At 31.6% G+C, this 57,671-nt stretch carries 42 protein-coding genes (1 of these 42 only partly in view); 19 read left to right on the forward strand and 23 right to left on the reverse strand.

Features of this window, described 5'->3' with window-relative positions; translation table 11 throughout:
• The 6 genes from SHI72_RS17705 to SHI72_RS17730 form a co-directional block, all read left to right on the forward strand.
• The coding region (locus tag SHI72_RS17705; protein WP_323490865.1) for a hypothetical protein at window positions 1-1,955 on the forward strand (1,955 nt) is incomplete at its 5' end.
• Between the two features lie 70 nt (window positions 1,956-2,025).
• A complete protein-coding gene (locus tag SHI72_RS17710; RefSeq protein ID WP_323490866.1) occupies window positions 2,026-4,443 on the forward strand; it encodes a hypothetical protein in 2,418 nt (805 codons plus the stop codon).
• Window positions 4,444-5,077: 634 nt separating this feature from the next.
• Window positions 5,078-6,382: a gliding motility-associated C-terminal domain-containing protein gene (locus tag SHI72_RS17715; protein WP_323490867.1), complete on the forward strand. Its 1,305-nt coding sequence runs from the start codon at window positions 5,078-5,080 to the stop codon at window positions 6,380-6,382.
• Between the two features lie 36 nt (window positions 6,383-6,418).
• Window positions 6,419-7,339 (forward strand): type IX secretion system membrane protein PorP/SprF, encoded by a 921-nt coding sequence (locus SHI72_RS17720; RefSeq protein WP_323490868.1) that lies wholly within the window; start codon window positions 6,419-6,421, stop codon window positions 7,337-7,339.
• A gap of 20 nt (window positions 7,340-7,359) precedes the next feature.
• Window positions 7,360-9,327 (forward strand): OmpA family protein, encoded by a 1,968-nt coding sequence (locus SHI72_RS17725; RefSeq protein WP_323490869.1) that lies wholly within the window; start codon window positions 7,360-7,362, stop codon window positions 9,325-9,327.
• A gap of 119 nt (window positions 9,328-9,446) precedes the next feature.
• On the forward strand, window positions 9,447-9,836 hold the full coding sequence (locus tag SHI72_RS17730) for a hypothetical protein (protein ID WP_323490870.1): 390 nt from the start codon (window positions 9,447-9,449) through the stop codon (window positions 9,834-9,836).
• Between the two features lie 146 nt (window positions 9,837-9,982).
• On the opposite strand, the gene SHI72_RS17735 is transcribed toward SHI72_RS17730, so the two are convergent.
• The 7 genes from SHI72_RS17735 to SHI72_RS17765 form a co-directional block, all read right to left on the reverse strand.
• On the reverse strand, window positions 9,983-11,014 hold the full coding sequence (locus SHI72_RS17735; protein ID WP_323490871.1) for an AraC family transcriptional regulator: 1,032 nt from the start codon (window positions 11,012-11,014) through the stop codon (window positions 9,983-9,985).
• Window positions 11,015-11,085: 71 nt separating this feature from the next.
• Window positions 11,086-12,066, reverse strand: a complete 981-nt coding sequence (locus SHI72_RS17740) for an AraC family transcriptional regulator (protein WP_323490872.1) — start codon at window positions 12,064-12,066, stop codon at window positions 11,086-11,088.
• A gap of 194 nt (window positions 12,067-12,260) precedes the next feature.
• Window positions 12,261-13,241, reverse strand: coding sequence for a helix-turn-helix transcriptional regulator (locus SHI72_RS17745; RefSeq protein ID WP_323490873.1), 981 nt, complete (start codon window positions 13,239-13,241; stop codon window positions 12,261-12,263).
• Window positions 13,242-13,306: 65 nt separating this feature from the next.
• Window positions 13,307-13,690 (reverse strand): GreA/GreB family elongation factor, encoded by a 384-nt coding sequence (locus SHI72_RS17750; protein WP_323490874.1) that lies wholly within the window; start codon window positions 13,688-13,690, stop codon window positions 13,307-13,309.
• A gap of 213 nt (window positions 13,691-13,903) precedes the next feature.
• The gene (locus tag SHI72_RS17755; RefSeq protein ID WP_165572131.1) at window positions 13,904-14,467 is read right to left on the reverse strand and encodes a DMP19 family protein; all 564 of its coding nucleotides are present in this window, start codon (window positions 14,465-14,467) and stop codon (window positions 13,904-13,906) included.
• Between the two features lie 230 nt (window positions 14,468-14,697).
• Window positions 14,698-16,032, reverse strand: coding sequence for a sigma-54 dependent transcriptional regulator (locus tag SHI72_RS17760; RefSeq protein WP_323490875.1), 1,335 nt, complete (start codon window positions 16,030-16,032; stop codon window positions 14,698-14,700).
• A gap of 5 nt (window positions 16,033-16,037) precedes the next feature.
• Window positions 16,038-17,129, reverse strand: a complete 1,092-nt coding sequence (locus SHI72_RS17765) for a sensor histidine kinase (RefSeq protein WP_086895887.1) — start codon at window positions 17,127-17,129, stop codon at window positions 16,038-16,040.
• A 426-nt stretch (window positions 17,130-17,555) separates the two neighbouring features.
• Here SHI72_RS17765 and SHI72_RS17770 point away from each other — a divergent pair, with 426 nt between their 5' ends.
• Window positions 17,556-18,650: a DUF695 domain-containing protein gene (locus SHI72_RS17770; RefSeq protein WP_323490876.1), complete on the forward strand. Its 1,095-nt coding sequence runs from the start codon at window positions 17,556-17,558 to the stop codon at window positions 18,648-18,650.
• Window positions 18,651-18,915: 265 nt separating this feature from the next.
• On the opposite strand, the gene SHI72_RS17775 is transcribed toward SHI72_RS17770, so the two are convergent.
• Window positions 18,916-19,275, reverse strand: coding sequence for a helix-turn-helix domain-containing protein (locus SHI72_RS17775; protein ID WP_323490877.1), 360 nt, complete (start codon window positions 19,273-19,275; stop codon window positions 18,916-18,918).
• A gap of 104 nt (window positions 19,276-19,379) precedes the next feature.
• Here SHI72_RS17775 and SHI72_RS17780 point away from each other — a divergent pair, with 104 nt between their 5' ends.
• Window positions 19,380-19,751, forward strand: a complete 372-nt coding sequence (locus tag SHI72_RS17780; protein ID WP_323490878.1) for a DoxX family protein — start codon at window positions 19,380-19,382, stop codon at window positions 19,749-19,751.
• Window positions 19,752-19,851: 100 nt separating this feature from the next.
• Here the strand turns inward: SHI72_RS17780 and SHI72_RS17785 are convergent, their stop codons facing one another.
• The 9 genes from SHI72_RS17785 to SHI72_RS17825 form a co-directional block, all read right to left on the reverse strand.
• Complete coding sequence (locus tag SHI72_RS17785; RefSeq protein WP_323490879.1) at window positions 19,852-20,619, reverse strand: SDR family oxidoreductase; 768 nt, start codon at window positions 20,617-20,619, stop codon at window positions 19,852-19,854.
• Window positions 20,620-20,638: 19 nt separating this feature from the next.
• Window positions 20,639-21,364, reverse strand: a complete 726-nt coding sequence (locus tag SHI72_RS17790; RefSeq protein WP_323490880.1) for an SDR family oxidoreductase — start codon at window positions 21,362-21,364, stop codon at window positions 20,639-20,641.
• A gap of 102 nt (window positions 21,365-21,466) precedes the next feature.
• Entirely contained in the window at window positions 21,467-22,396 is a 930-nt protein-coding gene (locus SHI72_RS17795; protein WP_323490881.1) for a helix-turn-helix transcriptional regulator, read from the reverse strand.
• A 133-nt stretch (window positions 22,397-22,529) separates the two neighbouring features.
• Entirely contained in the window at window positions 22,530-23,090 is a 561-nt protein-coding gene (locus tag SHI72_RS17800; RefSeq protein WP_323490882.1) for a 2'-5' RNA ligase family protein, read from the reverse strand.
• Between the two features lie 120 nt (window positions 23,091-23,210).
• The gene (locus SHI72_RS17805; protein ID WP_323490883.1) at window positions 23,211-24,203 is read right to left on the reverse strand and encodes an NAD-dependent epimerase/dehydratase family protein; all 993 of its coding nucleotides are present in this window, start codon (window positions 24,201-24,203) and stop codon (window positions 23,211-23,213) included.
• A complete protein-coding gene (locus tag SHI72_RS17810) occupies window positions 24,200-24,997 on the reverse strand; it encodes an SDR family NAD(P)-dependent oxidoreductase (RefSeq protein WP_323490884.1) in 798 nt (265 codons plus the stop codon). The genes SHI72_RS17805 and SHI72_RS17810 overlap by 4 nt, the downstream gene beginning before the upstream one ends.
• Window positions 24,998-25,128: 131 nt before the next feature.
• On the reverse strand, window positions 25,129-26,235 hold the full coding sequence (locus SHI72_RS17815) for a helix-turn-helix domain-containing protein (RefSeq protein WP_323490885.1): 1,107 nt from the start codon (window positions 26,233-26,235) through the stop codon (window positions 25,129-25,131).
• A 309-nt stretch (window positions 26,236-26,544) separates the two neighbouring features.
• A complete protein-coding gene (locus SHI72_RS17820; RefSeq protein ID WP_039120250.1) occupies window positions 26,545-27,534 on the reverse strand; it encodes a type IX secretion system membrane protein PorP/SprF in 990 nt (329 codons plus the stop codon).
• Between the two features lie 558 nt (window positions 27,535-28,092).
• On the reverse strand, window positions 28,093-28,926 hold the full coding sequence (locus tag SHI72_RS17825) for an AraC family transcriptional regulator (protein ID WP_323490886.1): 834 nt from the start codon (window positions 28,924-28,926) through the stop codon (window positions 28,093-28,095).
• 104 nt (window positions 28,927-29,030) lie between these two features.
• On the opposite strand from SHI72_RS17825, the gene SHI72_RS17830 reads away from it, so the two are divergent.
• Entirely contained in the window at window positions 29,031-30,197 is a 1,167-nt protein-coding gene (locus tag SHI72_RS17830) for an MFS transporter (protein WP_323490887.1), read from the forward strand.
• 147 nt (window positions 30,198-30,344) lie between these two features.
• On the forward strand, window positions 30,345-31,241 hold the full coding sequence (locus tag SHI72_RS17835) for a carbohydrate kinase (protein ID WP_323490888.1): 897 nt from the start codon (window positions 30,345-30,347) through the stop codon (window positions 31,239-31,241).
• A gap of 112 nt (window positions 31,242-31,353) precedes the next feature.
• Here SHI72_RS17835 and SHI72_RS17840 read toward each other — a convergent pair whose 3' ends face one another.
• Window positions 31,354-31,860 (reverse strand): CAP domain-containing protein, encoded by a 507-nt coding sequence (locus tag SHI72_RS17840; RefSeq protein WP_323490889.1) that lies wholly within the window; start codon window positions 31,858-31,860, stop codon window positions 31,354-31,356.
• A 327-nt stretch (window positions 31,861-32,187) separates the two neighbouring features.
• Window positions 32,188-32,691, reverse strand: coding sequence for a CAP domain-containing protein (locus tag SHI72_RS17845; protein ID WP_323490890.1), 504 nt, complete (start codon window positions 32,689-32,691; stop codon window positions 32,188-32,190).
• A 1,575-nt stretch (window positions 32,692-34,266) separates the two neighbouring features.
• On the opposite strand from SHI72_RS17845, the gene SHI72_RS17850 reads away from it, so the two are divergent.
• A complete protein-coding gene (locus SHI72_RS17850) occupies window positions 34,267-36,822 on the forward strand; it encodes an adenosylcobalamin-dependent ribonucleoside-diphosphate reductase (RefSeq protein ID WP_323490891.1) in 2,556 nt (851 codons plus the stop codon).
• A 543-nt stretch (window positions 36,823-37,365) separates the two neighbouring features.
• Here SHI72_RS17850 and SHI72_RS17855 read toward each other — a convergent pair.
• On the reverse strand, window positions 37,366-37,770 hold the full coding sequence (locus tag SHI72_RS17855; RefSeq protein WP_323490892.1) for a hypothetical protein: 405 nt from the start codon (window positions 37,768-37,770) through the stop codon (window positions 37,366-37,368).
• A 339-nt stretch (window positions 37,771-38,109) separates the two neighbouring features.
• Window positions 38,110-40,680, reverse strand: a complete 2,571-nt coding sequence (locus tag SHI72_RS17860; protein ID WP_323490893.1) for a phosphatidylglycerol lysyltransferase domain-containing protein — start codon at window positions 40,678-40,680, stop codon at window positions 38,110-38,112.
• A gap of 233 nt (window positions 40,681-40,913) precedes the next feature.
• Here SHI72_RS17860 and SHI72_RS17865 point away from each other — a divergent pair, with 233 nt between their 5' ends.
• From SHI72_RS17865 to SHI72_RS17890, 6 genes are all read left to right on the forward strand, one after another.
• Window positions 40,914-41,384 carry a hypothetical protein gene (locus tag SHI72_RS17865; protein ID WP_086895900.1) on the forward strand — a complete coding sequence of 157 codons (471 nt, stop codon included), beginning with the start codon at window positions 40,914-40,916 and terminating at the stop codon, window positions 41,382-41,384.
• Window positions 41,385-42,328: 944 nt separating this feature from the next.
• Window positions 42,329-47,602 carry a hypothetical protein gene (locus SHI72_RS17870; protein WP_323490894.1) on the forward strand — a complete coding sequence of 1,758 codons (5,274 nt, stop codon included), beginning with the start codon at window positions 42,329-42,331 and terminating at the stop codon, window positions 47,600-47,602.
• Window positions 47,603-47,685: 83 nt separating this feature from the next.
• Window positions 47,686-50,091 (forward strand): hypothetical protein, encoded by a 2,406-nt coding sequence (locus SHI72_RS17875; RefSeq protein ID WP_323490895.1) that lies wholly within the window; start codon window positions 47,686-47,688, stop codon window positions 50,089-50,091.
• Between the two features lie 126 nt (window positions 50,092-50,217).
• Window positions 50,218-51,465 (forward strand): gliding motility-associated C-terminal domain-containing protein, encoded by a 1,248-nt coding sequence (locus SHI72_RS17880; RefSeq protein ID WP_323490896.1) that lies wholly within the window; start codon window positions 50,218-50,220, stop codon window positions 51,463-51,465.
• Window positions 51,466-51,474: 9 nt separating this feature from the next.
• The gene (locus SHI72_RS17885; RefSeq protein WP_039116768.1) at window positions 51,475-52,389 is read left to right on the forward strand and encodes a type IX secretion system membrane protein PorP/SprF; all 915 of its coding nucleotides are present in this window, start codon (window positions 51,475-51,477) and stop codon (window positions 52,387-52,389) included.
• Window positions 52,390-52,410: 21 nt separating this feature from the next.
• A complete protein-coding gene (locus SHI72_RS17890; RefSeq protein ID WP_323490897.1) occupies window positions 52,411-54,381 on the forward strand; it encodes an OmpA family protein in 1,971 nt (656 codons plus the stop codon).
• A gap of 93 nt (window positions 54,382-54,474) precedes the next feature.
• Here SHI72_RS17890 and SHI72_RS17895 read toward each other — a convergent pair whose 3' ends face one another.
• Window positions 54,475-55,299 carry a hypothetical protein gene (locus SHI72_RS17895; RefSeq protein ID WP_323490898.1) on the reverse strand — a complete coding sequence of 275 codons (825 nt, stop codon included), beginning with the start codon at window positions 55,297-55,299 and terminating at the stop codon, window positions 54,475-54,477.
• Between the two features lie 4 nt (window positions 55,300-55,303).
• Entirely contained in the window at window positions 55,304-55,888 is a 585-nt protein-coding gene (locus SHI72_RS17900; protein ID WP_323490899.1) for a hypothetical protein, read from the reverse strand.
• A gap of 396 nt (window positions 55,889-56,284) precedes the next feature.
• On the opposite strand from SHI72_RS17900, the gene SHI72_RS17905 reads away from it, so the two are divergent.
• Both SHI72_RS17905 and SHI72_RS17910 read left to right on the forward strand, forming a co-directional pair.
• Window positions 56,285-57,157: a helix-turn-helix domain-containing protein gene (locus tag SHI72_RS17905; protein WP_052259454.1), complete on the forward strand. Its 873-nt coding sequence runs from the start codon at window positions 56,285-56,287 to the stop codon at window positions 57,155-57,157.
• A gap of 97 nt (window positions 57,158-57,254) precedes the next feature.
• On the forward strand, window positions 57,255-57,671 hold the 5' portion of the coding sequence (locus SHI72_RS17910; protein ID WP_323490981.1) for an ankyrin repeat domain-containing protein. The gene runs 276 nt beyond the window's last position; 417 of the gene's 693 nt are visible here — the first part of the coding sequence; it begins with the start codon at window positions 57,255-57,257; its stop codon lies beyond the right edge, outside the window.

Below are 57,671 nucleotides of genomic sequence, written 5' to 3' on the forward strand. Positions count from 1 at the left end.
CAGGAAGAGATGCAGAATGGGCATCAAAATCTCCAAATTGGGTTAAGATTAATGGACTTGATGGAAAAGATGGAAAAGATGGTGTAATTGGAGGCAAAGGAATTCCTGGAGCTAAAGGAGAAACTGGATATCCTGGAGATAATGTGGCTATTTATATAGATAATGAAACAGGAACTGTTTACGTACGTGATCCAAATAATAATGACAAATGGATTCCTTTATCAGGTAAAAATGGTATAGATGGAATTAAAGGTATAGATGGAGCGCCAGGTACAGCAGGTACAATTACTACGCTAGATGCGATTGTAAAAGATGCTAATGGTAATATCTATGCTTATGTTGGTGAAAGTGATACAGTTGCAGGAAGAGATGCAGAATGGGCATCAAAATCTCCAAACTGGGTTAAAATCAACGGATTAAATGGAGAAGATGGAATTACCGGAGCAACTGGAGAACCAGGTACTGCGGGTTCAATCACTACACTTGATGCGATTATAAAATCACCAAATGGCGATATTTATGTTTACACAGGTACAGATAAAACAGTTGCAGGAAGAGATGCAGAATGGGTAGCAAAATCTCCAAACTGGGTTAAAATAAACGGTAATGATGGAGTTTCTGGTTTAGCAGGAGGTCCTGGGGCTCCTGGAGCTCCTGGAGTCACAATCCCTGCAGATGCCACTACTTGGATTGATACAGAAACAGGTATTGTTTATGTTAAAGATGCCGACGGTAAGTGGGTTAAAGTAAATGGAAAAGATGGAGTTGATGGTGCTGCTGGTTTTGCTGGAGGTCCTGGAGTTCCTGGAGATCCTGGAGTTACTATACCAGCAAGTACAACTACTTGGATAGATACTACTACTGGTAATGTTTATGTTCTAGATCCAATTACTAAAGAATGGGTTAAAGTTAGCGGTGCCAACGGAAAAGATGGTAAATCATTTACATATGCGGATTTCACTGCTGACGAACTGGCTGGATTAAAAGGAGCTGATGGAGTTACTTCATTTGTACCAACTGTAACTGAAGGAAATACGATTGCAACTTTTACTGATGCAGCAGGAAATCCAGCAGCTATTAAAGAAACTATTACTTCTTTAAAAGATGTTGTAACAGAGACAACAGATGTTCGTGGACAAGTATTTGAAAAACATACTTTGACATATACTGATGAAGCTGGAGTAGAATCACCTATTGATATGTCTACATTAGTAAAAGGGGTAGAAACTTTAACATCTCTTGAATATGATGGCTCTCTAGGCGAATTAAATTATAAAGATGAGGCAGGTGTTACTACAAGTTTTAACATGGTTGACATGGTTGGTGCAAATCAAACATTAACTAAGTTAGTGATAAATTCTGATGAAGGTACATTAGATTATACTGATGAGAACAAAGCTTTGCATCCTTTAAATCTAGCAGACCTTGTAAAAGAACCTTGGTATGGTGTTGATTCTAAAAAGGGAGCAACTTTAAATACTGACAATATATACACACAAGGTTGGGTTGGAATTGGCTTTACAGCTCCGTCTGATGCTCCAAATGAAAAATTGAGAGTAAATGGAGCTATAACAACTGTGAATTCATATTATGCGGATTATGTGTTCGAGGATTACTTTAAAGGATTCTCTGATATTAAAGCAGATTATAAATTTAAAACGTTGGCAGAAATAGATGCTTATATCAAAAAGAACAATCACTTGCCAGGTATAACACCAATCAACGAATTGATGAAAACAAAAGAAGGATATTCGTTCAATGTTTCTGAGTTATCAATACAATTACTTGAAAAAACGGAAGAATTGTATTTACATATTATTGAGCAGGACAAAGAATTAGAAGCTAAAAATAATGAAATTGAAAAACTAAAAGTTGAATCTAAATCATTAAAAGCAGCAACTGATGAAATGAATGCACGTTTAGAAAAATTGGAAAAATTAATGTCAAATAAATAGTAAATCAATTAATAATTAATCTTGTCAAAGCACTTATAAAGTGCTTTGACACTGATTAAAATTTAAGAATATGAAAAATTATATAAATCAAATACAGAAGATGACCTTAGCGGTTATCCTATGTTTATTAAGTTTTGGTTCTGTTTTTGCTCAGGTAGAAACAGCAAAGATCAAAGACGGAACTATTAGCGGTGGTGCAACCAAAGCTAAAGATGGTGCTATTTTCGAATTAGAGAGTAATAATAAAGGAATGTTAATTTCACGTTTGACTACAGCACAACGTAATGCTATCCCTACGGCTAATTTATCAAATGGATTATTAATATTTAATACCAATTCAAATTGTTTTGATTATTGGGATTCTTTAAGGGTACAATGGTTAAGTATGTGTGGTACGCCTCCACCAGCTGTATTTGATGTTTCTGCAGCACAATGTTCATTGGTTATAGCTAATGGTACGTACAAGCAAGGAGTTACTTTATCAGGAGATAATACACTTACAGTTCCTGTTACAGTTACACAAGCTGGTACATATACAATGACAGCTACAACTGCCAATGGGTATTATTTTGAGGCAAGTGGAAATTTTCCTACTGCAGGGGTTTATGATATAACATTAAAAGGAACAGGAAGACCTAATACAGGTTATGCTACAGGAGATCCAGGTGACGTGGTAACTGTGATTTTAAATGGTGTAGTTTGTGATTGTACGCCACATATTTATATAGAAAAAGCTAGTGTTGATTTTGCTATTTCTTGTGGTAGTCTTACTACGATAGGAAGCTACAATATTGGTGTCGCTTTAACTGCTGATAATAAATTAACGCTTGATGTTAATGTATCAAATACAGGTTTTTGGAGTATGAAAACGAATACTGTAAACGGATATTCATTTATGGGACAAGGTACTTTTACTACAACAGGGCTTCAAACGGTTGAATTATTAGCAACAGGAACTCCAGTAGCTTCTGGAACAGATCTTTTCAATCTTACATCAAACGCCAATACAGTTGCAGGTGGATCTTGTAATGCAGTTCCAGTAGTAATTGCACCAGTTGCTTATACTATGAATTGTGCCGGAGCTACACAAAGTGGAGTATACATGCAAAATGTTGCGCTTAACTCAACTAATAATACAATTACATTGCCTATAAATGTTACAGCTACAGGTTCAACAACAATTTCAACCAACACTGTTAACGGAGTATCTTTCTCTTCAGGGCCAATTGTATTGACAAAACTTGGTGCAGATACTGTTGTTCTTAAAGGTTCAGGGACGCCTACGAGTGGAGCTACAACAGAATTAACAGTAACAGGAACCCCAGGAGCTGGTGGAGAATGTTTTTATAATTTAACTATTGCAAAACAACCTATTGCATTTACAATGACATGTAATAGTATTACAACATCAGGAAGTTATGTTCCTAATGTAGCTATGACAAGTGAAAATTCGATGGCAGTTCCGGTAAATGTGACTTATGTAGGAGATTATAGTATTTCTACTAATACATTAAATGGAATCTCTTTTTCAGCTACGGGAACTTTCACGAGTACAGGAGCGCAAACTATAACGCTAAAAGCTTCTGGAACTCCAACTGCTGGAGGATCATATTCTTACACAATTAGCACTAATAGTACTTCAAGTAGTGTAACTTGTTCTAAAGCAATTACATTTGCATACCGTCAAATGATTATTGCTGGTATTGGAGATGGTCTTTATAACCCTGGAAGTGCTAACAGTGGTGAAACTTCTTATGCGGTATTAAATAATGCAAATAATTTTGGACCTAATGGTAAAGTTCAGATGTTAGGAGGATTTAAGCTTGTTAATTACGGTGGGCCGAGTGCAAGTACACTTAAAAGTAATATTATTAGAGATAATACTGATATTATTCATATTGCATACAACTTCCAGCCTAATGCAGATGTAATTGCAGTTTTAGCAGAGTTTGTTAAGGATAAAAAGGGAGTGGTTATTTTTGCTTCTGAAAGAGATGCTAACATACCAAATGTTATAAATGGTATTTTAGGAACTAATGTTTCAACTGTTGCAGCTAATAATGGAGTTGGTAGAAATATAACTGATTTGGCAAATATTGCTGATCCTATTTTAAATGGTCCTTTTGGTAATACAGCTGGATTTAACATGGGTGGAGATGTTGATAACTCAATATTTCTTACTGCAGCACCAGCGAATAGCACTGTGTTAGCTACTGAAAAAGGTTCATCTAAAGTTTTCTCTTTTAGAGATAATACATATGGATTTGTTTTTATTGGAGATGCAGGTTACAATGCAGGTGTGGTAAGTAATAATCAAAATGGAAATTACCCTGCAAGAATGCAATCTGGCGGTATTCCTGTTGTAAAACCTAGTTATGGATATGATAGTAATGTTACCGTTTATAACAGTATTTTTTATGCGAATCTTTTTGCTTGGGCTGTAGATTATGCGCAAAATAATACAAATACAAAATATACATTTAAATAGTAAGAAGTAAGTGAAGGTAAAAAAACATCTCTTTTATGGAAATCATAAAAGAGATGTTTAATAAAACACACTAATATTTTATTATAGAAAAATTAATCTACAATCAATTTGTACATAGTTTTTTATTTTTTTTGAAGAGAGGGCTTTAGCTCTCTCTTTTTTTATACCCAAATCTATAAGTTTAAAAGCTTTTAGAGGTAAAAAGTATGATGGGTTAACAAGAAATTTGCAGTGTTGATAGCAGAGTGTTTGAGTGAAAAGAAGGACAACTTTTGATTTTGAATATTATGGTTTTTGATAATTAGATTTTTGTATAAAAAGAGAACTTAGGTTCTCTTTTTTGTTCTTTTTAGTGAGCTTATAGATTCTTATTTGTTTAAAATTTATAGAAAACCATTTAATTGGATTTCGATTAAGAATAAAGGAAAAACACTTAAAATAAAATGATGAAATAGTAAGTGCATAAAATAGATTTAAGAGAAATATGAGCTTATAAATCGATAAATATAACCGAAATTAATTCGTCTTATTTTGATATAGCAATAACTTTTACGGGTTAAGTTGATTTTGTGATTGATTTAGCTTTGTATCATAATAGAAAGTGTGATTTGTGTAATAAATTATAATATTATATATGAAAAAAAATGACTTATATAAAGAGACAAAACAATCAATTGTTAGGTATCCTGGCGGTATCTTAAGTTTTGTGCTGGTTTTGTTGGCTTCTCAAAGTGGGCAAGCACAGTTTATTAATGGTGGTATCGTAAAAGTAGATGATAAAACAATATTGTCAGTTTACGAGCCGTATATAAATGAGGTTTCAGGAGATTTTACGAATGATGGAATCGTTTACATTTTTGATAACTGGAATAATGATGGAGACGTGTTGTATACTGGTGAAGAAAGTAAAGGACGAACTGTTTTCAACGGTAAAAAAGTTCAGAAGATCGATGGACGTAAAACGACTTATTTTCAGGATGTTATTTTTGATAGTAAATCAGATTCATTAGTTCCATTTCGTTTAAATCAAATAATTTCAGTAAATGGTAAGGCAGAATTTAGAGCCGGAATAGTTGAAGTAAATAAGGAGAGTGTGATGATTTTTAATGAAAATGCTATTCATTCTGAGGCTAGTGACTTAAGTTTTGTAGATGGTAAAGTGAAGAAAATAGGAAATAGTATGTTTGAATTTCCAGTAGGGAATGATCTTTTTTTTAGACCTGCTTTTCATACTAAGGATGGTGTTGGCGATGGTAATGTCTATACAGCTCAGTATTTTCATCAAAATTCAGATAATCAATATAAGCATGCAAGTAAAGAGGATTCTATATTATTGATTAATGATAAGGAATATTGGAATGTAACACAAGATGAAGGAGCTGATAAAATTGTACTAACTCTTACGTTAGATTCACAAACAACACCAAATGAGTTTCTTGATGTTGCTTCAGGAATGAAAGTAGTTATTGTGCGTTGGGATACAGCTTCGTCCAAATGGATTGAGGAAAAAGGAGAAGTAAGTGAACCTATTCCTAATACAAGTAAAGATGCTGGATATTCTCAATTATTAACTGCTCAGGTTAGTGGATATGGAATTTTTACAATGGCACTAGTTAAGGATAATAAGCCATTAGATGATGTAATTGTTTATAATGCTGTATCTCCAAATGGCGATGGAGTTAATGATACTTTCCTTATTGAAGGGATTAAAGATTACCCTGATAATTCAGTTGAGATTTACAACCGTTGGGGAGTAAAAGTATATGATGCAAAATCATATAATGAGAGTGATGTGATGTTTAGAGGATACTCTGATGGTCGTGTAACAGTAAATAGAGGAGAAAAACTTCCTACAGGAACTTATTTCTATATATTGAGATATACTAAGGGAGAAGAAGGAAAAGAGAAATCTGGATACCTATACATCAATAATCAATAAAATTAAAAATCATTAAATTAAAAATAATTACAACTAATGAAAAAGATTTTTTACATAGTAACAATTGTATTGTTAGGGATTTTTGATGCTTCGGCACAACAAGAGTCCCAGTATACACAATACATGTACAATACAATGACTTTTAATCCAGGATATACGGGTTCAAGAGATTTGGTAAGTGCAATGGGGTTATACAGAACACAGTGGGTTGGTCTTGATGGAGCTCCAAAAACAATGAATTTTTCGATACAAAGTCCTTTAGGATATCATGGTAATGGTATTGGTTTAAACGTAGTAAGTGATGAGATAGGACCAACAAAAAATACTGGAGTTATGCTTAATTATGCCTATACAATTATGGGTAATAATGGAGACTTAAAAGTTTCTTTTGGTATCTCTGGAGGATTTGACAATTTTGTAGTAGATTATTCTAAATTAAATATCAAAAATGCAGAGGATCCGTATTTAATGGGTAAAGAATCTCAGTTCTCACCAAATGTTGGAGCAGGAGTTTATGTTCATACCTATAATTGGTATGTTGGAGTATCGGTTCCAAAATTATTAAAAACAGATTTTTTTGATGATGTTTCATCATCTGTCTATACTACAAAATCGCATTTTTATGGTATTGCAGGATATGTATTTGATATTAATCCATACTTAAGATTTAAACCTGCAGTTTTAGCAAAATTTGTATCGGGAGCTCCGATAGCTGTCGATGTATCTGCAAACTTCTTAATTAATAATAAATTTACTATTGGAGCTGCATACCGTGTAGATGCCAGTGTAAGTGGATTAGCAGGTTTCCAGGTAACAGATGGTATCCAAGTTGGATATGCGTATGATTATGAAACTACAAACCTAGGAAATTATAATTCAGGTTCACATGAATTTTTCTTAAGATTTGATCTTTTCAATAAGTCAAACAAACGAATGATTAATCCGAGATTCTTTTAATAATGATTACAAAAATACATATGAAAAAATACTTTTTACTTTGGATAGTATTATTTGGTCTGCATAATTCTTATTCGCAAGACAGATTAGTTAATAGAGCAGAAAAAAATTACGATAAACAAGCATATGCATACGTTAGTTCAAGCGATTTATATGATAAACTAGTTCTGAAAGAATTTGGTTCTTCTGGAATTTATGCAAAATTAGGAGATTCGTACTTTTTTAATGGTGATTACAAGAATGCTCTAAAGTCTTATAATCAGATAGCAAAATTAAAAGATAATTACGTTTTCACAAATGACCAGTTATTTAGATATTCGCAGTGTCTAAAATCTAATGGACAATTTGAAGAGGCATCAAAAATCATAAAAGAGCTTAATAGTAAATCAGGACAGCAAGCAATTGCAGCTGGTACTGAGTATTTACAGAATATTGAAAAACAGTCGAATCGTTTTACAATTAAAGCTGTTAGTATTAACTCTAATATGCCTGATTATGGAGTATCTTTTTATAAAGAGAATAAGGTTATTTTTACTTCTGCAAGAGATACAAATGTTGTAGAGAGAATGAAAGACAGATGGAATAAAAAACCTTTTTTCAAACTTTATGAAGCGACAATCACTGATGATGGAGATTTAGTTGATGCTAAAAGAATGAATGGAAAAGTGAATTCAGTTTTCCACCAATCAACAGCTGTAGTTACTGCAGATGGTAGTCAAATGTATTTTACCAGAAGTAATTTTTTGGGTAATAAATATGGTGTTGATGAAACAAAAACAAATCGTCTTAGAATTTACAGAGCTACACTTGTAAAAGACAAATGGACAAACATTGAAGATTTATCTTTTAATAGTGATTCTTTTTCAAATGCTCATCCAGCTTTGAGACCTGACGGTAAAAGTTTAATTTTTGCTTCAGACAGACCAGGTTCTATTGGACAAACGGATTTATATGAAGTTGCAATCAATGAGGATGGGACTTTTGGTGAAGTTAAAAATATGGGACCAACTATTAATACAATAGGAAGAGAAACTTTTCCTTCTATGTCAACTACAGGGCAACTTTATTTTGCATCTGATGGACATCCAGGACTTGGTGGTTTAGATGTTTTTGAAGCATTCAAGAATACTGATAACACTTATAAAATTGTTAATGTTGGGAAACCAATAAATTCATCTGGAGATGATTTTGGATTTGTAATTAATCCAGAAACACATAAAGGATTCTTTGCATCTAATAGAACTAATGATGATCAAATTTATGGTTTGACTGAATTAGAACCAATTAAAGTTAAATATGATCTTGTTGTTTTCGGAAAAGTATACGATAGTAAACAAAACGAATTGTTACCAAAAGTTAAGATTACTGTTCTTGATTCAAATAAGAAAATGGTAGATGAGTTTTATACTGATAATGCAGGCGAATATTTATTAAAGGTACCAGTAGGAGATTATTCTTTAGTTTATGATAAAATTGGTTATTATCAACAAACGCATGAATTACTTATTCCTAAGAAATTTGAAAATCAAAGTTTTGAGATTGATAAATATTTGGTAACTGATCCTAGTGTAAAAGAGTTAGAAGGTGAAGGAGGAAAAACTATTACTGATGGTTCTGATTTAACAAAAACTCTTGATTTACAACCAATTTATTTTGACTTAGATGGTGCTAATATTAGAAAATCTTCAGAAAAAGAATTGAATAAAGTTGTACAGATCTTAAAAGATTATCCAAGATTAACAGTTGATATTAAGTCACATACAGATAGTCGTGGAGATAATGCTTACAACTTAAAACTTTCTGATAGAAGAGCTAAAGCTACTATTAATTATATTGTAAGTAAAGGAATCAAAGCTGATAGAGTTACAGGCCAAGGTTATGGTGAAACTCAATTGATAAATAAATGTGCTGATGGTGTAAAATGTTCTGAGAAACAACATCAATTAAACAGACGTTCAGAGTTCATTATTTCTTTTCATCACGAATAGGTATTTGAATAGGAATATGTTTTAAAAAAAGTGGATATCATAATGATATCCACTTTTTTGTTTTGATCATATGAGATGCATAAATCAATAAGATTTAAATTGAATAAAAAAAAGGTGTAATGACTTATCAGAAAAGATTAAATGAAATCAAGGATAATTATCCATTTGATGAATGGATAGATAATTTTTCGGCAGATACAGAGGATAAAAATGATAAAGGGATTGAGCAATATACTCAAGAGAATTGTGATGCTACAAAAGCTATTTTTGACTATTTACTAGGCAAATTGTACTTAATTGGAGAAAAAGCATCAGAATTAAATAAAATTGAATTGTTTGAAATTATTATTAATTCACTCAATCGACTTAATGATGAGAAAGGATTATTCGATTTTGGTGTAAGTGAAGATTTATGTGACTTGGTAGATGAAATAACTTTAGTTGCTGGTCTTAATCCTGAAATTTATGCAAACGGGAAAGGGATTCCGGATATTTGGAGAGAATGGTAATGCTTGATTATGAAATAAATAGCAATGTCTGTAAAACACAGAATAAACTAAAAGATTAAATTGAACTGCTAGATAAGTATTGAAAAGGAGATAATATAAAATACTACTCTTTTTAGTTTATCTAAGAAAGAGTAGTACTTGTATAATTACAGATAAGTATCTGGTCTAAGAACAGCAAAGTTTTTTTGTTTCTTTTTTTTAATAAAATCCTCAGAAGGTTTTCTATGAAAAAGGTCATAATATTTTGTGCAGAAATAGCTTAATTTGGTGTAATTTAACTCATAAATTATTTCTGTTAAAGTGTTATAATCTCCACTTTGTAAAAGACGGTTTGCAAGAAGCATTTTTTCTTTTATAAAAAGATTATTTGGGGTATTATGAAATTCTTTCTTGAATAACATTTTATACTTTGAAGGTGACATTCCAGCCATTTTAGATAAAAAAGGTACGGAAGGGAATGGGTTGTATAAATGATCTAGAAGGTAGTTTTTTGTCTTGGTAATAGCTTCTATTTCAATTTCGGTAGTTTCATTCTTTACTGCTTCAGAATCTGTATATCTATTTAAAAAATTACCCAATAATTTTAAAGAAATTCCTTTAAGATAGGGATCAAATGAACTGTCATATACTGATCTACTCTTTAGGGATTGGATAAGTAATATACTATTACTATCCATATTATCGTAGTAATAAGGTACTGTTTTTTTTATTTTTATTCTTCTATTAGTAAATTCTTCGCTAGGATGACTTTCTACAAATTCGTTTAGTAAGTTTTTATCAACAAGTAGACGTAATGCTAATGTTCTATGTCCTACTGCAGGTTTAAAGGAGCTCTCTATATCATTACTTATAATTGCTAGCCCTACATTTATTGCAGAACCGATTTCATAATCAATATCTTGTATTTTAATTAAATTAGTATGGTCACTTAAATCAAAATGGAATATATATAATTCGTTTTCAGATTTAAGACGGTTTATTTTTAAAGGAGTTGTTAAAACAAAATCCATAAATAATGCGGAAATTCCAGGTGTTATTTGAGTAAAATAGGATTGCCCGTGCCCTAATGTTTCAGGAATAACAATTATTTTATCATCAATAAGTTCTCCACCCATTTCTTCAGCAAGTTTGTATTGCCATTCTGGAGTTAAAGAATAAAAATGTGTAATTTTTTTCATTGCAGATAAGTTTTTGTTTAGTCTTTTTTATTTTCTATTCACTGCTATGGATATTTTTAATCCGGTATTTTTTATAATTGTTTAATAAATGATTTTGGAGTTATTCCAAATTGCTCTTTAAATTTCGAAGCGAAATAGGAGTTGTTGGTAAAATTAAGCTTGTCAGAAACCTGAGATATTGATAGTTGTTTTTTCTCCAGTAGTTCTTTAGCTAATAGCATTTTATTATCCATGAAAAATGCATTTGGTGTTGCGCCTGTAATTTTTTTAAATAAATTCTTAAATTTTGATTCTGACATGTTCGCTTTGCTTGCCATCAATTTTATCGTCGGAAAATGATCTTCTATATTGCTAATTAAGAACATTTGTGTTGCTACAATATTTGCCAAATCAGATTCATTTACTGTTTGTATAATAATTCTATGACTTGCCATTTTTCTTAAATAATTAGAAAGTAATAGATGAACAGTACCTACTAAATTTAAATCAAATACAGGTCCTCCAACTTTTAGCTTACGCAAATCGGTTAGTATGTGATAACTTTCGCTGCTCATCCTGTCTAATCGAATAATTGTGTTTTTTTCAGGATCAGCAATTTTATCAATATTATGAAAAGTAATATTGTTTTTTTTTGCGAATGTAGCTATCGTAGTCTTTTTAACAAATATGCAAAGTACATATGTTTTACTACCGTTCTTAACAAAATAATTTGATTCTAGTCCACCATCAATAACCGTTAAATTGTACTTCCAGCGCCCTATATCATGCATAAAAGTACTACTCCTTAATGAAGCTTCTCCTTCGGTTAAATTGTAATAGATTCCTATAAAATCATTAGTATTATTTTTCTGGATTAAGTGTAAATTCTTATTATAAGTTACATCAATATAATAGGCGATAATGCCATCACCACAGTCCAGAACATACCTTGTTCCGGTTTGGATACTATCTGGTATAACTATAAAATTACCATCCGTTTTTCCTTCCATTTGTAATGCAAAAGGAGCAACCCAGTTCAGGTCGGCACCATAAGTATGTTCTATTATTTTCACAGAGATATATTTTTATGCACTATAAAGTTAAGTTTTTTTATATTAAAATATTGATTGTCAGTGTTTATTATGTGTTATTTACTAGCGATTTTGTATTGTATCATTCATATAAGGATTTTTTATTTGCTTATCCTATGTTTTAAAATATAGTATTATCGTTTTACAGTTGATTAAAAAAGTAGTTTTGTTTTATGTTATAATTGTTTGATAAATGTTTTAGGTGAAATACCAAAATGCTCTTTAAATTTTGATGCGAAATAAGAATTGTTAGTAAAATTAAGCTTGTCGGATACTTGTGATATTGACAACTGATTTTTTTCTAATAGTTCCTTAGCTCTAAGTAGCTTATTGTCCATGAAAAATGCATTAGGTGTCATACCTGTTATTTTTTTGAACAAATTTTTAAACTTAGACTCAGACATGTTAGCTTTATTAGCAATGAATTTGATAGTCGGAAAGTGGCCTTCAATATTATCGATTAAAAACATCTGCACAGCTACAATATTAGCCAAGTCTGTTTTATTTACAGTTTGGATAATAATTCTTGTACTCGACATTTTTTTGAAAAAATTAGATAACAATAAATGTACAGTTCCTTTGAGGTTTAAGTCAAATATAGGACCGCCAACTTTTAGTTTTTGTAAGTCGGTTAGGATATGATAACTATCACTACTCATTCTATCAAATCGTATTATAGTATTTTTTGTTGGATCTGTAATTTTGTCTATATCTTTTAGTGTAATATTATTTTTTTTGGCATAGGATTCCATCATGTTTTTCTTGATGAAAATGCAAAAAACAAATGATTTAGTTCCCGATTTAATCAAATAATTTGTTTCGAGTGAACTATCAATAACTAAGAGATTATAGTGCCATCTGCCTATTTCTTGCTCAAAATTGCTACTAGAATATTTTATTCCTCCTTCTGTTAAATTGTAATATATTCCGATAAAATCATCGCTAGTGTTTTTTTGGATTAAGTTAAAATCCATATTGTTTATTCCATCGACATAATAGGCAACAATATCGTCTTCACAATCTAAAAAATATCTATTTCCAGAGAAAAGACCATCTGATGAAATTATAAAATTACCATCAACTTTGGCGCCCAATTGCTCAGCTAGTGGAGCTACCCAATCTAAGTTGGTTCCATATGAGTGTTTAATTATTTTCACAGTAATATTGATATAATAAAGTTATACAGCTTGTTTTTAAATAGCATTCATATTTAAAAAGCTGCTTATTCGACATTTAATATTTTTAATTTATTTATTCCTGAAGGAAACTGCCACGAGATTTCATCATTAATAGAATATCCATATAGAGCTAATCCCATTGGAGACATTACGGATAGTTTATTCTGATTTAAATTGCTTTTTTCAGGAACAACAATCTGAAAGTTTTTAATAATGTTGGTTGCTATTTGCACGGTTACTTTTGAATTTATTCTTACAATTTTTTCAGGCATCTGATTATGAGCCATAACTGTTGCTGTCTCAAGTTCTCTCGATAATCTTTTAATAGAGAGATTGTATATTCTATCGCTATTGTTTTGTGTTGTTGATATAATTTCTTTTAATAATTCAAGTTCTTTTGCTTCTATTATTATCTTATTATTTTCCATTGTAATTTGATTTTACTTAATAAACGTATGCTTTATAGCAGTTTATTTTTTTAGTTATTTTAATTATAAACATTCAGCATTTTTAAGTAAGTTGCAGTTAGAAACTTTATGACAAATCTTTAAGAGTAACAATGATATTATTGTTTAATCTTAAGGCATGTCGTATTTATCCTGATTAGGATGATGATGTTTATAGTTTTTTATAGATGATGATTATATTGCAGTTGCGAAATCACTCATGTTTTCTTGGATATGTATTTTAATTTTTTCGCTTTCATCGTCCATAATCTTGAAAAAATCTTTATCGATAGAATTAAAATGTGGAAACTCTTGATACATTCTTGAAAATTGTTCCTCTGTCCTTTCCATTTCTAAAAAAGGTTTATGTGCTAAATAAATTTCTTTGGCTTTATCTATATTTATTGCCATTTCTTTTATTCCCCATACCTTCATTGTTTCAGAGAAAAGAGTTTCAAATATATAACCACCGTATCCATTTTGTATTAGGGATAAATAGCCTCCATTAGTAACTTCGCCATATAGTATATTATATGCCATTAATGTATGCTGGGCAGTATTAAATTCATTTTCAGTTTCATCATATTGCCCATCCATTAATTCATAATATTTAGAAAGTAATAGAAAGAAAAAATCCCAAGTATTTTCTTTTGCTTCTAAAATTTCTTTTTTGGTAATTTTCGGTAATGTATTTTTTATTGTTCCTGTTTTTATTTCAGCTTTCACTTCCATTATCGTATCCATTTTCGTTTTCATCATCTTTTCCATTTTTTCTGCTTTATTGAGGTTATTTTAATTCGTTTTATATAACAATATAAATATTGCTTTTGTATGTATTTATGTATGAATTAAGGCAAAATGTATGCCTTAAACTCATATAAAAGTTAACAAGTTGTTAATCAATTTAATGATATAGAAGCTTATAAAATCATTTGTTTTTGAGCCATGGGAATTTGGTGTCATTCGAGGAATAATTACCCAATTCTAACTCATATAATTTTCTGATTAAGTGTTTTACGGTCAATTTGTAATATTTTTGCAGCATGGGTTTTATTATTATCAACAGCTGCAAGAACTTTTAAAATCTGTTCTTTTTCATATTCTTTTAGTGATTTAAGAATGTTTATTTCTCCACTTGTGATGTGATATTTAAGATGTTCTGGTATTTGTTGAATATCTATAGTATCATCGCTCATTATTATCATACGCTGTATAATATTTTCGAGTTCACGAACATTACCAGGCCAAGAGTAGCGTAGTAATATTTCGATCGCTTTTTCGGTGATTGAGATGTTTGGTTTATCATATTCAATACTATATTTTTTTAAAAAAGTATCTATTATAGGAATGATATCCTCTTTTCTTTCTCTTAAAGGTGTTGTCTTGATATTAACAACATTTAGTCTATAATATAAATCTTCTCTAAAAGCATTTTTTTGTACCATTTGAAATAAATCGGTATTAGATGCAGCAATTATTCGAACATTAAGTTTCTCGGGAATTTGTGATCCTACTCTTGTAATCTCTTTTTCCTGAAGTACTCTAAGAAGTCTTGTTTGTACAGATAATGAAGCTGTACCAATTTCATCTAGAAAAATTGTTCCTCCAGAAGCTGCCTGAAACAATCCGATTCTTGATTCATTAGCTCCAGTAAATGCTCCTTTTACATAACCAAAAAGTTCAGATTCCATTAGTCCTTCTGGGATTCCACCGCAGTTTACAGTAATAAAAGGCATTTTCGCTAGAATACCATTATAATGTATTGCTTTAGCGATAAGTTCTTTTCCAGTACCACTATCTCCTTGTATAAGTACTGTTGCCATGTTGTTTTTAACTCTTTTTATTATCTCAATTAAATCTCTTAATTGATCAGAGTTACCTACAATACCAGAATAATTATTATCTATTGGTATAGAGGTTTTTTTCGGTAGTAGAGTTTTTGTTTTATTTCTTGTTTTTATAAAGGAATTCTCAACCGCTTTTTTAAGTTCTTCATTTGTGAATGGTTTAACCAAATAATCGAATGCACCTGCTTGTATCGAAATTACGGCACTATTAATTGATGGTAAACCTGTTATTACCAATTTAGGCATTAATGGATAATGTTCTTCAGTAAACTTTATTAATTCAATACCATTTATTTCCGGCATATTTAGGTCGGTTATAAGGAGGTCTATATTGGTATATTTTAAAATACCTAAAGCTTCATTTACTGATGATGCTTTATAGATATGATAATTTAATGCTTTTAGATTGCGCTGAAGCAAATCTAGCATGTCATAATTATCATCTACAATTAGTATGTTTTCTTTCTTTAAGTTCATTTTAATTATTGTAACGGTAACTTTATTAAAAAAATCGTTCCACTTGGGGTATTATCAATCACCTCTATATCTCCATTATGGTTTTTAATTATTCCATGTACTACACTAAGTCCAAGGCCACAGCTTTCGCCTACAGGTTTTGTAGTGAAAAATGGGTCAAATATTTTTTGTTTAATTTCATGAGGAACTCCAGGGCCATTGTCTGCTATTTTTAGTATCATATTTTCTTCGTCACTATTCACTCCTATATAGATGATACTATTCTTTGGGGCTACGTATATTGCATTTATAAGTAGATTAAATAAAACTTGAGTAAGTTGAATGGAATCTACTTTTGCAATAATATCATCGTCTTGAAAATCAAGTTGATATTGTACACTTTTTTTCTGAAAATTCTGCTTAAGAAAGGTGAGAGCATCAGTTACTATTGGCTTTATTTTTAGTAATTGTAATTGTTGAGGCATGCCACAAGAAAAAAACATTAATTTTTTGACTATTTCGCGTGAATAGATTGCTGAATTTATGATTTTGGCGATATCATCAATAATTATTTGATCTTTGGTTTCATCTTTAATAAGCTCTGCAAACCCTAATATGTTAGCAAGGGGGGTATTAAGTTCGTGTGCAATTCCTGCAGTCATTTCTCCAAGAATTGATAGTCTGTCTTTTCTCTCTAAAGTTTTCCTTAGAGTAGCCTTTTTTTCTAAATTTTGGTATTTTTCTATGTAATTGCCAATTTCAAAAGAAACGGTATCTAAAAGTTCTTGTTCTTCTTTTAGAAAATGATTAAGATTATATTTTGGCTGAGGATAATATACTTTGATAAATCCTGAGACTTTATTTGATACTATTATTTCACTATGTTGCGAAACATTATTTTTTGGAATTAATGCTGTAGCTAGTGTATAATCATTTATCTGAATTTCGACTATAGAATCATCACAAAATCTCCATGCTTTTACCACTGAAAAAATGATTTCTTCCAGAGTAACTTTATTAACATTATTAGATTTTGAAATTATTTTTGAAATCTGATAAAGACATAATAATTCTTTAATTCTTTCTTTTAGTTTTTCTTCTGGGGCACTATTAATCATTACTTTTTTGTAGGAAAAAGGTTAAAAAATTTATAAAACTAATCAAAGTTAGATAAATTTCCTAATTGAAACTAGGAATTCTTATTTTCTTTTAACTATTTAAAAATGAACTAAATAGGTGGTTGTAATGTGACTTATTCTACTATTATTATAACTTTTTAGGGCTATTTAGCAATTGCTTTTTTGATTAACTTAAAAGCGTAATATTTTTAATGAAAAAGCGACATTTTTTTTAAAAATTTATTTAGTTCTAGAAATTGAAAATGGATGCAGTGAGGAAGAAATAGGTGTTTTTTTATATAAATGAGAGAGGTAAATAATCTTTATAATTTTGTTACCTTTTATGTCTTTAATTTCTTTATAATTTTTCACTTTGTTATATTTGAATATAAATTGAAATTAAAAGAATAATTAGAAAATAATATAATGAGTATGCTTAAAAATATTTTTGGAAAAAAGAGTGAAGCTATAAAGTCAAATGCTGATTTTTGGAATTGGTTTGAAAAAAATGAAAAGGATTTTTACAACGCTGTGAATAGAGGTACAAATATCGAGAAAGATTTTTTTGATAAATTATCTCCCCAACTAGAAAGTCTAAAAGAGGGTTATTTCTTTTTGACAGGAATGCTTAATGAACAAACTGCTGAATTGGTTCTTACTGCAGATGGAAACATAAAGAATATTGTTTTTGTAGAAGAATTAGTTAATGCAGCTCCTAAGCTTCCTAACTGGAAATTTACCGCCTTAAAACCAGCGACAGATATTAAAAATGTTTCTATAAAAATGGGAGATTATACTTTTGGTAGTGATAATCTGTTTTTTTACTCAAATGATGATAAGGAATATCCAGATAAAATAGATATTACAGTAGTACATTTAGATTGTAATGAAGAGAATAAGCCAATTATAACTAACGGAACTTACATCTTTTTAGATAATTATCTGGGAGAATTGCACTTTACCGAAAACATAGATATAATTGATGTAATTGGTAAAGATGAAGCAAATAAAGAATTAGTACCTATCGAGAAACTACAAGATTTCCTGATTTGGAGACAAAAGGAATTTGTAGAGAAGTATGAAGGAGTAAGGCATAATACTGAGAATGATGGTTATTCTAGTCTTGAAGCTACACTTAGTAGTGGTTTACCTCTAATTGCAGTTATTAATTCTACATTGTTTGAATGGGATGCTAAACCATCACATCCGTGGATTGTAACCGTAAAAATAGGTTATAACGGAGAGGATAATAACGGATTTCCTGATAATGAAACATTTCAGTTATTAAATGAAATCGAAGATGATTTTTTAATGAAAGAACTTAAAGATTCCGAAGGATATCTTAATCTAGGGCGTGAAACTGCAGAAAATTTAAGAGAAATTTATTTTGCTTGTAAAGATTTTAGAAAACCTTCAAAAGTACTGGAAGAGATTAAGAATAAATTTACCTCTCAAGTTGAGATTGAATATGAAATTTACAAAGACAAATACTGGCAATCTTTTAATAGATATATGAATTAGTTTTTTTGAGGTTTTATCTAAGATTCTGAGATGCAAAGGCTCTAAGGTTCTAAGGTTGCTCAGTTTGAACATAAAACAAACAAAATAGTACTTGAAATATTATCCTGACGTAAGAAGATAAGAATTTATAGTGAGTTGAAAAAGCAATCTCCATAAGTGAAGTGACTCTAAATAGGTTATAGACTCACTTATGGAGATTCTTCGGCTCTGCTCATAATGACAAGATGATGAATTTTTTATGTTCAAGCGGAATAACTTTTACAACTCAGCGCCTTAGTACCTTGTTATTATTCTCTCCCCAGTTGGACATTAAATCTAAAATTTCTTTAAAAGATTTACCAAGTTCCGTTAATTCATATTCTACTTTAGGAGGAACTTGCGCGTGAACAATCCGATTTATTAAACCATCATTTTCTAATTCTTTAAGTTTAGAAATAAGCATACGCTCTGAAATTCCTGTAAGTCTGAATTTTAATTCACTGTATCGGAGTTTATTCTCATTTATAAGATAGCTTAATATGTTTATTTTCCATCTCCCTCCAATTATCGATAGCGTGTAGGCGATACCACAATTTTCGTTTAAGTAATTTTCATTAATACTATTGGTAGAGTTTTCTTTTCTCATAGCGTGTACTTACTTTTTTATCAGTACCCTACAATTTTGTATGTACTTTAATAAATGCAAGTTAGTAAATACATTTACAGCGTAAAAATTAAAATTTGTAAAAAATGGAAACTATTAAAACAATCATTTATTGGGCGAGTTATTTGTATTATCTCTATGTATTTGGGTATGCCTCACTTTTCAAAGTTTTTCAAAAAGAATCTATGATGAAAAGCATGGAATCTTTAGGCTTTAACAAGATTTGGACAATTTATATTGGTATCGGAGAACTTATCGGTGTCTTGTTAATTGTTATAGGGTTATTTAATCCGCCTATAAAAACAATTGGGATTCTATTGTTGTTTCCTTTTGCAGTTGGGGCATTTACAGCTCATATGGCTCATCAGGAATACAATCATTTTTATAATTCTCTTATAATGTGTATTCTCTCCGTATTACTGTTATGGACAGACAAGACTTTTAAAATAATTTTATAAAAGTAGCTAACTGTCTAAAGATTTTTTCACCATTAAGAAATTAAGAAAAGGGAAGTGTTTATCCTTAATGAAACTTAATTTCTTAATGGTGAAATGTTTTTTACAAATTCATTCCTCCCGAAACCTCAATACGTTGCGCATTAATCCATCGGGCATCTTCGGTACATAAAAAAGCTACAACACCACCAATGTCATCTGGTAATCCGGCACGACCTAATGCGGTTACAGATTTTACGTAATCATTATATTGCTGGATGTCTCTAACGGCTCCACCACCAAAATCGGTTTCTATTGCTCCGGGAGCTACAACATTGGCAGTGATTTTTCGGTTACCAAGTTCCTTTGCAAGGTATTTTGTAAATGTTTCTATCGCACCTTTCATCGAAGCATAAGCAGAATAACCAGGTCCTGTAAAGCGCGCTAATCCTGTTGAGATATTAATTATTCGACCGCCATCTTGTAAAAAAGGCAATGCTTTTTGGGTCAGGAAATAAACACCTTTATAATTGATATTCATTAACTGGTCAAATTGTTCTTCGGTAGTTTCAGCGAAGGGAGCATTTATTCCGATACCAGCATTATTGATTAAAAAATCAAAGCGTTCTGTATTGAAAGTCTCTTTTAATACAGCTGTAATTTGGTTGTAAAAAGTATCAAAACTCTTTATATCTCCTCCAGTATTAAGTTGTAATGCAATTGCTTTTTGTCCTAGTTTTTCAATTTCGGCTACAACAGCTTTAGCTTCATCTTCGTTACTATTATAAGTAAGTATTACATTAATTCCTTTTTTAGCAATGCTTATTGCCATATTTCTTCCTAATCCTCTGCTACCACCAGTTACCAAGGCTATTTTTGTGTTTGTTGTCATTTTGATTCTTTTATTGTTATTAATTGGCATTCATTTGGTTAAATGCTGTTTTTAAATCGGCAGCACTTGCATTAGCTCTTGTTTCGCTAGATCCAAATGTAAGTTGGTCTTTTCCTTCTTTTAATTGTTCAAAAATAGATTCGATAAAACTTTCTACACTTGGTGCAGCATTATGCAAACTGATACCACCAAGGTCAGTATTTAATGCAGGCGGAATTATTTCGATTACCTCAATATTGTTTGCTTTAAGCAAATGACGAAGAGACAAAGTAAATGAACGAAAAAAGGCTTTTGTAGCCGAATAAACAGGTACTTTGGCATAAGGAGAAAAAGAAAGTCCCGACGTTACATTCATAACCGTTTTAAGCGATTTTAAATTAATAAAAAGAGAGATTAGATGTAGAGGAGCTTCAATATTGGTTGCTATTTCAGTTTTTGCGCGTTCAAAGAAATCTTCGTCAGAAACATTCATCCATTGCTGAATCCCTGCATTATTTACAAGAACATTTAGATCGCTGTGATTTTCGGATATCCATTTATAAAGATTTATTCGTTCAGATTCAATCGATAAATCACATATTCTAGTAATTACTGTTGGGAATTTATCGGTAAGTTCTTTTAAGACAGATTTACGTCTTCCGCAAACAATCACAGTATTATTTTCTTTAATAAATCTTTCGGTAAGTCCCAAGCCAATACCGCTTGCGCCACCAGTAATTAGTATTTTATTGTTCAGTAATTCCATTGCTATATTTATTTTTAAATTGATAAGACAAAGGTAGGAACGAAGTAAAACTGGAGAGTTGCAAATATCAATCTGATGTTTGCGAAATTCAAATCAGACGAATTATGTACGAAATGATAATGGTGTAAGTGTAGTTTGTTTTTTGAAAAAATTAGAAAAGTGCGCTAGTTCTTCAAAACCAAGTGAATATGCGATTTCAGATACATTCCAATCCGTTTCTTTTAATAGAATTTTGGCTTCCTGTGTTAGTCGGCTACTTATTAATTCGGTAGTAGTTTTGCCTGTATTTTCTTTAAGTACTTTATTAAAATGATTTACATGAATAGATAATCGTGTTGCAAAATCTTTAGCAGTTTTTAATTCCAATCTTTGGTGTGGAGATTCTATAGGGAATTGTCTCTCAAGTAACTCTATAAATAATGAAGAAACTCTAGCTGCGGAATTATGCTTGGAATATAAAGCTGTTATGGGCTGTAACTTTTGCCCAAAATGGATTAACTCAGATACATAATTACGAATTAAATCGTATTTGTAAAGGTAGTCAGAATTGATTTCTTTGTGTATCTTTTGGAATATGAATTCAATTTCTGTAGATTCTTCATCCGTTAATAGAAAAATTGGATATCCATCAGATTTAAAAATAGGAAGTTCATCGAGTTCTATTCCGTTTTTATTTCCTGTTATAAATTCAGATGTAAAAACGCAAAAATGCCCCGATTGATATATGTCTTGTGGAACATAATGATAAGGAATTTTTGGAGTAGCAAACAAAATAGCATTTTTCTCAATATCAATTACTTTGTCGGCGTATTCGGCTCTGTTTTTACCTCTTATTAAACTTATTTTGTAGTATGCTCTTCGGTCATAAGGCATAAAAGGTTTTTCTCGGAGTTTTTCCCAAAGTTCTTTTGTATTGAAAACATTAAAGTGACCGATTTCTTTTTTAATATCATTCGGTAATAACGAACTTGGTTCAATATCCGAACCTTCAGTGAGATTTTTATAAAACTCGTCTATAGATGTTGTTTTCATACCAAATGATTTGTGAAATTCAAATATACGAAATTTGGTTATTTGTTTATTGTTGTTGGTTTATAGTTGATTGTTTATAGTTGATTGTTTATAGTTGATTGTTGATAGTTTAAAGTTGTTGGTTGCATTTATACTAAAAAAGTGTTCCTTGTATTAATTCTGGTTGTGTATTACCGTTGAATTGAAATGTATCGATTACTGAAAATTGTTTTACCACTTCGTTAAATTGTCTTAGTACAATACTATCGCATATAAAGTTGGTATTAATTGTAGTAAATAGTCGGTTTGCAATTTCGATATTTTCAGGAGTTAATCTTCTTGCAATAGATAGATGCGGATTATCGCTTTTTTTCATATTCGGAATAACAAGTGATTGGTGAACCCGTTTCATAATTGGTTTTAATTTGTTTCTGGAAACCTCGTTTGGAGTTATTACAAACGCTCCATTAGGGTAAGAATCAAATTTATCGAGTTGTACCTCAAAAGGTTCAAAAGAATCGCATAAACGGCTTAATTTAGCTTTAACTATTTCAAGTTCTTTATCCGTAGCTTTAAATTCGCAAATGGTGATATGCGCAACTGAATTTTTGCTGTTAAACCATTTTATTTCATCAGCCAATTGTTCTTTCATTGATTTAATCAAAGCGATAGTCGCCTCTGGAGGATATATAGCTACTGAATAATGCTTTTGCATGGTGGTTTCGTTTTGAAGCAAAATTAAGGAATAAATCTTTTTTAAAGGTTCAAAGGTTCAAAGGTGCAGAGGTTCAAAGATTTTCTGTAGAGACGCACCGTACATAAACAGATTTATTTACTACTTATGATGAACGGTTTTATTAAATTTAGTTTTGCTTTCAAAATATTTTAAAGCATCATTGATAGCGACTTCAGTATGTCTGTAATTTATTCCTAATTCATGGATGGATTTTTCATTAGAATAAAAATTATCAATACAAAGTGCTTTCATGTTGGTAGAACTAATGCTGGTTTTAATTTTTAATAATCTAATACCATCTCCCAAATAGCCTAATCCTATTAAAACTTGTTTTGGGATTTTTATCATAATTGGGTTTTGATTTGCAATTATATTCAGCTTCTTGAAAAATTCGAAGTAACTGAGGTTTTTATTAGCCAAAATATATTTTTCTTTATTCTTCCCTTTTTCTAAACTCTTGATAATTCCAGAAGCAACATCCTTTACATGAACAAAGTTTTTTCCTCCTGGCGGATAAAACAGAATCTTCTTTTTCCAGACCATTAAGATAATTCTCCCTGAACTTGGTTTAGTGTCATAAGCGCCAAGCATAAAAGTTGGATTTACTATCAAAACTTCAATTTTATTACTTTTTTGCAATAAATACTCTTCGGTTTCTAATTTACTTTTGGCATAAAATGAAGTTGTAAAAGGTAATTTTATCTTCTTCGTTTCATCTCCCAAATCAGTCAGAGAACCAAATCCTAATGTATTTGCTGTGCTAACAAAAATAAATTTTTTGACCTTGCAGTAAATAGCCGCATTGAATAATTGGATAGTAGCATCGTAATTTATTTTTTGATAATCATGATAATAAATTAAGTTTTGATTTGTTTCGGCAGCAATATGTATCACAAAATCCACATCGTTTAATGCTGAGGTTAAATCATCGAATAAATTGCCTTGATATAATTCCAGATTTGAATGTTTCTGACCTTCAAATTTGGCTTTATCACGTATTAATCCTTTTACAAAAAAATCATTGTCTAATAATGTTTCGACCAGATTAGTACCTAGTAAACCACTAACACCTGTTACAAATACTTTTTTCATGATACAATTTCTCTTTTAATAGCTCGTGTCATTAATGGCAATCGTATTCCTATGGGTAAAATTTTTAGTATTGCCCAACTTATAGGATTTACCATGATTACACTATCTTTTTTAAATAATTGTTTGATGCAATATTGTGCAACTTTTTCGGGATCTAATAAAGTTAGTTTTCCTAAAAAACCTTGTTTCTCTATTCTGGCTTTAATCTCGTCGTTGGTTTTCATTGCGCCAGGATTTACAACACTTACAAATACGTTTGTATCTTTTAATTCCTGATATAAACCTCTGGAAAAAGAATGGATAAAGGTTTTGGATGCAGGATAAACAGTTTTGTAACCAATGGGAGAAAAAGCTGCCATACTCGAAACATTTAGGATATAAGATTGTTTTTGCTTCATTAAATTAGGCAATAACTGATGCGTAAGGATGGATGTTGCCACAACATTTACCTGCATAATGGTATTGATATAATCGACCTTGGCATCGACAAACTTTTTTGTCCCGCCAGTTCCGGCATTATTAATTAAGATATGAACATTAAAGTTTTCGTTTATCCAATTAGAAAGCGCTATAACATTATCAGAAACAGCTAAATCGGTTTCGAAGTAAGATGTTTTTACATTGTATTTGGTAGTAATTTCATTGGATAAATCCAAAAGTCCCTGATTGGGTAAACTTACCAATATGAGGTTCATTTTTCTTTTGGCAAATTCCAAAGCAAATTCTTTTCCTAATCCCTGACTTGCACCTGTGATGACAACAAATGATTCTTCTGATTTTTTTTCGGCTGACATAATCTCTAATTTATTGAAGCAAATGTAGATTTGATTATAACCGTAAATGTTCGTGTTTATAAATGAGAACCAATTTTATTTTCATGTAACTATTTGGAAATGAGTTGTCGGTTTTAGGTAAAAGTTCGAACTTATAAACTTGGACTATTCTTTTTGTACTCGGATGGAGTTTGATTGGTGATTTTTTTGAATGTATTATTAAATGAAGTTTTCGAGTTGAAGCCAGATTCGTATGCAATCCCTAAAATAGAAAGATTGTTCATTTCTTCTTTTACTAATAGTTCTTTTGCTTTTTGGACACGATATTTATTAATGAACTGAAAGAAGTTTTCGTTAAAGCCTGAATTAATAGCATAGGATACTTGGTGTGGCGTACGATTTACGAGTTCGGATAATTTTATAAGATTTAGTTCACTATCCAGATAAGGTTTTTGCTCAAGCATTATACGATTTAGCTCTGTTTTTATAACAATCAATTCGTCATCAGAAATCACTTTTCGTTTTATTTCGATTAGTTCTTCTTGCTCATTTATTAGGATTATCTCTGAGCGTTGTTTTTCATCCAACGGAAAAATCTCTTTTTGTTTAAGAGAGTAATACGCAATAACGAAGATTATAATTAACGAAGCACTATTTATAAATACGTTTAGTGTCGAGGAATAAAAAAACACATTATAAACCGTAATAATTAAGCTCATTGATAGGATTAATAAAATAATGTATTCTAACCAATTTAAGTCAATTTCATTTGCATTAGATGAAAAAAGAAGTGTATTTTTTTTGTGTTTTCTAATCTTTAAATATGAAGCTAAGGCATAGAAAACTGATTGTGTTAGCATAAGTGTAATCGAAAGTAATTTAAGAGAAGTTGAGTTTTCTTTTGATCTTAGAAGCAATACAAAAAAGAATACTATTGGGAGAATGAGGTATTTAAAATCGGATTTGCTGAATTTATAATTGGGATTTGTAAAAAACACAATACTAAAATAAAACACTAGAGGAGTAGTAAACTGAATAAAGTGGATAAACGAATTTAAAGGTTCACTTACTTTGTGATTGCCCAAGAATAAAGAAATTTCATCAATCCAGAATGTTGCCCATAAAAACAGAAATATTCCGAAACAAAAATTAGCTTTTTTATTTACGTTTAGAGGATTAGTTATCTTAAGAAATGAAAGCAGAATGAGCGACCCGAAAATCAAAATTATTATTAAGGAATTAAGTTCGCTTATGTTCATTACGCTTTTATTTAAAATAGTTTATCAAATTTAAGCATTTCGGCTTTTGATAAACTTTTTAAGTTAAAAAACTGTATAAGGAAGATAGCAGGTTTGTTTGGAATTTAAATGAATGTTACCAAATATATAAAGGTTTAGGTTTTTATGAAAAATCACAAAATTAAGTTTGAAAAGATTTTTTATGTTTTTTAGGATTCAATATATTAGCAAAAAAAATATCAATGCCAAGTTACTTAAAAAGCGAATAGCCTAAAAATGGATATTCGCTTTTTTATTTGTTATAATCGGTTATTTTTGTTTAAATTAGAATTATAAATTTATCGCAGGACATTCACATTCATATCGCTCTTTTTTGCAGAATAAATTTATTCCTAATGTAATTTGATGATATGCTCCGCTATCAAATTGTATATCGCCTATAACTTTAGAATACGTGTATGCAAACATAAATTTTTTGTACTTAGCGCCCAAAATAGGAGTTACGTATTGTAGGTTTTGTTTAGAAACATCAATACCATTATAATATTCGGTACCGTTAAAATTTCTTCGGTATGACAAGGCTGCCCATATATTACCTTCTCCAATTTTTTTATAAGCTTTTAAGTTAATGTCGATTATTTTTTCTTTGGTTTTATCAACTAGCTGAAAAAGGAATGAAGGTTCTATCCATATTCTTTTTTTGCTCCCAAAAGTATATCCTGCACTCAAAAGATATTTTCGGATATTTTTACTTTCATATTCAGTATATAACTGACGTCTTGTTTCGAGAGCACCTTGAACTGTTGCGTGGGTATAAAAATTTAGATAATTATAAGACGCTCCAAAATCAACATTAAAGTAAGAATCTTTTAAGACGCCTCCGTTAACAATTGGATCAAAACCAATGAATGAAGTTTCGTCTAACTGACTTTGAATAACTCCAGCATTCATACCAAATGAAAGTTGATTTAAGTCCATTTCATCTCTTGAAAAAAGAATATGATAAGCATAAGTAAGTTTAATTCCTTTTTGAGAGTGATATCCATTTTTATCATTAAAGAGTATGATACCTGCACCAGTTCTATCTCCAATTCGGCTGCTAAGACTTAATGTTTGAAGCGAAGGCGCATCGTCTTGTCCAGACCATTGGCTGCGTGATGTTACTCTTAATTTAGTACAATCAGAAGCTCCTGCCATTGATGGATGTATCAGGTAATAGTTGTCTGATAAATAATCGGAGTATATAGGAATTCCTTCTTGAGAATAAGAAAAGGAAAATATAAATAATAAAAGAACTGAAAATCTAATTTTAGTATATATCAAAGCCGTAAATGGTATTTATTAAACTGTAATAGGGTATTATACTGAAATACACTTGTTTTCACGATATAATAAACACCTGGATTTTTGCAAAGTAAGCTCAGAAAGGATGGATTTATTGCTGTAATAAGATATAAAAATAGCTGAATAAGACATTTTTAGTTTAGGAAAGGTACAGAGGTACTAAGGCTCTGAGGTGCTAAGGTTGCTTAGTTTTTGTTTGAAATAATCGTTGTGATTTATGACTTTTTTTTAAGGCTCTAAGGTACTAAGAGGCAAAGGTTCAAAGGTTTTTTTAGGAAAGGTACAGAGGTACAGGCTCTGAGGTGCTGAGGTTGCTTAGTTTGTGTTTAAAATAATCGTTGTGATTTATGACTTCTTTCTTAAGGCTCTAAGGTACTAAGAGGCAAAGGTTCAAAGGTTGCTTAGTTTGTGACTTTTACGTAAATAAAAAACAATAGTAAGAAATCCGTTTTTATCTGTGTTGTCGCTTTAGCGAATCTGTTTTATCCGTGTTCCCTCTATAGGCAATCAATAAATATACACACGTCTTAGAATTTACAATTTCTTGAAATCGCTAGGATTCATGTTTTTTCTTTTCTTGAAGTAATTTGATAAATGACTTTCGTCTGTAAAGCCAAATTCGTAGGCAATTTGCTTGATGGGCATTTGGTTGTTGGTAATTCTTTTTTCGATTAATATCGTTCTTAGGTTATTGATATAATCACGATAACTAATGGCGAATGTTCTTTTAAAATAGGCGCTAAAATAGGTTTCGGCTATATTAAAATGAGCAGAAATTGCTTTTATCTGAACCAGTTTTGGGTAATAAATATTCTGATGGACATAAGATGTGATTTGCTCGCTATCAAAATGATTTCCTTGTGCTTTAGGATTCATACCACGCATGGTTTCTTTGATTAATCCAAAGATTGAAAGGATCTGATAGAATACAATTGGAGAAGTTGTTACATCTATTCGGCTGTTGTAAGCTGTAATGTTTTCTATTGTGTTTTTTAGGATTGTTTTACAAGGCTCATCTAATTTTAGAACGGTTTCTTTTAGGAGTTTATCCCGCATAAAACACTCTGGAGTATTGAGTAATAAATCATCACAGAAAAGACTTTTATTAGAATTGAAATAATTATCTGTGAATTTTATATATACAAATCGAGTGCATTTCTTGATATCAAAACAATGTTCATCTTCGGGCGAAATTACAAATAGGTCACCAGTTTTGTACGGAAGTAAGTTTTGATTGAGATGATGAATTCCATTGCCTTTTACGATATAAATAATTTCATAATAGGTATGGCCATGAAAAGGAAGGTGAAATTTTTCTTCTTCAAAATCATCTATAACAAGTGTTTCAAATTGATTTAATTTCGGCATGCTCGATATGTACAAGTTAATATCGTAAATATACAACTTATTTTAACATTGCCGGATGTAAATTTGCTGCATAGAAAATCTATTCCTTTTCTATAAAAAATCAAATGAAAAAAAGTCTTATTGCGCTCTCATTGGGCGGTTTAACTATTGGGATCACAGAGTTTGTGATGATGGGTTTATTGCCTGATATTGCTCAGAATATGAATGTTTCTATTCCTGTAGCAGGATATTTAATTTCTGCTTATGCATTAGGTGTTGTAATTGGTGCACCATTATTAGTTATTATAGGAAGAAATTATCCGCCAAAGAAAATGCTTTTAATTCTGGCAATGATGTTGGCTGTATTTAATGCTCTTTCGATTATTGCGCCTACTTACGAAATATTATTTGCATCGAGATTATTATCGGGCTTACCTCACGGAGCTTTTTTTGGGGTGGGAGCTGTTGTAGCGAGCCGACTTGCTGATAAAGGAAAAGAAGCACAGGCTGTTTCTATTATGTTTTCGGGATTAACATTGGCAAATTTAATAGGTGTTCCTATCGGAACTTATATTGGGCATCATTTTTTATGGCGTTATACATTTGTACTTATTGCTGTAATCGGATTACTTACGTTTCTTTTTATTTATTTATGGATGCCAAATCTGGAATCTAATAAAAGCGAAAGTATGAAAACTCAATTGCAGTTTTTTAAGAAAACTGAGGCTTGGTTAATAATTGCAATTACAGCAATAGGTTTTGGAGGATTGTTTTCCTGGATTAGTTATATCGCGCCTTTGCTAACAAATGTATCTGGTTTCTCGCCAGAGAATGTTTCGTACATTTTAATTTTAGCAGGATTAGGAATGGTGATAGGGAATTTTATAGGAGGTAAATTAGCTGATAAATTTTCGGCAGCAACTACTGTTATAATGTTGCTTTTTGTAATGGCTATCGATTTGCTTTTGGTTTATTTCTTTTCATATAATCAGTATGCGTCTTTATTTTTGACCTTCTTAACAGGATGTGTTTCGTTTTCGATTGTAGCACCAATCCAGATGTTAATGATTCAGACGGCAACGGGTGCCGAAATGATTGCTTCGGCAGCGATTCAGGCAAGTTTTAATATAGGAAATGCATTAGGAGCCTTTTTAGGAGGATTGCCTCTAATAGCTGGTTACAGTTATGCTTCACCAAATTTAATAGGAGTTGGAATGTCATTTCTGGGAATACTCTTTACCTTTATATTTATACAAAGAAAAAAATACGTGATGCAATTACAAAGAGTTTAAAAATGAATATATTTATAAAAGACAAGTCAAATAGGCTTGTCTTTTTGTTTACAGATATAGCTTTTGCTCATTTGGTTACATGAAATAAAAGATTATTTTTACTTTACTGATGTAGGTTTTGATAGCAATACTTAAATTGATTTTAGAATGAATAACGAGAAAAAACTTAATGCTGTTTCTTACGGTGAAGTACTTTGGGACGTTTTTGGAAACGAAAAGAAAATAGGAGGTGCTCCGCTTAATGTTGCTTTACGTATGAAAGCATTGGGTTGTAATGTTGCGATGATAAGTTGTGTAGGTAATGATACAGACGGAATAGCAATAATAAATCAGGTTAAAAATCTAGGTCTCGAAACCGATGCTATTATCAAATCGGAAGAATTTCCGACTGGTTTAGTTCAGGTTTCTTTAAATGAAAATGGATCGGCTAGTTATGAAATTAATTATCCATCGGCATGGGATAAAATTGTTTTAAATGAAACGGCAAAAAAGTTGGTTACTCAAGCCGATGTACTTATTTACGGGAGTTTGGTTTGTAGGGATTCTGTTTCTCGTTTAGCATTAGAAGAATTGCTTCAAAATGATCTTTACAAGGTTTTTGATGTAAACTTAAGGAAACCGCATTACTCGTATGATATAATCGAGAAGTTAATGCAATCGGCTAGTTTTATAAAGTTTAATGACGAAGAGTTGCAGGAAATTGCCTCGGCTATGGGGTCGCCTTATGTTGGTTTAGAGGAAAACATAGCATTTATTGCTAAAAAAACAAATGCTAAAGCCATGTGTATAACCAAGGGTAAAAATGGAGCATCATTATTATGGGAAGGCAAATTGTATCATAATAGCGGTTACTCGATAAAAGTTGTAGATACTGTAGGAGCAGGAGATTCCTTTCTTGCAACATTAATTAGTTCATTACTTACGGGTAAATCTCCGCAGGAATCAATAAATCTTGCTTGCGCAGTTGGAGCTTTAGTAGCAGGATCGGGAGGAGCAAATCCTGAGATTTCCTATTCTAAAATAGAAGAGTTAATGCTAAAATAATCTTAGATCTTTCATTTTTTTTAATGAATAATAACAAAAAAAAAACACTCCTTTTGAGAGTGTTTTTCTGCTTTTGGACATTAAAATAATCTAAGATGTGGTATTTGTGGTATTAATATTTTACAAAGATATTGGTGTAGTATTTTCTGCCATTAATAGGGTTTTCGGTAACCGAAATACCAAAATTGCTATAATCTCCTGTAATGTTTTTTTTGTGTTCAGGACTAGCTAACCAAGCATCGAGTGCAGCTTTTGGGGTGTTGTAATTATAGGCAATATTCTCGCTTACTTTTATAACACCAAGCGCTTTAATGATGTCTTCAGAACGAGCTACAAAATCATCATGGCTTACAATATTATTAGTAATCATGTAATTATTATGTTCTTCGGATTTAACAGAAACGTAGTTTATTTTTTCTAATGTGTTTAAACCGATACTAGTTCTATATTCGTTTATTAAATCTATTACTTCTAATTCTGCTGGAGTATAATTATAGTCTACTACAATTTCAGAAATAGGCTTTGTTGTTTCATTGCTATTGCTACTATCATTAGAGCATGAATGTAGCGTAAATACTATTGTGATTAATGATATAATTAGACTTATGTTTTTTGCCATAATAAAAAATAATTTACTGATTCAGTTAGATTTATTTGATACGGCAAAGGTCTGGTCAATTTATTTTAATGCATATCTGTATAGGGTTTAAAATCAATAGAATAAGGTTTTTTTTAAGTTTTGTAATGTAAAGATTCTGAGAGATAAAGGCTTAGTTTATGCTTGAAGTAATCGTAATTTTGTTTTTTCTGTGAAAAAGAAATCTTCGCAGGAATTAATAAGTATTGCTTGTGCAGCAGGAACTTTTAGAGCAGAGTTGACTGAAATAAGATTTGAAATTTCTATTCTAGAGTAGAAGAGTTAATGCAGAGAGTATAAGCTAATAGATTAATATTTTACAAAGATGTTTGTGTAATATTTTCTTCCATTAATAGGATGTTGTCTCACCGAAATACCAAAGTTAGTATAATCGGCCATAATATTTTTTTTATGTTCGGGACTATTTAACCAAGCATCTAAGGCTTCTTGCGGAGTATTATAATTATAAGCAATGTTCTCACTGACTTTAATAACACCTAAAGTTCTGACAATGTCTTTTAATCGAACTGCGAAGTTATCATGACTTACAGCATTATTGACCATCATATAATTAGTATGTTCTTCGGCTTTAAGTGAAAGATAGTTTATTGTTCCTAGCGTATTTAGGCCTTTGCTAACTCTGTATTTGTTTATTAAGTCCATTGTTTCTAGTTCTATAGGGGTGTAATTGTATTCTACAACAACTATGGGGATAGGTTCTGGTTCATTGCTAATGCTTGTATCGTTAGCACAGGAGTGGATAGTAAATAATATTACGATTACGGATGCTATTTGATTTATTTTTTTTGCCATAATAAAATATATTTTATTAACTCGTAGGCTGTAATTACTCCGTCTGTTTGCTTTGCTACCGTCATGAAAGTTTTATCTAACAGGTAAAGGGGAAATGATTTTTAACTTTCAAAAAAAAGACGCTTTTTTTATTTAAAACAGATATAGCTTATTAGCCGAAAGAAATAGTTTTGTTTGCTTATACCAAGCTCTGTTGCTCAGTTTTTAAATTAATTTACACCCAGCGGGTATTTTTTATTAATTGTAATGTAGTTGTTTATTACAGTAAAGTTCGGTTAAAATATTTTAAGTTATATATGTATATTACTTAAAATCAATGTAATATGTATTTATTTTTTCTTTATATTATGTTTTTTTCTTTAGAGGTTCAAAGGTTCTAAGTGGCAGAGGTTCAAAGGAGCAAAGGAGCAAAGGTTCAAAGGTGCTGAGGTACTAAGGTTCAATGGTTTCTGTAGAGGCGCACCGCAGTGCGTCTCTCGTAATATATTCCACAAGCCTAATCCTAAAAACCAAAACAAAAAAATCTGCAAAATCTGCGTGAACCAAAATTAACGTAACGCTGAAATTCACTATGTGAGATACGCAGCAGTGCGTCTTAAATGTTGAGGGTTTAGTTCAAAGGTGCTGAGGTACTAAGGTTCAATGGTTTCTGTAGAGGCACACCGCAGTGCGTCTCTCGTAATATATTCCACAAGCCGAATCCTAAAAACCAAAACAAAAAAAATCTGTAAAATCTGCAAAATCTGCGTGAACCAAAATTAACGTAACACTGAAATATATTATGGGAGAAGCACAGCAGTGCGTCTTAAATGTTGAGAGTTTAGTTCAGAGGTTCAAAGGTTCAAAAGGTTCAAAGGTTCAAAGGTTCAAAGGTTCAAAGTGGCAGAGGGACAAAGGTGCTGAGGTACTAAGGTTTTTGTAGGGACGCATAGCAGTGTGTCTAGAATATTGAGGGTATTTACTCTTGTTTTTAGAAGTACAAAGATGCAAACATACTGGGGTTATAGGGTCTTTTGTAGGGATGTATAGCAGGGTGTTTAAAATATTGAGAGTATTTACTCTTTTTTGTTCAAAGGTTCAAAGGTGCTGAGGTATTAAGGTTCAATGGTTTTTTTGTAGAGGCGCACTGCAGTGCGTCTCCCGTAATATATTCCACAAACCGAATCCTAAAACCAAAAAAATCTGCAAAATCTGCGTGAACCAAAATTAACGTAACGCTAAAATGTATTATGGGAGGAGCACAACGTTACGTTTTAAATATCAAAAATTATTATTTGTTAAAACTCTTAATAAGGAAAGTATTCTGTAAAAAAAGTCAAAATTTTTATGAATTATTGATAGTATTTAACAGCATAAAAATTGTTTTATTAAAGAAGTTTTATTGTGATTAAAAATTAATTCGGTATTACATTAAAAATAAAAATTTGTTAACTTTTTTATGTTAGTAAATTTTTAATGTGTTGATTTTTAGTTTTTTAAATTAATTTATTTGTAAACTTTTTTATTTTGATTTTTTTAGTAGTTTAATTATTTTTAAATTTACATCAGAATTTAATATTAAAAATTATCAATATCATGGACAAATTATTAGCTACAAAAAACAATGCGATTATGTACACTCAAGAAGAGGTTGTACAAGCATCTTTAGAATATTTTAAAGGGGATAGTCTTGCTGCAACTGTTTGGGTAAGTAAGTATGCACTTAAAGATTCTGAAGGGAATATTTTTGAGTTATCTCCTAATGATATGCATCAACGTATTGCAAGTGAAATTGCTCGTATTGAAAAAAAGTATGTTAATCCGCTATCAGAAATTGAAGTTTTTGATTTGATAAAAGATTTTAAATATTTAGTTCCTCAAGGTAGTCCGATGACAGGAATTGGAAACCCATTTCAGGTTGCGTCATTATCAAATTGTTTTGTAATTGGTAATGATAATTCAGACTCGTATGGCGGAATCATGAAAACGGATCAGGAGCAAGTTCAGCTTATGAAACGTAGAGGAGGAGTTGGTCACGATTTATCTCATGTTCGTCCAAAAGGTTCGCCAGTAAGAAATTCGGCATTGACATCTACAGGATTAGTGCCATTTATGGAGCGTTATTCTAATTCGACTCGCGAAGTTGCACAAGATGGTCGTCGTGGCGCATTGATGCTTTCGGTATCTATTAATCATCCTGATGCAGCCGATTTTATTGATGCCAAAATGGAACAGGGAAAAGTTACTGGGGCAAATGTCTCTGTGCGTATTGATGATGAGTTTATGAAAGCTGTTAAGGCTGATGGAATATATGTTCAGAAATATCCAATATTTAGCGATAATCCTTTGTATTCTAAAGAAATTAAAGCCAAAGAACTTTGGAATAAAATTATTCATAATGCATGGAAATCTGCAGAACCAGGAATTTTGTTTTGGGACACTATCATTAAGGAATCTTTGCCTGATTGTTATGCCGATTTAGGGTACAAAACACTTTCTACAAACCCATGCGGAGAAATTCCGCTTTGCGCGTATGATTCTTGCCGTTTGTTGGCTATCAATTTATTGTCTTATGTAAATAATCCTTTTACTAAAGAGGCTTCTTTTGATTTTGAACTTTTCAAAAAACATGTAGCTGCAGCTCAAAGAATAATGGATGATATTATTGATCTTGAATTAGAAAAGATTGATGCTATATTAGGAAAAATAGATGCTGATCCAGAAAGTGATGAGGTAAAATTAGTAGAGAGAAATTTATGGCTTAATATCCGAAATAAAGCCAAAGAAGGTCGTCGTACCGGAATTGGAATTACTGCTGAAGGTGATATGCTTGCTGCGCTTGGATTACGTTACGGAAGTGATGAAGGAGTTGTATTTTCTGAAAAGATACATAAAACACTTGCTGTCGAGGCGTATCGTGGATCTGTAAACTTAGCCAAAGAACGTGGTATGTTTACTATTTATGATTCTGAAAGAGAAAAGAATAATCCGTTCTTACTTCGATTAAAAGAAGCCGATGAAGAGTTGTATTATGAAATGAAAGAACATGGTCGTCGTAATATTGCTTTACTTACTATAGCACCTACAGGAACAACAAGTTTAATGACGCAAACAACATCTGGAATTGAGCCTGTTTTCTTGCCAGTTTACAAACGCAGAAGAAAGGTAAATCCAAATGATAAAGATGCTCGTGTAGATTTTGTTGATGAGGTAGGAGATAGCTGGGAAGAATATGTTGTGTTTCATCATAGGTTTAAGGAATGGATGCTTATTAATGGATATGATATTACTAAAAATTACAGTCAGGAAGAAATAGATGAATTAGTAAAAAAATCTCCTTACTATAAAGCGACAAGTAATGATATCGACTGGTTAAGTAAGGTTCGTATGCAAGGTAAGATTCAGAAATGGGTAGACCATTCTATATCTGTTACCATAAATGTGCCTAACGAAACACCCGAAGAAATGGTAGATAAATTGTATATGGAAGCTTGGGAGGCAGGATGCAAAGGAGTTACTGTATATCGTGATGGTTCACGTTCGGGAGTACTTATTGCTAATACTGAAAAGAAAGAAGAAGCTGCTCCGACTGTACCAAGTATTTTTTCGACAAAACGCCCTCAGGTATTAGAAGCCGATGTGGTTCGTTTTCAGAATAGTAAAGATAAGTGGATTGCTTTTATCGGATTAATTGATGGCAGACCTTATGAAATTTTTACAGGTCTTGTAGATGATGAAGATGGAATTTTAATTCCGCGTTGGGTTTCGGAAGGGCTTATTATCAAAAATAAAAAAGAGGACGGAACTACTCGTTATGATTTTCAATATAAAAACACCAGAGGTTATAAAACAACCATCGAAGGGCTTTCGCATAAATTTAATCCTGAATACTGGAATTATGCTAAACTAATATCGAGTACTTTACGACATGGTATGCCTATAGATAAAGCTGTTGAGTTAGTTAGCAGTCTTCAGCTTGACGGTGAATCTATAAATACCTGGAAAAATGGTGTTGCGCGTGCCCTTAAACGTTATATCGTAGATGGTACAGAAGCTCATGGTCAAAAATGTAGTAATTGTAACTCTGAAAATCTTATATATCAAGAAGGTTGCCTTACTTGTAATGATTGTGGATCATCTAAATGTGGTTAAGAGCTTCAAGGTTTAAGGGAAGGGACAAAGGTTCAAAGAGACAAAGGTTCAAAGAGACAAAGGTTCTGAGATGCTGAGGTTCTAAGGTTTTTTAGAGGTTCAAAGGGGCAAAGTTTTGTGCAATATTGTCATTTTGAGAGAAGTCGAAGAATCTTCTTGAGAAACTCCATAATCTTTGTTGAAGGTGGTGTTAAAAAATTAACCGCAAAGGGCACAATGGTTTACGCTAAGAACGCAAAGTTTTGCGCGATATTGTCATTCTGAGTGGAGTCGAAGAATCTTCTTGAAAAACTCCATAATCTTTGTTGAAGATGGTGTTAAAAAAATAACCGCAAAGGGCAAAATGGTTTACGCAAAGAACGCAAAGTTTTAAATCTTTTTAATCTGTGACAAAAACAACAAAAAGATAGATTAAAACTATAAATTATATAAAATACGCCTGTAAGGATTTTCTTTGCAGGCGTTTTGCTTTTTGTTTAAAATAGAATACAGATAATGAGGATTCAGTTTTGTTGCTATAAGGCTATCATCTTAGAGTCTAAATTACAGTTTTTCATAAGTAGATTCTGTTCCATCGGCAGCTATAATACCATTAAAAATTACTAGTTTATTTCCTTCCAATAATACATATATTTTTTCTTTATTGTTATTAAATGTAAAACTGTAATTGGCTTTACTATTGTTTATTACTGTGTCTTCTGGGGTAATGGAAAAGATGCCGTCTTCTTCTTTTTTACCTTCATAATAGCGCTCATATTTTTGCCCTTCAAATTTAAGTAAAGTTCCATTTCCTGGTTTAAAGTTAGGATCTACTCTGGCGACTTGAATACCCTCGATATGACGGAGTTCCCAGCTTCCGTTTAACTCATCTGATACTGATTTTTTCTGACAACTAATAACGGTAAGAAATAGCATTATTACTGAGGCTTGCTTTAAAATATTTTTCATAAGGGTTATATGTAAGTGTTTAATTTATAGTGTGTTGTTTGTTGTTGATAAGAAACGAATTTAAACAAAAAATATGTGAATTGAAAGAAATGTTTGATTCTATGTGATTAAATCTATTTTTTATAAAGGACGGTTTTGCCCTTATTTTACTGAGACTTAATAAAGTTGATTTATTCTTATGTATTCTGAATCATACAGGTAGCATAACCAAACCTGAACAGTCTATTGTTTAAAAAAGATAATGATATAAAAAATTTTTATTTATCCGAATCTTTGCTTTAGTAAATCCGTATCATCAGTGCTCTTGTTTAGGGAATCTTAGTGAAAAGCTAAAAAAAGTTACGGTTTAATTACTTTGGATAGTATTTGCGGGATTTGTATTAAATCATAATCATCAGAAAAGACAATATATTGATTATGCCATGAAGGCGAAAATTTCTCTTTATAATCCCTTAGGCCTTTGTAATGAGAAAATGATTTTACTTTTTCATACACATATTTCATCGACTTTTCCTGAATCGTATTTGGGTTTTCGATACCGCTCATTGGCGCAAGACCGATATTTACAGCAGTAAGATTTTGAGATTTTAAGTAGTCAAAAAGTACAATCATAATAAAATCAATAATTCCGTTTGGAGCATCGGTAGTTTTCCTGATTAGATCATACGTTCCTTCGCCTTTGGTATAATCAGGAATGATATTAAGGAAAGCAATAATTTTTTCTTCGCTATTTTCGACTGTAATTATAGTTTGTTTTTTTAATTCGTCCCATAAAAAAATACCTTGAGAAAAAAGGATTTCATTCCGTCCCGTTTCCTCCAGCCATTCGTCACTAACCGATTGTATTTTTTGTAATAAACCATCTTTTATAGGAGGTAAATTTATGGTTGCTTTTAATCCTAAATCGCTAATCTTTTTTAATCCATTGCGCAACGATTTTCTACTTCCGCCTTCGAGGCTAAAAGTCGATAAGTCTACAACACCTTCTTGCCCTATAAAAAAATATTTTTTACCAAGAGATTTATACAACTCCAGATTTTCTTCGGGAATACGATAATAGATACTTTTTAAACCTGCTTCATAGCAAAAATTATCAAACTCGATGATGCATTGTTTTCTTTCATCATTGTTTTTTGCAACAGGATTTTCGAGTACTACTGCAAAATTACCCGAAACGCGATAAGCTAGGAAAGCCTCATTGTTTTGTGAAATATAAAGCAGTTTATCAAAGTAAGTTTTGAAATAATCCAAAGGCGAATTTCCGTATTTTTCTAAAAGTCCATTCGCAATTTCTTTTTCAGCAGTAGTTACAGGATCTTTAAAAATATAAGGTTTTATCAACGTATAAATTAAAAAGGTAAAAGAAACAAATCCGCTAATTTTAATTGATGCTAGAAAGTGTCTCGAAAAATTATCCAGAGGATTTAAATCATAACTGCCAAGCAGAAAATAATTTTGCAAAGTATATCGAATTGACTGACCAATACTAAAATCAATATTAAAATGTTTTTTATCTAAAAAATAAAAGCCAATTACCCCGTAAATTAATACAGCTATTACGCTTAAAATTGCGGTTTGTAAACCCAAAAGACGAAGCCTGGGATTGGTTTTAATATAGTATTCTTTGCGAGTTGCAATTAAACTTATACATACTATTAAGGCAATAATAGATTCTTCAAAATCTATTGCTTTGGTAAGATTTCCTATAATCGAAATTACAGATAATCCTAAGCCAAACCACCAAGCCATTTTTAAACCCTTTAGCATAAATGATGAGGTGACTAATAGGAACAATCCCGAGGTAAAAACCAGATAATTAGATAAATGAATTGCTTCTAGAGGTAAGAAGTTTTTTAAACGCATTAATCGGCCACTAATTGCAGGTGTTAAAACCGAAATTATATTAATTATTCCGAGACAAAATAATAACAATGCCGGAACGATTCGCATTAAGAGTCTATTTATTTTGGATAAAAAAGTAAGTATTCCTGCAAATAACGGAATCCAAAATTCGAACACCCGATATAGTAACGTAATCGAAATTGCTTCGGGATTGGTAAATCCATAACGTATTAATATAAAACTCATTGAGACTTCTACAGGGCCAAGACCACGAAGAAAAGGAGATATGATAAGAAAAATAACAGAGATTGTATATCCCATTGATGCTGCAATTAATGAAGGTTCAAATTGTAAAGCCATCATTGCAATATATAAATGAGTAATTCCCACTAAGTCGATAAAAATAGAAATTAGAATTGTATAAAAAAATTTGCTTCGATTTATAGTATGGTTTTGTAAATCGGTTAAGAAAATTTCAGTTTTAGGAAACCATTTAAGGAGCAATTTGTTGGCAGTTCCTTTGTTTAATATCGAATTAAATAATAAGAACAATCCAAGAATTAAGAGAATAATTACCAGCATTCCAATCCATTCACCCGATGCTATTGACCCTTTTAATAAAGCGTAAATAAATAATGGGATTCCGATAATTATAACAGATAAGATACCTATAAAACCATATATGGCAGACGCTAAATGAATTTGTACTTTTTCAATCCCCTTTTTAGTTAGAGATTCTGTAAAAAAGTATAGCGAAGTAACTCCGCCAGCAGGAATAAATACACTAACAAAATTTCGTTTTAAGAATAAAGCAAGAGCTTGTTTTAATTTAATTCTAACCCCAATTGCCGAAAATGCATTTATATACATTACTCCCTGAAGTAAGATGTAAAGCATAGTTGTACAAATCCCAACAATAATCCATTGCGGTTTTGCAGTTGTAAAACTATTCCTTACCTGAAGCAATTCTGTTTGTTCCTGTTTGAGAAACCAAATCGCAACGCCAAGAAAGAAAAGAGTTATAATAAATTGCGTAATCACTTTCCCGTTTCGGGATAATAACGGCACACTTCTTTCTTTGAAAAAATTTATGCAATAATCAATTTTAGATGGTGTTTTCAATATTGTTTTAATTAATTATCTTAGTATAAATGTATTACAATATTTTTTGAATATGATAGAATTCTTAATTATGATAAATATACGTGTTAAATAATTAAAAGTTAATCTGTTTTTCATTTAGCAGTAGTAATTTTAAATTCAAATTAACCCCCATTATTAATTTTTAAATATTAGTGATTATGAAAAAACTATTTCTAGCGTTAACCATTTTATATGGAGCAAGTATGATTGGTCAAACAGAAGTTAAATCAGATAAAGAAGTTGTTCCTCCTGTGGCAGTAACAATTGCTTTTCAAAAAGAGTTTACAGGCAAAGTTCCTACCTGGACAAAGGATTATGAAGGCGAAGATTCAGATCACATTCGTTATCTGGCTAAATTTAATACAGGTACATCTGTAGGATTAGCAGTTTATGATAATAATGGGATGTTAAAAGCATATGAACTGGCAATTGCCAGAACAGAACTTCCTAAAGCAGCTTTAAGCTACATACAAAAAAACTACCCAGACCAAACCATTAGAGAAGCAGCAAGACTTATCGATGGCAATAATATTATAACTTATGAAGTAGGAGTTGTAAAAGATAGAAAATTCCTTGATTTAGTATTTGATAAAAAAGGAGGATTTCTTGAGGTAACAGAAAAAGATTAATTGTAGCAGCATTTTTTTTTGATTATTAGTGAATAGCGTTTTGTTTTTTATAAGATTTTTATTTGTAAAATGTATTTCATAAGACGCTTTGGCGATGTTTTTAGCCGTTTATCCGATTTAATTAGCTTAAAAAATACTACAAAAACACAATTATCTGATTGTAAATGTGTTGTAATTGTTTTTTTTTAATTGTTTTCAACTCAAAAATTAAAAAATTAAAAGCCCCGAATACCCAGTGTATTCGGGGCTTTAGCTTTTTTTTGAGAATTTTTTATAGATATAGAGTCAATTATAATATTAAGAAAACATTAAGGTGAAAAAAAATTCAAGCATTATTTTATTTTGTATAATTTTTTTATTACTTTTAATATTCTTATTTTCAGTAACTTACATTTTTAGCGTGAGTTGTTGTTAAAAAGAAACTTTAATAAGATTTCGTTAAAGAAAACTAAAATACCACTTTAAGGTTCTTTAACATTAAAAAAGCTTTTGTTTATCAATAGTATTAAAGTAGTATAAATGGTTTAAACATCACTTCACCAATTTATAATGATTTTATAAAATATATTGAAAAAACATAAAAGCCTAAAATATATATTGTTGATTAATATTTAGACAAGTAAAGTGTTGTAATTTACATTGTCTTTAATCATCACTCAAAATTGATACTCAGACAAGTAAAGTGTTGTAATTTATATTGTCTTTAGTCATCACCCAAAATTAATACTTAGATTAATTAAACGCCAAAATGGATTCCCTATGGGATATCTGTAGACAATCTGTATTTAGAATTTAGAGAACCTACATATTCTGAATATTATATTTTTTTGAAGAATACCATCTATTACTTTATCTAAAATTTCAAGTTCTTATATTTTTAGAGATAGTCTCTCTATTTCTAGTTTAAATTCAAAATAGATTATTAACCCCCAATAATGAATCTTATGAAGAATAAATTACTCCCCTTGCTTTTTGTCTTAGGTAGTTATTCGGCTTACTCACAGGTAGGTATCGGAACACCATTGCCAAATGCTTCTTCACAGTTAGAAGTTGTTGCTAGTGACAAAGGTATTTTAATCCCAAGAATTAATTTAACAAGTTCTACGGATGCTACCACAATTACAAATGGTAATCAAAACAGTTTATTAGTATTTAATACAGCGAATGTTGCAGACATTAAAGCCGGATACTACTATTGGTATGATAATAAATGGAATAGAATAGTTATTTCTAATGAAGTTGCGCCAAGTACAGGAACTGTTATTTATAACCCAACAACTCAGCAATTTACTTATGTTGATGCGTCTGGAGTAACACAAACAGTTGACTTTACTCAAGTAGTAAAATCAAGTGAAACATTAACCACACTTACAAAAGATGCTGCTAATGATGGTAAATATGTTTATAAGAGTGAAGACGCTACAACCACTACAATAGATGTTGTAGGTGATGTAATTAATAATGCTTCAAGTATTGTAAACAATCCAATTTTTACGACCGAACTCGCAAATGTTATCAAGACAGATGAAACATTAACCACATTAACAAAAGATGCTGCTAATGATGGTAAATACCTTTATACGAGTGAAAATGCTACAGGAACTACAATAGATGTTGTAGGTGATGTAATTACAAATTCTTCAACAATTTTAAACAACCCTGCTTTTAAAACCGAAATAACCAATGTTATTAAAGACGAGGAAACAATTACCACGCTTGTTAATAACGGAGGAGGTTCTTATACCTATAATAACGAAGCAGGAACGCCTGTAAATATTGATGTTGTTGGTGATGTAACAACAAACTTTAGTACGATTGCAAATAATCCTGCAGTAACTACGATTATAGAAAATATTGCGACAAAAACAGTAGGTGCAGTAACTTTTGATTCTACAACAAATCAGTTTAGTTATACCGATGCCGCAGGTAATCCGCAAGTAGTAGATATAAGTACTATTGTAAAAGCGAACGAAACATTAACCACACTTGATAAAGATCCTGCTAACAATGGTAAATATCTCTATACGAGTGAGAATGCTACAGGAACGACAATAGATGTTGTAGGCGATGTAATTACAAATGCTTCTACGATTCTTAGTGATCCTACTTTTACAACAGAACTAACCAATATTATTGCAGCAAACGAAACATTAACCACGCTTGTAAATAATGGAGGAGGTTCTTATACTTATAATAACGAAGCAGGAACGCCTGTAAATATTGATGTTGTTGGTGATGTAACAACAAACTTTAGTACCATTGCCAATAATCCTGCGGTAACAACTATTATTCAGGAAATTTCAACAAAAACCGAAGGCGCAGTAACTTTTGATTCTACAACAAATCAATTTAGTTATACCGATGCCTCAGGTAATCCGCAAGTGGTGGATATTAGCACAATTGTAAAAGCAAACGAAACATTAACCACATTAACAAAAGATGCTGCTAATGATGGTAAATACGTTTATACAAGTGAGAATACTACAGCCACAACAATAGATGTTGTAGGTGATGTAATTAGTAATGCTTCTACGATTCTTAACGATCCTACTTTTACAACAGAGCTGACTAATATTATTGCAGCAAACGAAACATTAACCACGCTTGTAAATAATGGAGGAGGTTCTTATACCTATAATAACGAGGCAGGAACGCCTGTAAACATAGATGTTGTTGGTGATGTAACAACAAACTTTAGTACCATTGCAAATAATCCTGCGGTAACAACTATTATTCAGGAAATTGCAACAAAAACGGAAGGCGCAGTAACTTTTGATTCTACAACAAATCAGTTTAGTTATACCGATGCCGCAGGTAATCCGCAAGTGGTGGATATTAGCACAATTGTAAAAGCAAACGAAACATTAACCACATTAACAAAAGATGCTGCTAATGATGGTAAATACGTTTACACAAGTGAGAATACTACAGCTACCACTATTGATGTTGTAGGCGATGTAATTGCTAATTCTTCTACGATTCTTAACGATCCAGCTTTTAAAACAGAGCTAACAAATGTTATTAAAGCTGAGGAGACATTAACGACTCTTGTAAATAATGGTGCAGGTTCTTATACCTATAATAACGAAGCAGGTACAGCTGTAAATATTGATGTTGTTGGTGATGTAACAACAAACTTTAGTACAATTGCCAATAACCCTGCAGTAACTACAATTATTCAGGAAATTGCAACTAAAACTGCAGGTGCTGTAACTTTTGATTCTACAACAAATCAATTTAGTTATACCGATGCAGCCGGAGTTCCGCAATTAGTAGATATCAGTACCATTGTAAAAGCAAACGAAACATTAACCACATTAACAAAAGATGCTGCTAATGATGGTAAATACGTTTACACAAGTGAGAATACTACAGCTACTACAATAGATGTTGTGGGCGATGTAATTACAAATGCTTCTACAATTCTTAATGATCCATCTTTTAAAACTGAGCTTACAAATGTTATTAAAACGGAAGAAACATTAACGACTCTTGTAAATAACGGAGCAGGTTCTTATACTTATAATAACGAAGCAGGTACAGCTGTAAATATTGATGTTGTTGGTGATGTAACAACAAACTTTAGTACAATTGCCAATAATCCTGCGGTGACCACAATTATTCAGGAAATTGCAACTAAAACAGCAGGTGCTGTAACTTTTGATTCTACAACAAATCAATTTAGTTATACCGATGCAGCCGGAGTTCCGCAATTAGTAGATATCAGTACCATCGTAAAAGCAAACGAAACATTAACCACATTAATAAAAGATGCTGCTAATGATGGTAAATACGTTTACACAAGTGAGAATACTACAGCTACAACAATAGATGTTGTAGGTGATGTAATTACAAATTCTTCTACAATTCTTAACGACCCAGCTTTTAAAACAGAGCTAACAAATGTTATTAAAGCAGAGGAAACATTAACCACATTAGATAAAGATGCTGCTAATAATGGTAAATATCTTTATACGAGTGAGAATGCTACAGCTACCACAATAGATGTTGTAGGCGATGTAATTGCTAATTCTTCTACGATTCTTAACGATCCAGCTTTTAAAACAGAGCTAACAAATGTTATTAAAGCCGAGGAGACATTAACCACAGAATCTCAAAATTTAACTACAGGAGCAATAACCTATACAAATGAAGCTGGCACAGCAGTTACTTCGCAAGTAGTAAGTGCCGATGCTGGTAATATTGTAACAGTTGGAGCAGATGGTGGAGCTTTTGTAAATAATGCTGTTATTAAAGCCAACGAGACATTGACCACAGAATCTCAAAATTTAACTACAGGAGCAATAACTTATACAAATGAAGCTGGTACAGCAGTTACTTCGCAAGTTGTAAGTGCCGATGCTGGTAATATTGTAACAGTTGGAGCAGATGGTGGAGCTTTTGTAAATAACGCTGTTATTAAAGCCAATGAAACATTAACCACAGAATCTCAAAATTTAACTACAGGAGCAATAACCTATACAAATGAAGCAGGTACAGCAGTTACTTCGCAAGTTGTAAGTGCCGATGCTGGTAATATTGTAACAGTTGGAGCCGATGGTGGAGCTTTTGTAGATAACGCTATTATTAAAGCCAACGAAACATTGACAACAGAATCTCAAAATTTAACTACAGGAGCAATAACCTATACAAATGAAGCAGGTACAGCAGTTACTTCGCAAGTTGTAAGTGCCGATGCTGGTAATATTGTAACAGTTGGAGCCGATGGTGGAGCTTTTGTAGATAACGCTATTATTAAAGCCAACGAAACATTGACAACAGAATCTCAAAATTTAACTACAGGAGCAATAACCTATACAAATGAAGCCGGTACAGCAGTTACTTCGCAAGTAGTAAGTGCCGATGTTGGTAATATTGTAACAGTTGGAGCAGATGGTGGAGCTTTTGTAAATAATGCTGTTATTAAAGCGAATGAAACATTGACCACAGAATCTCAAAATTTAACAACAGGAGCAATAACCTATACAAATGAAGCTGGTACAGCAGTTACTTCGCAAGTTGTAAGTGCCGATGCTGGTAATATTGTAACAGTTGGAGCAGATGGTGGAGCTTTTGTAAATAATGCTGTTATTAAAGCCAATGAAACATTGACCACAGAATCTCAAAATTTAACTACAGGAGCAATAACCTATACAAATGAAGCCGGTACAGCAGTTACTTCGCAAGTTGTAAGTGCCGATGCTGGTAATATTGTAACAGTTGGAGCAGATGGTGGAGCTTTTGTTGATAACGCTATTATTAAAGCCAACGAAACAGTAACAGTAATAACTCCAATAGTAACTACAGGAAATACCATTGCAACTTATACAAATGAAGCTGCGGGAACTCCAGTAGATATTAAAGAAACGCTAACATCATTAACAGATGTTGTGACACAAGTTACAGATGAATTTGGGAATGTTAAGGATTTACACACATTGACTTATACAGATGAGGTAGGTACTCCTAATGGAATAGATTTATCCGTTTTAGTTAAAGGAGTAGAAACATTAACTTCATTGAGTTATGATGGTACAACTCAGTCATTGATTTATCAAGATGAAGAAGGAAATTCTTCTGATTTTAAATTGACAGATTTAGTTGGAGATGCGCAAACATTAACAACATTACAAGTAAATCTTGCAACAGGTACTTTAGATTTTACTGATGAACACGGAACAGTAAACCCTATAGATTTGAGTGCTGCTGTAAAAGAGCCTTGGTTTAGTTCAACAACAAATGTTGGAGCGACATTAAATACCGAAAATATTTATACAAACGGATGGGTAGGAATTGGATACACAACACCATCTGTAGCAACTAATGAAAAATTGAGAGTAAATGGTGCTATTACAACAATCAATAGTTACTATGCGGATTATGTATTCGAAGATTATTTTAAAGGTTTTTCTGAAATCAAAGCCGATTATAAATTTAAACGTTTATCAGAGGTAGAGGATTATATCAAAAAGAACAAACACCTTCCAGGAATAACTCCAATTACAGAGTTAGAAAAAACCAAAGAAGGGTATTCATTTAATATGTCGGAGTTATCAATTCAGTTATTAGAAAAAACAGAAGAGATATACCTTCATATAATCGAGCAAAACAAAGAAATTGAAGCAAAAGACAAAGAAATTAAAGAATTGAAATTAGCTTCAGAATCGATGAATCAACGTTTGGAAAAATTAGAAAAACTAATACTAGAGAAAAAATGATAAAAGTTCTTATCAGCTTTTTAGTATTCAGTACAAAAAGCGTAAGTATCAACTAATATTATTCTAGACTAAAAAATAAGATTATGAAATATATATATAAAACGCAAAAAATTATCCTAGCAACATTATTTAGTTTGCTCAGTTTTTGCTCAGTTTTTGCACAAACGGATAATACAAAATTAAAGGACGGTACAATAAGTACCGGGGCAACCAAAGCCTTTCCCGGAGCATTGTTTGAATTAGAAAGTAACAACAAAGGAATGTTAACTTCAAGATTAACTACAGCACAACGTGATGGAATTGCTGTTGCTAACTTAACCGATGGATTATTAATATTTAATACAACAACCGGATGTTTTGATTATTGGAGTCAGATACAAGGAGTATGGTTAAGTATTTGTGGTACGCCTCCGCCAGCAGTATTTGGAATTTCGGCAGACGAATGTCTTCAAATACTTGGTAATGGTGCCTATAAACAAGGGGTAGCTTTAACACTGGCAAATTATTTGACAGTTCCAGTTACAGCAATTCAACCAGGAACCTACACTATATCAGCAACAAATAGTAATGGGTATTATTTTACAACTAGCGGAACTTTTCCTAGTGCAGGTTCTTATGTTTTGAATTTGCCAGGTACAGGTACACCAAATAATGGTTTTACAGTAGGCGATCCGGGAGATGCACTTACTATTTCATTAAATGGAGTACCAGTTTCATGTGTGCCTCACGTTTATGTAGAAAAAGCCAATGTTGATTTTGTATTAAATTGTGCAAATATAGTACCTCAAGGCACCTATAATATCGGAATTCCTCTTACTGTTGCAAATAAGTTATCTGTAGAAGTAAATGTAACCAATCTTGGTTTTTGGAGTATGAGTACCAATACGGTAAATGGATATTCATTTAGCGCAACAGGTACCTATACTACATTAGGTACTCAAACAGTTAATTTATTAGGAACAGGAACCCCTACAGCATCAGGAACAAATAGTTTTAATCTTTCTTCCAATGCTTTAACACCTGGAACAGGTGCTTGTTCAGGTATCCCAGTTACTGTTGCTCCAGTAGCTTATACAATGGATTGTACAACGGCAACACAAAATGGAACTTATATGCAAAATATCCCTTTAATTGCTGCTAATACAATCACTTTACCAATTAATGTAACCGCAACAGGTCAAACAACAATAAGTACTACCACAGCTAGCGGAATTACATTTACATCAGGACTGATTAATTTATCAGTTTTAGGACCTCAAAATGTAACTTTAAGTGGTTCAGGAACACCAACAGGATCAGGAGCAATAGCCTTTACAGTTACGGGAACTCCAGGTACAGTAGGAACTTGTTCATTAAATGTAAATTTAGCTTCACAGCCTGTTACCTACGTAACAAATTGTGGAGGAATAGCAGTAGCAGGTACTTATGCACCAGGAGTAGCCATGGATGCAACAAATACTATGACAATTCCTGTAACAGTAACCTATGTTGGAGCATACACCATTACAACAAATACAGTTAATGGTATTAGCTTCTCAGCAACGGGAACATTTGCAACGACAGGATTACAAAGTGTGGTAATGACAGCCACAGGTACACCAACATCAGGAGGTAACTATCCATTTGCCATTACAGCAAATAGTACCAATGCAGCTACTCCTTGTAACAAAAGCGTATCATTCGTTATTCGTTTAATGAACGTTTTAGGATTAGGAGATGGTATTTATCAGCCAGGTACAGGTGGGGCTTATGCATCCAGAGCAGTATTAGCTTCATTAGCAAACTTTGGACCTACAGGTACAGTACAGGTAGATGGAATTAAGATTGTTAATGGAGGAACTAATACAGGAACTACATTAAGAAACTTAATCAATAACAATAAAATTGATATCATAGTTTTAGGATATAATTATAACACGACAGATGCGACAACTTTAAATATTTTGACAGATTTTGTTAAAAACAAAAAAGGAGTATTAATTCAGGCACAAGAAAATGGTAATACTGGTATAGCAACTTTAGTTAATCAAATTTGTGGTTCTACAATAACTGCAGCAGATGTTAATAGAAATAATTGTACTTACATAAATCCGTTGGCAAGTATTGCTGATCCAATCTTAAATGGTCCTTTCGGGAACATACAAGGGCTTGCTATAGGTGGTGATAATAACAACTCATATTCTATGACACTACCAGCAAACACTATAAGTTTGGCAACAATAAGCGGACTTCCTGCCAGGGTAACAACATTTAGACACAATACATTAGGATATGTATATTGTGGAGATGGAGGTTTACTTACAGGTACATCAAGTACAAATACTTCTACAACGGATTATCCTGCAAAAATTACAACAACCGGGCTACCACTTTCTAAACCATATAATGGAGGTACAACAGTTTATAATAGTATTTTTTATGCTAATTCAATGGCATGGGCTATCGGGTATGTGCAAGATAATATCGATGTAGACTATGTTATTCCTTAATCAAGGATAAAAGTAGAAAAAACACCTCTTTTATAAATAAGATAATCGAGGTGTTTTAATAACTCTAATGTTTTAATTAAGACACAATTTGTCATGAATTAGGGATAACACTTTAAATAAAATGATATGATTAAATTTTATATAAAAGCTATTATTATATCGATGTTTTTTATAAGTAGGCTTGGTGCACAAACAGCAAATTCGGGAGTACTAACGATTATGCCTAATACACAGTTTGCTACAGTATCAGACTTTAATAATAGTATATCGGGTAATGTTTTAAATGATGGAAATTTCATCGTTTATTCAGATTTTAATAATGACGGAATAGTCAGATATACAGAAGCTAATAACGGAACAACCTTTTTTACAGGCACAACTGCGCAAAATATTGATGGCAGGTCAGTTTCAGATTTCCAGAATATAGTCTTTGATAATCTATCCTCATTAGTTCCTTTTCATTTGTATACCAAAATTTCTGTAGGGAAGCAGGTGGATTTTAAAAGCGGAATTGTCGATGCTGCTACTTATAATGGTAAAGTAATTTTCAAAGAAAAAGCGACTCACATAGATGTTAGTAATTTGAGCTTTGTAGATGGACAAGTAGAAAAGAGAGGAGTTGCATTGTTTGAATTCCCAGTTGGAGACGATTTGTTTTTCAGACCCTCATTTCATGGTGTAGGTACAGATGCAAATAATGTTTATGTAACCCAATATTTTCTCGATAATGCAGGAAGCACCCGTCCATATACAAGTAAAGAAGATATTATTCTAACTATTGATGAGGTAGAGTATTGGAATACAACCCAAGACTTAGGAAGCGAAAAGATTGTTTTAAGTCTTTCATTAGATCCAGCTACAACACCTGCTGCCTTTTTTGTAACAGATCCCAATAAAAAATTATCTATAGTACGTTGGGATACAGCTTTGGCAAAATGGGTAGATGAAGGCGGTATTACAAGTAATCCGAATATTAGTGGAAGTTATTCAAAACTAGTTACTTCACAAGTAAGGGGCTATGGAATTTTTACAATCGCCATAGTTAACAAACCAGACATTAATCCTAACCTTGATATCGTTGTAAATAACGCAATATCACCAAATGGAGATGGTATTAATGATAGTTTCCTTATAGAAGGGATTAACAAGTATCCAGATAATAGAGTGGAGATATACAATCGCTGGGGAGTAAAAGTATATGATGCAAGATCATATAACGAGAGCGATAATATGTTCACAGGATATTCAGATGGGCGCGTAACGGTAAACAAAGGAGCAAAACTTCCAACAGGAACCTATTTCTATGTATTAAAATACAGTAACGGTAGAGATGGGATCGAAAGTTCAGGATATTTATATATCAATAACCAATAAAATAAACTAATGGAAAAGATTTTTTACATAGTAGCAATATTGTTATTGGGAGTTTTTAATGCTTCGGCACAACAAGAATCGCAGTATACGCAATATATGTACAACACTATGGCTTTTAATCCAGGTTATACAGGATCAAGGGAAGTAGTAAGTGCAATGGGATTATATAGAACACAATGGGTTGGTTTAGATGGTGCGCCAAAAACAATGAACTTTTCAATACAAAGTCCATTAGGGTACCATGCCAACGGTATTGGATTAAATGTGGTTAGTGACGAGATAGGGCCAACAAATAATACAGGAGTAATGGTTAATTATGCCTATACAATTATAGGTAATAACGACTTAAGATTCTCTTTTGGTATTTCTGGAGGGTTTGATAATTATGTAGTTGATTATAATAAATTAACTATTCAAAATCCAGATCCCTATTTAAACGGAAAAGAATCTAAGTTCCTGCCAAATGTAGGAGCGGGATTCTATATGCATACCTACAATTGGTATATAGGAGTATCAGTTCCTAAATTATTAAAAACAGATTATTATGATGATGTAGCTTCAACAGTTTATACAACAAATGCTCATTATTATGGTATTGCAGGATATGTTTTTGATTTTAGCCCCAATTTAAGATTCAAGCCAGCAGTTTTGGTAAAAGTAGTAAAGGGAGCTCCAATAGCTGTAGATGTATCTGCTAATTTCTTAATTAGTAATAAACTAACCCTCGGATTAGCCTATCGTATAGATTCCAGCGTGAGTGGTTTGGCAGGTTTCCAGATTACCGATGGAATACAAATAGGGTATGCGTATGATTATGAAACTACAAATCTGGGAAATTATAACTCAGGTTCGCACGAAATATTCTTAAGGTTTGATCTTTTCAATAAGTCAAATAAACGAATGATAAATCCAAGATTCTTTTAATTAATGATTAAAAAAATACTTATGAAAAAACATTTTCTACTTTGGATAGCATTATTTGGCTTATTTAGTATGCATTCGCAGACTAAATTAGTTGATAAAGCAGAAAAAGAATACGATAAACAAGCTTATGCATACGTAAGTTCAAGCGATTTATATGATAAGCTGGTAGAGAAAGAATTTGGCTCTTCGGGAATCTATGCAAAATTAGGAGATTCTTATTACTTTAACGGAGATTACAAAAATGCTTTAAAGGCTTATAATCAGATAGGTAAATTAAAAGATAATTATAAGTTTACCGATGAGCAACTGTTTCGTTATGCGCAATGTCTTAAGTCAGATGGGCAATTTGATGAAGCTTCAAAAATCATAAAAGAACTTAATAGCAAGTCAGGAAAAGAAGCTATTAATTCCGGAACCGATTATCTAAAAGAAGTCGAGAGGCAATCTAATCGCTATACGATAAAACCGGTTAGTATCAATTCGAAGATGCCAGATTATGGAGCTACATTTTACAAAGAAAATCAGGTAGTTTTCACGTCAGCCAGAGATACAAATGTGGTAGAGAGAATGAAAGACAGATGGAATAAAAAACCATTCTTTAAACTCTATGAAGCTACAATTACTGGTGATGGTGACTTGGCTGATGCTAAAAAGTTAAATGGAAAAGTAAATTCAGTTTTTCATCAATCTACACCAGCATTTACCAAAGATGGTACCCAAATGTATTTTACCCGAAGTAACTTTTTAGGTAATAAATATGGAGTCGATGATACAAAAACCAACCGATTAAGGATTTACAGAGCAACACTTGTAAATGATAAGTGGACCAATATCGAAGATTTACCTTTTAATAACGAATCCTTTTCAAATGCACATCCAGCATTAAGACCAGACGGGAAGAGTTTGATTTTTGCATCAGACAGACCAGGAACAGTTGGTCAGACAGATTTGTATGAAGTTGCAATAAATCAGGATGGTACATTTGGAGAAGTCAAAAATATGGGACCGTCGATTAATACAATTGGTAGAGAAACATTCCCTACAATATCCACAGCAGGAGAGTTTTATTTTGCTTCCGATGGACATTCGGGACTAGGAGGTTTAGATGTTTTCGAAGCAATTAAAAACGGAGATAATACCACCTATAAAGTCGTGAATGTAGGGAAACCAATTAACTCGCCCGGAGACGATTTTGGACTTATAATTAATCCGCAAACACGCAAAGGATATTTTGCTTCTAACAGAACAGGCGATGACCAAATTTATAGTTTTGTAGAGCTAGAACCTTTAAAAATAAAGTATGATGTTCTTGTTTTTGGAAAAGTATATGATAAAAAATACAGCGAATTATTACCAAAAACTAAAATCTCATTGTTTGATTCCAATCAAAAAAAGATAGATGATTATTATACCGATAATGCAGGAGAATATCTTATAAAAGTTCCTCCGGGAGATTATCACCTAACGTATGATAAGGTAGGATATTTGCAAGGGAAAGAAGATTTGAAGATTGTTCAAAAGAATGAAAATCAAATGATTGAAATCAATAAATATCTTGATACAGATCCCAATGCAAGTGAGCTTACAACCGAAGATAACAAATCGATTACAGACGGATCAGATCTAACAAAAAAGTTAGGATTAAAACCAATTTATTTTGATTTTGATGATACAAGAATAAAACCTGTTTCCGAAAAAGAGTTGAATAAGATTGTACAAGTTCTAAAAGATTATCCAACAATAACAGTTGATATTAGATCACATACGGATAGTCGAGGAGATAATGAGTATAACCTTAAATTATCCGAACGAAGAGCCAAAGCAACAGTAGATTATCTCCTAAACAAAGGAGCCAGACCAAGTAGAGTAACTGGTAAAGGATATGGAGAAAGTCAATTAATTAATAAATGTAGCGATGGAGTAAAATGTACAGACAAAGAGCATCAACTAAACAGACGCTCCGAGTTTATAATAAATTTTAATAATAAGTAATATTGATGTTGAATAAAAGATTGTCAAAAAAATGAATTTATTTAGCCATAAAGAGGTTTAGCTTTATTTAAAGCTAAACCTCTTTTCTTTATTTTAGTTTAAAAATAAATTTTTTAATGTAATGAAATAATGCCCGTATTCGTTATTGGAATCACTTACAGTACATTTATATTTTTTTAAACTCTTTGACAAATTTTGCGTTTTTATGTTCACTTTAAATGCCGTGTTTACAGGCATCGCTCTGTTTAAAAATATTTCCATATTTTCTATTTCCGTATTACTATCAGGATGTGTTTTAAAAATGTTTTTCAGGATACATTTACCCATAAATACAGCAGGAACAATTTCATAATTATTAAAATGTCCAGAACAGTGATTTCGGGTAAAAACGTCAATATTTATATTAAATTCATCATCACCCACATATTCAAAAGTAGAGTTAGGTAATACGGTTGTAAGAGGATTGTTCTCTCCTGCAGAATAATGAGAATCAAATATTTTCTTAAATGATGGTTCATCTATGATAAAATAATCAATTTCCATTTGAAATATTTTAGTCTTTTCATCTACAACTTCTATTAAAGCCCTTCCTTTTTGAATGTTTTCTAATTGAGATGTTATTTTGGCACTTAATGATCCCGATGGCTGGTTATAGGAAATTTTTCTTATCCTTACTTTTTCACCAAGAAAATAATTCTTCTCATTTGAATTCAATTTATTGGCTAAATTTAGACTTCCCAATGTGGAGAGGATTTTAAGAAGATCGGTGAAATTTTCCTTGTCAAAAGATTGAAATGATTTGTAAAGTGGAATTTCAGTATCACTTTGGTTGAATATAATTTTATCTGCATTTTCAAACAAATAAGGAGGCGTTTCGCCTATTAATTCAGCTATGTTTTTTTGGGGCTTAGGTATCATGATATTACAATTGTTTGATGTTATACACAGATTTAATGTTGAAATTTTGATCGGTTATTTCAAAAGTATATTCTATTTCACAATTGATATTTACAATCTCTTTAATCCCTTCTACAAATGGTAAAAGAGTTGGAATAGTTATATGTTTTTCTATACCTAATTCAGTCAATATTCTTAAATACCGATCAACTCCCGTTAGTTCAATAATAGTGTTATTAGGAGTGTATTTTATTATTTTAAAGTTATACTCAGGACTAGAGTTGTATAGCGCATAAATTACTACAGCAGCAAATGCTCTCGTATCTTTCTCTAATTTGGGATGTACACCAAATGCCTGTATTGTTTTTAATTTTCCTAATTCATAGAATAATCTTTTCGAATGGTTGTCCATTTTATCATGACCATAAGTTTCTCCAATATCTTTTAATAACAAGCCATAAAAAGCACCAGTTACATTAGATAAATTTTGGGTAAGAGAAGAAGTGCTTTCTGGAAAAAAAGCATTGACAATTTCTTCTTTTAATTCTAAGGAGGGGAAAATATCATTACCTCTTGTTTTTTCTAAATTTTTTAATAATGTTTCTTTCATTGTAGTAGTTATTAAATGGTTAGATTTTATTTCTAAAATAGATGGGGGAAATTTTGAAGAAAATGTTTTTAGAGGATGATACTATTTTAAATAGTTAAGTATCAGTGTGGTAGTGAATCAAATGTAGTTATTTTTTTATTTATTTCGACATGTTCCTTGTGATATTTATATGTATGATATTGATTTACAGGTATTTATATGAATTAGATAAAAAAAAATAGAGTTCTTTGATGTATATATAATTATTTGCTTAAGTTTTTAGATAATAGATTAAAAGTAGTAAGTACTCGTAATTAATAACGGCAAAACAGCTAATCTCAGAAAAGAGCACTGATAGTGGGACTTTATAACTTTATTTATATATTTTTGAAAATACATAACTAATATACCATACACTTGAACAAATTTCCTATTCCCACTTTATCAGTAGGCAATATACTTGGCGAAGAAACTTTGGGTATTACACTATTTCAGCATAGTGTAAAAGGACGTAATGCATTCGAGCAACCACATAAACATGATTTTTATATGGTGTTCTTTGTAGAGAAAGGTTCAGGATTTCATAGCATAGATTTTACACAACATACAGTAGCCGATAATCAGGTATATTTTATACGACCAGGGCAAGTACATAATTGGTCGCTTAATGTAAATACAACAGGATTCCAGCTTATGGTATCATCAGAGATAATCACTATTTTTTCAAATTTATCACAACTTCCATTTTTTGAGCAAAGCGTACCATCTTGTCTTTCTTTAACTCAAGAAGAATTTCAAGAATTTAAAAAGCATTTGCATGAAATAGAAATTGCATTACCTCAAAATGATTTGCTTACAAAAGAAACAGTTTTACTTCGATTGCATTTATTATTTAAGCTATTGCAAAAAGACTATCTCAAACAATTTCCGGAATATAGTTTTTCGGCAAGACCAGAAAAAGTAATAAAAAACTTCAATACACTAATAGATAAAAATTTTCAAACAGAGACCTCAGTAAATTTTTATGCCAATAAACTCAATATTACACCAAACTATCTTAATATACTTTCTCAAAAGTTCTTAAAAACGTCGGCTAGTGATGTAATAAAAGAGCGAACAATTCTCGAAGCCAAACGATTGCTTACAAGTACCGACTTATCTATAAAAGAAATAGCGTATCAATTGGGCTTTAATGATAATGGTTATTTTAGTAAAGTATTTAAGAAATATGCTGGGAAAACACCAGGCGATTTTAAAGAAAGTTATAATCTTTACCATCCTTCTCATTAAAAATACCATTGCTGTTTAAAATTCTAAGCGATTTTTGTAAATGATAAATAATTATTGTTTGCAGAAGCAATTATGATTTTAAAAAAATATGGAAAAAATGCAAAACAGACGCAATTTGCTATACTGTTTAGTTTTGAATGTCCTACTGTTAGCCGGATGTTCTTCTAAACAAGTAGATATAAAAACAGAAAAAATGAATAGTAAAACACTTTTTGAAGCAGTCGAAACCAGAGATGTTGTTAGTGTAACTACACTTTTAAAAGAGAAACCCTCATTAGAAATAAAAAACAAAGAAGGAGAAACACCTTTGATGAGAGCTGTTTATGACAATAATAACGAAATAGCAAGATTATTAATTGAAGCAGGTGCCGATGTAAATACGCAAGATAATATGCTAAATAGTCCGTTTTTATACGCTGGTGCAGAAGGAAATCTTGAAGTCGTAAAACTAGCTTTGCAACACGGCGCAAATTTCGGAGTATATAATCGTTATGGAGGTTCAGCACTTATTCCA

The organism is Flavobacterium sp. PL02, from assembly GCF_035013205.1.
Taxonomy (GTDB): Bacteria; Bacteroidota; Bacteroidia; order Flavobacteriales; family Flavobacteriaceae; genus Flavobacterium.

What these genes read in the sequence shown, in the direction of transcription:
- SHI72_RS17710 (WP_323490866.1), top strand. Translation starts at nt 2,026, where the DNA reads ATGAAAAATTATATAAATCAAATACAGAAGATGACCTTAGCGGTTATC.
- SHI72_RS17715 (WP_323490867.1), top strand. Translation starts at nt 5,078, where the DNA reads ATGAAAAAAAATGACTTATATAAAGAGACAAAACAATCAATTGTTAGG.
- SHI72_RS17720 (WP_323490868.1), top strand. Translation starts at nt 6,419, where the DNA reads ATGAAAAAGATTTTTTACATAGTAACAATTGTATTGTTAGGGATTTTT.
- SHI72_RS17725 (WP_323490869.1), top strand. Translation starts at nt 7,360, where the DNA reads ATGAAAAAATACTTTTTACTTTGGATAGTATTATTTGGTCTGCATAAT.
- SHI72_RS17730 (WP_323490870.1), top strand. Translation starts at nt 9,447, where the DNA reads ATGACTTATCAGAAAAGATTAAATGAAATCAAGGATAATTATCCATTT.
- SHI72_RS17735 (WP_323490871.1), bottom strand. Translation starts at nt 11,014, where the DNA reads ATGAAAAAAATTACACATTTTTATTCTTTAACTCCAGAATGGCAATAC.
- SHI72_RS17750 (WP_323490874.1), bottom strand. Translation starts at nt 13,690, where the DNA reads ATGGAAAATAATAAGATAATAATAGAAGCAAAAGAACTTGAATTATTA.
- SHI72_RS17755 (WP_165572131.1), bottom strand. Translation starts at nt 14,467, where the DNA reads ATGATGAAAACGAAAATGGATACGATAATGGAAGTGAAAGCTGAAATA.
- SHI72_RS17760 (WP_323490875.1), bottom strand. Translation starts at nt 16,032, where the DNA reads ATGAACTTAAAGAAAGAAAACATACTAATTGTAGATGATAATTATGAC.
- SHI72_RS17765 (WP_086895887.1), bottom strand. Translation starts at nt 17,129, where the DNA reads ATGATTAATAGTGCCCCAGAAGAAAAACTAAAAGAAAGAATTAAAGAA.
- SHI72_RS17770 (WP_323490876.1), top strand. Translation starts at nt 17,556, where the DNA reads ATGAGTATGCTTAAAAATATTTTTGGAAAAAAGAGTGAAGCTATAAAG.
- SHI72_RS17775 (WP_323490877.1), bottom strand. Translation starts at nt 19,275, where the DNA reads ATGAGAAAAGAAAACTCTACCAATAGTATTAATGAAAATTACTTAAAC.
- SHI72_RS17780 (WP_323490878.1), top strand. Translation starts at nt 19,380, where the DNA reads ATGGAAACTATTAAAACAATCATTTATTGGGCGAGTTATTTGTATTAT.
- SHI72_RS17785 (WP_323490879.1), bottom strand. Translation starts at nt 20,619, where the DNA reads ATGACAACAAACACAAAAATAGCCTTGGTAACTGGTGGTAGCAGAGGA.
- SHI72_RS17790 (WP_323490880.1), bottom strand. Translation starts at nt 21,364, where the DNA reads ATGGAATTACTGAACAATAAAATACTAATTACTGGTGGCGCAAGCGGT.
- SHI72_RS17795 (WP_323490881.1), bottom strand. Translation starts at nt 22,396, where the DNA reads ATGAAAACAACATCTATAGACGAGTTTTATAAAAATCTCACTGAAGGT.
- SHI72_RS17800 (WP_323490882.1), bottom strand. Translation starts at nt 23,090, where the DNA reads ATGCAAAAGCATTATTCAGTAGCTATATATCCTCCAGAGGCGACTATC.
- SHI72_RS17805 (WP_323490883.1), bottom strand. Translation starts at nt 24,203, where the DNA reads ATGAAAAAAGTATTTGTAACAGGTGTTAGTGGTTTACTAGGTACTAAT.
- SHI72_RS17810 (WP_323490884.1), bottom strand. Translation starts at nt 24,997, where the DNA reads ATGTCAGCCGAAAAAAAATCAGAAGAATCATTTGTTGTCATCACAGGT.
- SHI72_RS17815 (WP_323490885.1), bottom strand. Translation starts at nt 26,235, where the DNA reads ATGAACATAAGCGAACTTAATTCCTTAATAATAATTTTGATTTTCGGG.
- SHI72_RS17825 (WP_323490886.1), bottom strand. Translation starts at nt 28,926, where the DNA reads ATGCCGAAATTAAATCAATTTGAAACACTTGTTATAGATGATTTTGAA.
- SHI72_RS17830 (WP_323490887.1), top strand. Translation starts at nt 29,031, where the DNA reads ATGAAAAAAAGTCTTATTGCGCTCTCATTGGGCGGTTTAACTATTGGG.
- SHI72_RS17835 (WP_323490888.1), top strand. Translation starts at nt 30,345, where the DNA reads ATGAATAACGAGAAAAAACTTAATGCTGTTTCTTACGGTGAAGTACTT.
- SHI72_RS17840 (WP_323490889.1), bottom strand. Translation starts at nt 31,860, where the DNA reads ATGGCAAAAAACATAAGTCTAATTATATCATTAATCACAATAGTATTT.
- SHI72_RS17845 (WP_323490890.1), bottom strand. Translation starts at nt 32,691, where the DNA reads ATGGCAAAAAAAATAAATCAAATAGCATCCGTAATCGTAATATTATTT.
- SHI72_RS17850 (WP_323490891.1), top strand. Translation starts at nt 34,267, where the DNA reads ATGGACAAATTATTAGCTACAAAAAACAATGCGATTATGTACACTCAA.
- SHI72_RS17855 (WP_323490892.1), bottom strand. Translation starts at nt 37,770, where the DNA reads ATGAAAAATATTTTAAAGCAAGCCTCAGTAATAATGCTATTTCTTACC.
- SHI72_RS17865 (WP_086895900.1), top strand. Translation starts at nt 40,914, where the DNA reads ATGAAAAAACTATTTCTAGCGTTAACCATTTTATATGGAGCAAGTATG.
- SHI72_RS17870 (WP_323490894.1), top strand. Translation starts at nt 42,329, where the DNA reads ATGAAGAATAAATTACTCCCCTTGCTTTTTGTCTTAGGTAGTTATTCG.
- SHI72_RS17875 (WP_323490895.1), top strand. Translation starts at nt 47,686, where the DNA reads ATGAAATATATATATAAAACGCAAAAAATTATCCTAGCAACATTATTT.
- SHI72_RS17880 (WP_323490896.1), top strand. Translation starts at nt 50,218, where the DNA reads ATGATTAAATTTTATATAAAAGCTATTATTATATCGATGTTTTTTATA.
- SHI72_RS17885 (WP_039116768.1), top strand. Translation starts at nt 51,475, where the DNA reads ATGGAAAAGATTTTTTACATAGTAGCAATATTGTTATTGGGAGTTTTT.
- SHI72_RS17890 (WP_323490897.1), top strand. Translation starts at nt 52,411, where the DNA reads ATGAAAAAACATTTTCTACTTTGGATAGCATTATTTGGCTTATTTAGT.
- SHI72_RS17895 (WP_323490898.1), bottom strand. Translation starts at nt 55,299, where the DNA reads ATGATACCTAAGCCCCAAAAAAACATAGCTGAATTAATAGGCGAAACG.
- SHI72_RS17900 (WP_323490899.1), bottom strand. Translation starts at nt 55,888, where the DNA reads ATGAAAGAAACATTATTAAAAAATTTAGAAAAAACAAGAGGTAATGAT.